Annotated in this window: 54 protein-coding genes (1 of these 54 cut by a window edge); 31 read left to right on the top strand and 23 right to left on the bottom strand. The window is 64.0% G+C overall.

Annotation, left to right across the window (positions count from 1 at the left end):
* Nucleotides 1–159 precede the first annotated feature (159 nt).
* The 4 genes from CP557_RS06955 to CP557_RS06940 form a co-directional block, all read right to left on the bottom strand.
* On the bottom strand, nt 160–456 hold the full coding sequence (locus tag CP557_RS06955; RefSeq protein ID WP_097379248.1) for a hypothetical protein: 297 nt from the start codon (nt 454–456) through the stop codon (nt 160–162).
* Between the two features lie 809 nt (nt 457–1,265).
* Nucleotides 1,266–1,829, bottom strand: coding sequence for a sugar O-acetyltransferase (locus CP557_RS06950; RefSeq protein ID WP_097379247.1), 564 nt, complete (start codon nt 1,827–1,829; stop codon nt 1,266–1,268).
* A 502-nt stretch (nt 1,830–2,331) separates the two neighbouring features.
* A complete protein-coding gene (locus CP557_RS06945) occupies nt 2,332–2,775 on the bottom strand; it encodes a DUF6653 family protein (RefSeq protein WP_097379246.1) in 444 nt (147 codons plus the stop codon).
* A gap of 781 nt (nt 2,776–3,556) precedes the next feature.
* Entirely contained in the window at nt 3,557–4,030 is a 474-nt protein-coding gene (locus CP557_RS06940) for a DUF1330 domain-containing protein (RefSeq protein ID WP_097379245.1), read from the bottom strand.
* A 288-nt stretch (nt 4,031–4,318) separates the two neighbouring features.
* On the opposite strand from CP557_RS06940, the gene CP557_RS06935 reads away from it, so the two are divergent.
* On the top strand, nt 4,319–5,152 hold the full coding sequence (locus CP557_RS06935) for a helix-turn-helix transcriptional regulator (protein WP_245852921.1): 834 nt from the start codon (nt 4,319–4,321) through the stop codon (nt 5,150–5,152).
* A 247-nt stretch (nt 5,153–5,399) separates the two neighbouring features.
* Here the strand turns inward: CP557_RS06935 and CP557_RS06930 are convergent, their stop codons facing one another.
* Together CP557_RS06930 and CP557_RS06925 are read right to left on the bottom strand one after the other, a co-directional pair.
* Complete coding sequence (locus tag CP557_RS06930; protein WP_097379243.1) at nt 5,400–5,600, bottom strand: hypothetical protein; 201 nt, start codon at nt 5,598–5,600, stop codon at nt 5,400–5,402.
* Nucleotides 5,601–6,116: 516 nt separating this feature from the next.
* The gene (locus CP557_RS06925; protein ID WP_097379242.1) at nt 6,117–6,515 is read right to left on the bottom strand and encodes a hypothetical protein; all 399 of its coding nucleotides are present in this window, start codon (nt 6,513–6,515) and stop codon (nt 6,117–6,119) included.
* Nucleotides 6,516–7,446: 931 nt separating this feature from the next.
* On the opposite strand from CP557_RS06925, the gene CP557_RS06920 reads away from it, so the two are divergent.
* Nucleotides 7,447–8,901: a hypothetical protein gene (locus tag CP557_RS06920; protein WP_143825038.1), complete on the top strand. Its 1,455-nt coding sequence runs from the start codon at nt 7,447–7,449 to the stop codon at nt 8,899–8,901.
* Between the two features lie 429 nt (nt 8,902–9,330).
* Here the strand turns inward: CP557_RS06920 and CP557_RS06915 are convergent, their stop codons facing one another.
* The gene (locus tag CP557_RS06915) at nt 9,331–9,597 is read right to left on the bottom strand and encodes a winged helix-turn-helix domain-containing protein (RefSeq protein WP_097379240.1); all 267 of its coding nucleotides are present in this window, start codon (nt 9,595–9,597) and stop codon (nt 9,331–9,333) included.
* A gap of 220 nt (nt 9,598–9,817) precedes the next feature.
* Between CP557_RS06915 and CP557_RS22790 the strand changes: the two genes are divergently transcribed.
* Together CP557_RS22790 and CP557_RS22470 are read left to right on the top strand one after the other, a co-directional pair.
* On the top strand, nt 9,818–10,312 hold the full coding sequence (locus tag CP557_RS22790; protein ID WP_211290181.1) for a PadR family transcriptional regulator: 495 nt from the start codon (nt 9,818–9,820) through the stop codon (nt 10,310–10,312).
* Nucleotides 10,309–10,449, top strand: a complete 141-nt coding sequence (locus tag CP557_RS22470; protein ID WP_169924348.1) for a hypothetical protein — start codon at nt 10,309–10,311, stop codon at nt 10,447–10,449. The genes CP557_RS22790 and CP557_RS22470 overlap by 4 nt, the downstream gene beginning before the upstream one ends.
* A gap of 396 nt (nt 10,450–10,845) precedes the next feature.
* Here CP557_RS22470 and CP557_RS06905 read toward each other — a convergent pair whose 3' ends face one another.
* From CP557_RS06905 to CP557_RS06900, 3 genes are all read right to left on the bottom strand, one after another.
* Nucleotides 10,846–11,037: a hypothetical protein gene (locus CP557_RS06905; protein WP_097379239.1), complete on the bottom strand. Its 192-nt coding sequence runs from the start codon at nt 11,035–11,037 to the stop codon at nt 10,846–10,848.
* A 201-nt stretch (nt 11,038–11,238) separates the two neighbouring features.
* Nucleotides 11,239–11,403, bottom strand: a complete 165-nt coding sequence (locus CP557_RS22465) for a hypothetical protein (RefSeq protein ID WP_169924347.1) — start codon at nt 11,401–11,403, stop codon at nt 11,239–11,241.
* A gap of 709 nt (nt 11,404–12,112) precedes the next feature.
* Entirely contained in the window at nt 12,113–12,331 is a 219-nt protein-coding gene (locus CP557_RS06900; protein WP_097379238.1) for a hypothetical protein, read from the bottom strand.
* A 381-nt stretch (nt 12,332–12,712) separates the two neighbouring features.
* Between CP557_RS06900 and CP557_RS06895 the strand changes: the two genes are divergently transcribed.
* Nucleotides 12,713–13,879, top strand: a complete 1,167-nt coding sequence (locus tag CP557_RS06895; RefSeq protein WP_097379237.1) for a hypothetical protein — start codon at nt 12,713–12,715, stop codon at nt 13,877–13,879.
* A 94-nt stretch (nt 13,880–13,973) separates the two neighbouring features.
* Here CP557_RS06895 and CP557_RS06890 read toward each other — a convergent pair whose 3' ends face one another.
* Nucleotides 13,974–15,017 carry a M48 family metallopeptidase gene (locus tag CP557_RS06890; RefSeq protein ID WP_097379236.1) on the bottom strand — a complete coding sequence of 348 codons (1,044 nt, stop codon included), beginning with the start codon at nt 15,015–15,017 and terminating at the stop codon, nt 13,974–13,976.
* A 278-nt stretch (nt 15,018–15,295) separates the two neighbouring features.
* On the opposite strand from CP557_RS06890, the gene CP557_RS06885 reads away from it, so the two are divergent.
* Entirely contained in the window at nt 15,296–15,694 is a 399-nt protein-coding gene (locus CP557_RS06885) for an SPW repeat domain-containing protein (RefSeq protein WP_097379235.1), read from the top strand.
* A gap of 28 nt (nt 15,695–15,722) precedes the next feature.
* Here the strand turns inward: CP557_RS06885 and CP557_RS06880 are convergent, their stop codons facing one another.
* Nucleotides 15,723–16,712 carry a nucleoside recognition protein gene (locus CP557_RS06880; protein ID WP_097381557.1) on the bottom strand — a complete coding sequence of 330 codons (990 nt, stop codon included), beginning with the start codon at nt 16,710–16,712 and terminating at the stop codon, nt 15,723–15,725.
* A gap of 121 nt (nt 16,713–16,833) precedes the next feature.
* Between CP557_RS06880 and CP557_RS06875 the strand changes: the two genes are divergently transcribed.
* Nucleotides 16,834–17,427 (top strand): NADPH-dependent FMN reductase, encoded by a 594-nt coding sequence (locus CP557_RS06875; protein WP_097379234.1) that lies wholly within the window; start codon nt 16,834–16,836, stop codon nt 17,425–17,427.
* Nucleotides 17,428–17,445: 18 nt separating this feature from the next.
* Here the strand turns inward: CP557_RS06875 and CP557_RS06870 are convergent, their stop codons facing one another.
* Nucleotides 17,446–18,090 carry a hypothetical protein gene (locus tag CP557_RS06870; RefSeq protein WP_097379233.1) on the bottom strand — a complete coding sequence of 215 codons (645 nt, stop codon included), beginning with the start codon at nt 18,088–18,090 and terminating at the stop codon, nt 17,446–17,448.
* 435 nt (nt 18,091–18,525) lie between these two features.
* Here CP557_RS06870 and CP557_RS06865 point away from each other — a divergent pair, with 435 nt between their 5' ends.
* From CP557_RS06865 to CP557_RS06835, 7 genes are all read left to right on the top strand, one after another.
* Nucleotides 18,526–19,056 (top strand): hypothetical protein, encoded by a 531-nt coding sequence (locus tag CP557_RS06865; RefSeq protein ID WP_097379232.1) that lies wholly within the window; start codon nt 18,526–18,528, stop codon nt 19,054–19,056.
* A gap of 180 nt (nt 19,057–19,236) precedes the next feature.
* Entirely contained in the window at nt 19,237–20,289 is a 1,053-nt protein-coding gene (locus CP557_RS06860) for a DNA-methyltransferase (protein WP_097379231.1), read from the top strand.
* Nucleotides 20,290–20,425: 136 nt separating this feature from the next.
* A complete protein-coding gene (locus CP557_RS06855; RefSeq protein WP_097379230.1) occupies nt 20,426–22,093 on the top strand; it encodes a gamma-glutamyltransferase family protein in 1,668 nt (555 codons plus the stop codon).
* A 72-nt stretch (nt 22,094–22,165) separates the two neighbouring features.
* Nucleotides 22,166–25,333 (top strand): PAS domain-containing protein, encoded by a 3,168-nt coding sequence (locus CP557_RS06850; RefSeq protein ID WP_097379229.1) that lies wholly within the window; start codon nt 22,166–22,168, stop codon nt 25,331–25,333.
* A gap of 105 nt (nt 25,334–25,438) precedes the next feature.
* Complete coding sequence (locus tag CP557_RS06845) at nt 25,439–25,738, top strand: HalOD1 output domain-containing protein (protein WP_097379228.1); 300 nt, start codon at nt 25,439–25,441, stop codon at nt 25,736–25,738.
* A 111-nt stretch (nt 25,739–25,849) separates the two neighbouring features.
* Nucleotides 25,850–26,728, top strand: coding sequence for a universal stress protein (locus CP557_RS06840; RefSeq protein ID WP_097379227.1), 879 nt, complete (start codon nt 25,850–25,852; stop codon nt 26,726–26,728).
* A gap of 216 nt (nt 26,729–26,944) precedes the next feature.
* Nucleotides 26,945–28,357 (top strand): aryl-sulfate sulfotransferase, encoded by a 1,413-nt coding sequence (locus CP557_RS06835; protein ID WP_097381556.1) that lies wholly within the window; start codon nt 26,945–26,947, stop codon nt 28,355–28,357.
* 110 nt (nt 28,358–28,467) lie between these two features.
* Here CP557_RS06835 and CP557_RS06830 read toward each other — a convergent pair whose 3' ends face one another.
* Nucleotides 28,468–28,989: a DedA family protein gene (locus tag CP557_RS06830; protein WP_097379226.1), complete on the bottom strand. Its 522-nt coding sequence runs from the start codon at nt 28,987–28,989 to the stop codon at nt 28,468–28,470.
* Nucleotides 28,990–29,109: 120 nt separating this feature from the next.
* Here CP557_RS06830 and CP557_RS06825 point away from each other — a divergent pair, with 120 nt between their 5' ends.
* Nucleotides 29,110–29,574 (top strand): metal-dependent hydrolase, encoded by a 465-nt coding sequence (locus tag CP557_RS06825; RefSeq protein WP_097379225.1) that lies wholly within the window; start codon nt 29,110–29,112, stop codon nt 29,572–29,574.
* A 117-nt stretch (nt 29,575–29,691) separates the two neighbouring features.
* On the opposite strand, the gene CP557_RS06820 is transcribed toward CP557_RS06825, so the two are convergent.
* Nucleotides 29,692–30,183, bottom strand: a complete 492-nt coding sequence (locus tag CP557_RS06820; RefSeq protein WP_097381555.1) for a metal-dependent hydrolase — start codon at nt 30,181–30,183, stop codon at nt 29,692–29,694.
* Between the two features lie 162 nt (nt 30,184–30,345).
* Here CP557_RS06820 and CP557_RS06815 point away from each other — a divergent pair, with 162 nt between their 5' ends.
* On the top strand, nt 30,346–30,747 hold the full coding sequence (locus CP557_RS06815; RefSeq protein ID WP_097379224.1) for a RidA family protein: 402 nt from the start codon (nt 30,346–30,348) through the stop codon (nt 30,745–30,747).
* Nucleotides 30,748–30,787: 40 nt separating this feature from the next.
* Here CP557_RS06815 and CP557_RS06810 read toward each other — a convergent pair whose 3' ends face one another.
* A complete protein-coding gene (locus CP557_RS06810; RefSeq protein ID WP_097379223.1) occupies nt 30,788–31,807 on the bottom strand; it encodes a lysylphosphatidylglycerol synthase transmembrane domain-containing protein in 1,020 nt (339 codons plus the stop codon).
* Nucleotides 31,808–31,927: 120 nt separating this feature from the next.
* On the opposite strand from CP557_RS06810, the gene CP557_RS06805 reads away from it, so the two are divergent.
* The 7 genes from CP557_RS06805 (at nt 31,928) to CP557_RS06775 (ending at nt 39,991) form a co-directional block, all read left to right on the top strand.
* Nucleotides 31,928–33,505, top strand: a complete 1,578-nt coding sequence (locus CP557_RS06805; protein ID WP_097379222.1) for a sulfatase — start codon at nt 31,928–31,930, stop codon at nt 33,503–33,505.
* 210 nt (nt 33,506–33,715) lie between these two features.
* Nucleotides 33,716–34,576: a hypothetical protein gene (locus CP557_RS06800; RefSeq protein WP_097379221.1), complete on the top strand. Its 861-nt coding sequence runs from the start codon at nt 33,716–33,718 to the stop codon at nt 34,574–34,576.
* 88 nt (nt 34,577–34,664) lie between these two features.
* Nucleotides 34,665–35,648 carry a glycosyltransferase family 4 protein gene (locus CP557_RS06795; protein WP_097379220.1) on the top strand — a complete coding sequence of 328 codons (984 nt, stop codon included), beginning with the start codon at nt 34,665–34,667 and terminating at the stop codon, nt 35,646–35,648.
* The gene (locus CP557_RS06790; protein ID WP_097379219.1) at nt 35,649–36,746 is read left to right on the top strand and encodes a glycosyltransferase; all 1,098 of its coding nucleotides are present in this window, start codon (nt 35,649–35,651) and stop codon (nt 36,744–36,746) included.
* A 171-nt stretch (nt 36,747–36,917) separates the two neighbouring features.
* Nucleotides 36,918–37,655, top strand: coding sequence for a hypothetical protein (locus CP557_RS06785; protein ID WP_097379218.1), 738 nt, complete (start codon nt 36,918–36,920; stop codon nt 37,653–37,655).
* Nucleotides 37,656–37,866: 211 nt separating this feature from the next.
* Complete coding sequence (locus CP557_RS06780) at nt 37,867–38,445, top strand: FixH family protein (RefSeq protein WP_097379217.1); 579 nt, start codon at nt 37,867–37,869, stop codon at nt 38,443–38,445.
* 130 nt (nt 38,446–38,575) lie between these two features.
* Nucleotides 38,576–39,991, top strand: a complete 1,416-nt coding sequence (locus CP557_RS06775) for an FAD-dependent oxidoreductase (RefSeq protein ID WP_097379216.1) — start codon at nt 38,576–38,578, stop codon at nt 39,989–39,991.
* A 29-nt stretch (nt 39,992–40,020) separates the two neighbouring features.
* Here the strand turns inward: CP557_RS06775 and CP557_RS06770 are convergent, their stop codons facing one another.
* Nucleotides 40,021–41,067: an NAD(P)/FAD-dependent oxidoreductase gene (locus CP557_RS06770; protein ID WP_097379215.1), complete on the bottom strand. Its 1,047-nt coding sequence runs from the start codon at nt 41,065–41,067 to the stop codon at nt 40,021–40,023.
* Nucleotides 41,068–41,330: 263 nt separating this feature from the next.
* On the opposite strand from CP557_RS06770, the gene CP557_RS06765 reads away from it, so the two are divergent.
* The 5 genes from CP557_RS06765 (at nt 41,331) to CP557_RS06745 (ending at nt 47,452) form a co-directional block, all read left to right on the top strand.
* Complete coding sequence (locus CP557_RS06765; protein ID WP_097379214.1) at nt 41,331–41,705, top strand: winged helix-turn-helix transcriptional regulator; 375 nt, start codon at nt 41,331–41,333, stop codon at nt 41,703–41,705.
* Nucleotides 41,706–41,813: 108 nt separating this feature from the next.
* The gene (locus CP557_RS06760; protein ID WP_097379213.1) at nt 41,814–43,244 is read left to right on the top strand and encodes a DEAD/DEAH box helicase; all 1,431 of its coding nucleotides are present in this window, start codon (nt 41,814–41,816) and stop codon (nt 43,242–43,244) included.
* 139 nt (nt 43,245–43,383) lie between these two features.
* Nucleotides 43,384–43,944: a uracil-DNA glycosylase gene (locus CP557_RS06755; RefSeq protein WP_097381554.1), complete on the top strand. Its 561-nt coding sequence runs from the start codon at nt 43,384–43,386 to the stop codon at nt 43,942–43,944.
* A gap of 116 nt (nt 43,945–44,060) precedes the next feature.
* Nucleotides 44,061–45,587, top strand: a complete 1,527-nt coding sequence (locus tag CP557_RS06750) for a DUF790 family protein (protein WP_097379212.1) — start codon at nt 44,061–44,063, stop codon at nt 45,585–45,587.
* Nucleotides 45,588–46,066: 479 nt separating this feature from the next.
* Nucleotides 46,067–47,452, top strand: coding sequence for an FAD-binding oxidoreductase (locus tag CP557_RS06745; RefSeq protein ID WP_097379211.1), 1,386 nt, complete (start codon nt 46,067–46,069; stop codon nt 47,450–47,452).
* A gap of 133 nt (nt 47,453–47,585) precedes the next feature.
* On the opposite strand, the gene CP557_RS06740 is transcribed toward CP557_RS06745, so the two are convergent.
* Nucleotides 47,586–48,707, bottom strand: a complete 1,122-nt coding sequence (locus CP557_RS06740; RefSeq protein WP_097379210.1) for a pyridoxal phosphate-dependent aminotransferase — start codon at nt 48,705–48,707, stop codon at nt 47,586–47,588.
* A gap of 148 nt (nt 48,708–48,855) precedes the next feature.
* Here CP557_RS06740 and CP557_RS06735 point away from each other — a divergent pair, with 148 nt between their 5' ends.
* Nucleotides 48,856–49,521 carry a DUF6517 family protein gene (locus tag CP557_RS06735; protein WP_097379209.1) on the top strand — a complete coding sequence of 222 codons (666 nt, stop codon included), beginning with the start codon at nt 48,856–48,858 and terminating at the stop codon, nt 49,519–49,521.
* Between the two features lie 154 nt (nt 49,522–49,675).
* Here CP557_RS06735 and CP557_RS06730 read toward each other — a convergent pair whose 3' ends face one another.
* On the bottom strand, nt 49,676–50,539 hold the full coding sequence (locus CP557_RS06730; protein WP_097379208.1) for a 2-oxoacid:ferredoxin oxidoreductase subunit beta: 864 nt from the start codon (nt 50,537–50,539) through the stop codon (nt 49,676–49,678).
* Nucleotides 50,539–52,293, bottom strand: coding sequence for a 2-oxoacid:acceptor oxidoreductase subunit alpha (locus CP557_RS06725; protein ID WP_097379207.1), 1,755 nt, complete (start codon nt 52,291–52,293; stop codon nt 50,539–50,541). The genes CP557_RS06730 and CP557_RS06725 overlap by 1 nt, the downstream gene beginning before the upstream one ends.
* 276 nt (nt 52,294–52,569) lie before the next feature.
* Here CP557_RS06725 and CP557_RS06720 point away from each other — a divergent pair, with 276 nt between their 5' ends.
* Nucleotides 52,570–53,208, top strand: a complete 639-nt coding sequence (locus tag CP557_RS06720) for an FAD-dependent oxidoreductase (RefSeq protein WP_097381553.1) — start codon at nt 52,570–52,572, stop codon at nt 53,206–53,208.
* Here CP557_RS06720 and CP557_RS06715 read toward each other — a convergent pair whose 3' ends face one another.
* Nucleotides 53,209–53,532 (bottom strand): hypothetical protein, encoded by a 324-nt coding sequence (locus tag CP557_RS06715; RefSeq protein WP_211290180.1) that lies wholly within the window; start codon nt 53,530–53,532, stop codon nt 53,209–53,211.
* 265 nt (nt 53,533–53,797) lie between these two features.
* On the opposite strand from CP557_RS06715, the gene CP557_RS06710 reads away from it, so the two are divergent.
* Nucleotides 53,798–54,742 (top strand): hypothetical protein, encoded by a 945-nt coding sequence (locus CP557_RS06710; RefSeq protein ID WP_097379206.1) that lies wholly within the window; start codon nt 53,798–53,800, stop codon nt 54,740–54,742.
* A 64-nt stretch (nt 54,743–54,806) separates the two neighbouring features.
* Here the strand turns inward: CP557_RS06710 and mce are convergent, their stop codons facing one another.
* Complete coding sequence (gene mce / locus CP557_RS06705) at nt 54,807–55,190, bottom strand: methylmalonyl-CoA epimerase (RefSeq protein ID WP_097379205.1); 384 nt, start codon at nt 55,188–55,190, stop codon at nt 54,807–54,809.
* A gap of 283 nt (nt 55,191–55,473) precedes the next feature.
* A protein-coding gene (locus CP557_RS06700) for a PQQ-dependent sugar dehydrogenase (RefSeq protein ID WP_097379204.1) crosses the window boundary here: on the bottom strand, nt 55,474–56,741 show its 3' portion. Its footprint extends 937 nt past the window's final position; only the last 1,268 of its 2,205 coding nucleotides appear in the window; its start codon lies off the right edge, out of view — the gene reads right to left on this strand; it ends in the stop codon at nt 55,474–55,476.

Genomic DNA, 56,741 nt, shown 5'->3' with positions numbered 1-56,741 from the left:
CGCTGTACGTGCAGCGGTGTGCTTACAGACTGGCCGAACTCTGTCAGAAACCGTGTGGCTGATACGGCAGATTCACCCCGTGAATCGTCAGCAGTCGTAGCGGATCCTCCTCAAGAACACATTCGGTTGGCAGCAGTGAGTTCGAATCGATCACCGCGCTCAGTTGGTGAGGAGTTCGGGTGTGACGATCATAATTACGAACATGCTCACCAGCACGACGAGTGCCGTGAGTCGCAAGACGCCGGCTGCCCGTCGTCGAGGTTTCGGCAGGGACTCGGCAATGCCGGAGAGGGCCATCCCGGCGATCAGAAACAGTCCAGCATAGAACGGTGTCGCCCCTTCTACAATGACGTAGTACCCTTGCTGCCCGGCCAGCAGAAGTGCGCCACAGAGGTAGACCAGTGCAAGACCTCTGGAGGGTTCGCCGAACACGGTTTTATCGATGATGGAGGGCATCGAGCGTGTCGTCTCCCGCGACGTTCAAATGTTGCGGGGGTTCACGTCCCCGCCGCTGAGACGAGTATGGTTTGATCGTGAAACGGTGCTGATGACGCTGACCGAGACGCGTCCTGTATCCAGCACGACTCGTAGGACATTATCTGAAACGGGTAGAAATCTCAGCGGGCAGTTTTCATGCACTTCTCGCGAGTGTTGTGTCTGAGAATTGCCCCAGAGTCGGACAGGCGATCGTGAGTAGCGTTCGATACAGGTGTTGGCAGTATCGTGACGGATACCTTTCATTCGCCTCAGACTCGACGGAATTCCATGTTTCGTACGGGTAGTGGGCGTGCATGAGCGAGTAGTCGTTTTATCCAGTTGCAGAAGGAACAGAACCATGACCATGAGCACAGGAGGCATCATCGCGGTGATCATCTTGGGGCTGAACGCTATAGCACTAGTCGGCGTAATCTGGATGATAGGGACCGAATGGCGATCAGACAGGTGACCAGGTGGAAGGTCAGCTGTTACTCCTACGGCTGGCTTCCGTAGTTGCCTAATCAAAGGGAAGCCATCGGAGGTAACGAGATCGTCTGAGGTTCCTGATAGCTTCTATGGAGAAATAGTGCCTCTGCTGAGGCTGATCGGCATGCGGATGTTTTCGCCTCGTCGTAGAGTAAATTGGCTGTTCAGTACGCATACATACTCAACGGGACTTTCGAAACCAGACTTGGTGAAATCATCGTCCGAGAATTCGTCCAAAGTCGGACAGTAACTTCGTTCAATACAGAACGTAGATCTATTACCGAGTTCGAAGTTTCGTAGCGTCAATTATTGCTCAGATCTTTTACTACGGTCGCGGGATTTCCTTGTACGACGACCTCGTCAGAAACATCTTCGGTCACGACTGCTCCGGAGGCGATGACGCTGTCGTCTCCGATAGTCACACCTGGATTGATAACGGCTTGCCCACCGATCCAGACGTTGTCGCCGATTGTAACCGGTTCAGCGTACTCTGGTCCTTTGATTCGCTCGGTGGCGTCGAGCGGATGGGTCGCCGTATAAATATGGACGCCAGGTGCGATCATGCAATTCCGACCGATCTCTACTCGGCCCGCGTCCAAAATGACGCAGTCGAAGTTCGCGTAGAAGTTCTCCCCGACGTGGATATTGTATCCGTAGTCACAGCGAAATGGAGGCTCAATCTGACATTCCTCGCCCACCGACCCAAAGAGGTCTTCTATCAGGTCTCGCCGTTCGGTCTGGTCGTCAGGTGCAGTGTTATTGTATTTACTTGTCAGTTCGCTCACACGGTTCCGGTCGGCCACAAGCTCGGGGTCGGTCGGGTCGTACAGTTCCCCGTTCAGCATCTTTTCTTTTTCCTCGCTCATGGCTGCCACCGGGTATCTCCATCCAAATAGGTGTTTCCGATGACATCTCGTATCGTTCAGTTCGCACACGTAACGCCACTTTCGAAACCAGGCTTGGTGAAATCGTCATCCGAGAACTACAGTAGAGTCGGAAACGATCCCAAGTCAACCGGAAGTACAGACGAGCAGTCTATCGATCAATTCAGAACTATTTTAAGCTGATCAATAAGGAGGATGGTATATGTCTAAACCCACTCAGAAATCGATTACTGGTCTGAAAATAATGGCATTAGGCATCCAGATAGCTATTTTTGGTCGATACATTTTCCGGGATGGCCTAATAATCGTTCTGGGAGGGGCAATCACTATTATTGGACTGTTTGTTCGGTAAGCATCTGTAGTTATGGCGAGCGCTGTGCCCGAGAATTGTCCCAGAGTCGGACGGACGAACTCGAGTAGCAGTAAGTACAGATGCGTAGTGAGTCGTCGAGTCGGTGGATTCACCATCGAATCGACGAGAGTCCTATCGGTCCGGTCGTTCGTCATAGTGTTTGACCAACACCCGAAGCCACCAAAGTTTCAGACCGACGCTGGCCACGACACCGAGCGTTACTCCCGTCGGCGACCGTCGCCACGCGGCGTACAGCGCGTAGACGAATCCGAGCGCACCGACGGTGTTACAGACGTTCGGGTAGTCGAGCCCGACCGTCCGGTTTGACTCCTCCCTGATCCACCACCGCTCGGCAAGCACGGCGCGAGTCATCCACGCGTCCTCGGTATCGGGTGGCGAGAACAGGAACGGATTGATCGCGGTCCACGCGAGCGCGGCACCGACCATCCGCCAGTTGCGCCGATAGATAGCGTAGACGATGACAGCACCCAACGGGACGCGCGTCCAACCGCTCTTTGGATTCGAGTGACGCCTCCAGAACCGTTCTTCGCATTGCTCAATTATACCGCCGACCATACTTCACGGTTCGTCTGACGAATAAATAGTCTTGTTCGAGAACACAACCTTTGACACGTTATCGACTGAATATGCAGACTGTACTTACTGTGGGTACTGTGTCCGAGAACTCCCACAGAGTCGGACAGGAGGTCGTGAACCAGCGGTAAGCACAGCGGATCGCTGTAACTCTCTGCACTACTTAGCGCGGATTTCTACGAGACATGGCATTGGGGCCGAAAATATGGGAACGAATGTTGGTCTCGGTCGTTCTATGCGATGGCGATTGCTGCGCCGGCCAAAAATGCGGCGGCAGCGAATCCGAGAACAGCCACAGAAGGCCGGTTGCTCTCCACTGCGTCCCGTTTGAACGTGTCCCCTTCAAGCAGAATTCCGAGACCGATAACGATGGCAGCACAACCGCCAATGAGACCGGGGACCGACCACGGCGAAAGTCCGCTTTGAACTATCGTGCCGGCTGATTGGAATGCGAGCAAAATTCCCGTGATCAATGGCGCAGCGCCAACTGTCTTTTTAGAGGGCATGCAACACGAATCTCAAAACCCAGACACGTAATGCTATTCATTAGACATGACATAGGAGCCGATCTGCTTGATGTGCAGACGTAGCTACCAGAAGTATTGTGTCCGAGAATCTCTCCAGAGTCGGATGGAAGATCGGTATCCCGGAGGAGAGATGAAAGTATCGGATGGACTTTCACGCCCCTCCGGGAATGTATCTACCGCTTCGAGTCGAGAGGATACTTCCAATTTGCCGGGAAGAAAGAAGATGATGGCATTCCTTACGCCCGACCTTCAGGAGAGTATTGAGAGGTGACGATCTTATTGGAGTAGGCGGTGGTCTCGTGGCGAATCTGCCGGACGTTTTGCAAGGCGTCATCAGCATACCACTCCCTCGCTGCTTGAACGGATGGGAATTCCAGGACGATCGTCAGTTCATGATCCCATTCGCCGTCCAGCACGGTTGGATCGAACGAGATAACGAGCGCCTCTCCGTCATGCGCGGCAGTTGTCTCTGCAGCGACAGAGAAGTATTCGTTCATATACCGGTCCCTGTCGGTTATCCCATCGACAGCAATCACGTATCCGTTCTGGGATTGGGTAGGTTCGCTTTGAGTCGATTCGGCAGTCTGCGTCTCGCTCTCACGACCACTAGCTGTTGCAGACGGGAGCATCCCGAGTGCACCCGCTATGACCGCTCCCGCTTTCAACAGCGTTCGTCGGAAGACGCCGTCTGAATTGGGTTCGTTGACCATTGTCACGTGTTCACACGCGCGTCGATATTTCTTAACACCGTCCGTCGGTTCATGTGATTCATTCTTCCAACCGATCCACTGATTTCGGTGGCGTATTCCCGGTTGATTGTCCCTCAACCGTCCGCCGGTTCGGTATTCCCCTCTTCGACTTCGTTCTCACCTCCTGTGTCTTGATGACACATACCAGTGCGTGAGTCATAGCCCTACTCGATGGGAAGTTTCCGAGACCCTGCCAATCTTCCCACCCCCCGCAAAGGTATTTGCGACTACTCGGACGTAGCGTACGACATGGCCAATCATCGTCACGCGCCCCCAACAAACATGGACTCGGCACTGGACACGATCCAGTTCTTCGCAGATTCAGCGAACAGCGTGCGCGTGTTCGAGGCACTCACCGCCGGGCCGACGACAAGCCGCGAACTCGCAGAACAAACCGGCGCATCACGGTCTACCGTCGCACGGATCCTCGATACCGGCGAATCACGCGGGTGGATCTCCTCCGAGGGGAGTCAGTACGAGCTAACGGAGGAAGGCGGGATTATGATCGCCGAGTTCCGCGCCTATCTGCAGACTGTCGAGGGAATCCAGCATCTCGGTAACGCTATCGAGTGGCTCCCGTCACCCGTTCGATCGCTCGATTTCCGCCACTTCCGCACCGTCGAGATCATAACGCCGAAGACGCCGGCACCATCCAGGCCATACGATCACGTGGCGGAGAAGATTCGCACTACGGACGAGGTCCGCTCACTTGTCGAGGTTACGCTGCCTCGATACGTGACGCTCATTCACGAACAGGTCAACGAGCGACAGTTGACTGCCGAACTCGTAATCGAATCGGACTGGATCGCGACCCTCCCTGCGGAGTCAGAGCAGTTGCCGCTACTGCGGTTTCGAGCGGAGCGGGAGAGCATTTGGACCTACGATGGGGAGATCCCACTTAACATGCATATCTTTGATGAGTCCGTGACGATTTGGTTGGGTGAACAACGAGACGAAGAACGCGTCGTTCGGGGATTGTTAGTCGCTGAGACACCTGCCATTATGTCGTGGGCCGAGGAGCTGTACGAAGACTATCGAGACGAGGCTGAATTGCTCGACCCGGAGGCGTTACCGACGACGTAAGTCGTCCCCCGGTGAAGACACGCTTTCTCTCCGACGCGACATTGAGGGAGTCCTGTGACTGATACGCGTTCTACATTCAGCACGGCTCTGCCACCATCGCCGATAGCTGAGAGAAGTGCCAGCGTTAGATTCGCGTGTGTACTTGGCGCGTGGGTCGTGTCCGAAATCTCCTCCACAAATCGGACGGCGCTTCATTCAAGACGACGTATCTATGTATCGCCTTCACTGTTGCCGACTGCTCCGGCAGTTACGTCGGAGTGAAGAATCTGTAGATGCCGACGAAAACGCTCGTAATCAGGAGGCCCCCTCCAGTAACGCCAAACAGGCGTGAGAGGTTGAGTCCCCCGAATGCGAGGGTACCGGGAATCAATACCCCAAGAACGACTGCGGTCAGTCCCATCCAGAACACTTCGTTGCGCTGGTAGAGGGCTGTAAGCGTTCCCGACATACCGTCACTGCAGGCGTCTCGGAGATAAGTCTTTGTTCTCCGATACACTCGCGTCTGTACTTATCGCTTGGATCGTGTCCGAGAAACTCCACAAAGTCGGACGAAATCGACGTCGCTCTCCCTTTTGAACCACCGAAACAACGACCATCGCCCTCGAACCTAGCCGGTTAGCGCGCACCCCGAACATGAATCTACAACACGAGAAGCGAGACGATATGCTGGCCTGGTTCAGTCGGACCGAGGTCGATTAGTTCCTCGAGCACTATCGAGGAACGTTCAGCCCGGAAGCTCAGCAGCGAGACCGTGGAACGGTGAACTGGGTATGACTGAGACAGAGGCCGACCGGCAGTTTCAGACGAGCAACTACCGCTATTTCACTTGGGACACAGGCGCCTCTCGAGGAGCCGACTCGGTTTCAGCCTGCTTTCGAGGAGTGCCCCGTGACGGCAGCGTGGGAGCCAGCCGCGATTGAAGTCGAGGACTGACGAGCGCGGGCCACCGAGCGATACCGAGCGGTCAACACTGCTGCATGGATTTCGTCCGATAGTCGACGCTGCCGTTATTCAGCAGTTCGAAACGGACGCCGAGACACCGCTCGTCCTCCTCGATGAAGTCCGTCGTATCGACTGCGCGGTTTTCGCCGTCCATCGTGGCGTGAACGACGTATTCCCCCTCGCCCTCGACGGGGGTTTCTTCGAGGACGGTCGCCGTTTCGGCGGTGGTGCCGAGATAAAACGTCCGGGAGAAAACCGTGTCACCATCGTCTTCGACGGCGACCGTGACGTCGTACTCCTCGTCCCGGTGGTTTCGGAGGGTGATCCACGCCAGCCTCGCCGACTGCTCGTCGGAACTGACGCAGCCCGCACTGGACACCAGGCCGGCGGCTGTGGCCGAAATGAAGCCACGGCGATGCATACCGGTCCATTCGAGGGAACTATAAAATAGCTCTCTGGCAGCACTCGACCGCGAGGGGCGACGGCACCGCGCTCGAGTCGATCACGTGGCAACTGAACCAGGGACTGAGTTACGTGACGGTCGCCCGCTGCGTCGCCGGAGACGATTCGGCGTTGTTGCGACGCTCGACGGCGACAGCGAGTCTCGAGGAACGAGGATCGGATTTGCTGTCGACCGAACGCGGATAGCTTCGAGAACGTCGGGATGATCGCGAGTGAGGCCTCGAGAAGTAGGCGAAGTCGGGGAGCGATTCGACCGAACGCCGTGGCCTCGAGCGGACGTGGCTCTCGGTGGCGGGACTGAAATCGGATTCGTCGGCGCAGTCGCAGCTCGTGGAACCGGCCCCACGTGGTGGCACCACTCTCGTTTTCGCCGTGTGCTACACGCTCGGTCGAATACCATCGCTGCTGAGGCGATGCTGGTTGTAGCCAGTGGCTCGAGGTGGGCTTGGCACCGTGATCCCACCGCGATGCTTGCGGGTCGTTTCGATTTGACTTAGACCATGCCCCTAAGGGGGTAGGGCAATTGCGCGGCGCGCAGAGCGCGTGCCGCGCTAGCGCAAAGACGGGTTGGCCGATTAGAGACGGTAGAGCGCCCCTTCCCCACTAGTAGGACGGGGCGAGACCTCGATAACCCACCTTGTTGAATCCGCTTCGGAGGGAGAGATTGAGATAATCCTAAGCGATAAGTACAGATGCGAATCTTGCACAGGGAGTTGGTCTAACTTCGCTGATCGTGAGGTATCCCTCGCGGCATGGGCGGCAGTAACCCGTTCGAGTGGGTCGCGTCGCTGTTCGAGTTTCTCGTGTAGTTATTCGGTTAAATATCGGTGCTAAAATTAACATAATAACTTACGTCCGTTTTATATCTCGTAGGTCCATAGCAGCGTGTAATGACAGTACGAAGACGGACGCTACTCGCTCTGGCTGGCTCGGCGTTTGCCGGCCTTGCGGGCTGTTCCGGTGGCTCCGACTCCGTGTCCGACGAAACACCAACTGCAACTCCTGACGGGTCATCCGGTGAAGCGTCCGAGGGGACGGCGAACGGGTTGACCGCCGCGGTAAATATCTCGGGGGCGTCGTATCTCGCGGGCGCGGCTCCGGCGGAGACGCATCCGGGCCTGTCGCGCCGTCAACGCGAGCCCGAACCGCTCGGAACGCTGCCGGAGCCGGTCACCAACGCAATCCAGGAGGCACACGAGGACGGATTCGAGACCGAGGAGCCCGACGAAGCACTGCTGGCCGCGATCGACGAGCTCCGGTCGCGTCCCTACCGTCGCGTGTCGGAGCTGGACGTTCAGATCGATGGGACCGCGTACGTCGCGGACCTGCAGCTCCCGGAGCTCGAAGTGCGACTCGGCGACGAGGAACTCGAGGAGTACAACGACGGTCGGGTTGTCGCCTACGACGACGAGTTCGAGGACGAGGAGGTCAACCGACTCGTCGGTTTGATCGGATGGGACGGATCACCGCAACGGGCCCGCTCGTCGTATGTCCGAACACTGGTTCCGGAAGAAGTAGAGGCGTTCCTGGACAGCTACGACTACGTCGAAGACGAGAACGGGGTCTCACCGATCATCGTCGAGCGGCACAACTGGGAGCCACCCTTTACTATCGAACTCCGGCCGTTCACCGACGAGGACCGCTGGGGGCAGGAGGTCCTCGACGCGGAGGCGCTCGAGGATGACCTGCGGGAGTTCCTCGAGGCCGTGATCGAGTCGGGAACGGGTGCCGATTCTCCGTCGTTCGTGACCGACAATGTCCCCGAGTCGTATTTCGAGACTGTGGCGGTCGAGAGTGACGTCCGGGAACCGCCGCTGGTCCGGAGCAATGGTACAGTCTACTACGTAAACGTATCGGAGGGGGATCACGAAACCATGCCGGTCACCGTAACTGCGGAGACAGCCGAACCCACCGAGGACGGCCTGGCACGGTTTACTCTGACGGTCGAGGTGACCGAGGAGAAGGCGGGTGCGACGGTTGCGCCGAGTGAACCTGTGGAACTGCACAGTCAGATCGGCCTGCCGACTCCGCTCTGGATCGCGGCCGACGGCGAGTACCACCTCCTCTACAGTGACCGCTACGAGGTGCCCGTTGCGAGCGATGACGACGACATTTCGTGGTCGCTGGCTGACGACGATCTGAACCGACAAGAGACGGCAGTTAGCCAGGAGATATCGGTCGAAGAGACACTCAGGACGACGTACGTCGTCCCAGCGACCGCTCCGGAAGGGTCGTACACGCTGGCTGGTACGTTCGCAGCACTCTGGCACGAAGACGCCGACGACCACAACCGCACAGACGGCATCTACCCGTTCGAGGTCGAGTTGACGCTCACGGAGATCTAGCGATCACCCGCCGAGGTCCCCGTTCTTGTTCTCGTTTCTGGCTTCCATCGAGTTCGCGGGCGCTCTGTCGACCTGTCTACCTGAGCTTCTTCGCCGATTCCTTCGCCACGCTGGCTCATTCGACTCCACCCCGTTTCCCAGGCGTCAAGCCCCTCCTGAGACGGCCCTCCAAGCATCAACCAAACCAGTCTCTTGTGCGAGATTTATCCTCTGTACTGACCGCGAGTTCCGTTCTATCTATGCTTGAACAAAACTCCGAGAAACCCAGGTTCGATACGACTCCCTTTAGTTGTACGTCGCTAGAATGCGATTCCCAAATATGCACACGGGTATACCAATACTCGTGTGTACGAGCATGCGAACCAGAATTGACGATAACTACTCGAGAAGAGTCACCAAGTAGCACCTTCACTCAAAGAGTATAACCTGTCAGTCTCGAGGTTCTAGTTCACTCACATCCAGTTCACCATCCAGGTATGCCGCTCCGTCCTCGGTGATCGCATACACGCCGTTTCCGAGGTTTTTCAGGAGGCCGTGGGGCTCGAGATAGTCCCGACACCGTCTGCCGAGATATTCCGCACCGAATTTGATTCGCTCGTCGTCTTCCATCTTCGAGGGCGGGTGGGGGCCGTCGTCTCTGAGAAATTCCAAGATCCGATCGTCAGCTCTGACCATCCAGTCCGCATCCAGTCGCATTAACCTGAATACGGCTCAAAACCGCCTATATCCCCCGATTAGATACTATCTGGTTGCTTCAAACTACTATAACAGATGTTTGAGCAAACTATTAGTGGGTAGGAGCTACTAAGTGTTAGGTGAGGCTGTGGACAGACTCGACTCTCACGGGTCCTGAAATCGCGACCCGGTGCTACAGACACCGGGGCCGCAAGCAGCCTCCGAAACTACCCCGGAAGCCATGTTCGACGACGATTCGCGGGATTGTGAAACCCCCGCTCGAGCGGACGCATCGCCACCCGACCAACGCGACCCCCAGCGGTGTACGGCAGCCCCCAGTCACGAGGACAGCCCCACCTGGATCAGGCTCACCGCCTTTCAGCGGGACCTGCTCGCGGCGGTCGCCCGCCTCGAGGGCGAGACCGACACTACCGACCAGCGCGCGATCACGCACGCCCTCGAGCGCACCTACCCCTACGTCGACCACGTCCAGCTCCAGTCGACCCTGGCCGCGCTGGTCGGCCGCGACCTGCTGGTCAGCCGGCGGGTCGACGAACGCACGAGCGAGTACACCCCCACCGACGCGGGGCGGAGCCTGCTCGTGCGGCGGACCGACGCCCTCCTCGAAGCCTGCGCGGCCACGTCCCGCGCCGCGGACGAGCCCGCGTCACGGGCGGGCGACGGTCCCTCCCGAACGGGCGAAGCCACCCCTCGAGACCCCGAGGGGGACGAATGAGCGGGACTCGAGACGGGGAGCCCAGGCGGTGCCCCGACTGCGGCGCGGTGCTTCCCGAACGCGATCCGCTGATCGGCTGGTGGCTCTGTGACGACTGCGCGCTCGCCCTCGACGACGAGGGCGCGCGGCTCACCTGAAACGGCCGCTCCCGATCGACGGTCTTTGGGGGGAGTCCACGCGGTCGCTCGGCCCCACACGACCTGCCCGCGACGCGATCGGCAGCCACCGCCCGCGGGCCGAGTTCGGATCGGTGCCCCCTCGCTCGAGGGAAGGGAGTCGCGATGAGCAGGGGGCTACGGGGGAGGGAATCTCGGAGAAGGGAGAACTCGAGGCGCGTCGACCTACGGGCTTTCGCTCCCCACCGGAAGTGGCGACTCGAGGCTCACGACCGCCGAGATCGCGGCGTTCGCGGCCGCCGATCCCGACGACGGGGGAGACCCCCTCGGGAACGCGCTCGCGGAGTCAGCCGTGGCTGTCGCCCGCGAGAGATGGCACACCGTCGAAAACCCGCACGGAGCGACCGCCTGGATCGATCAGTCCGAGGCACGCTTCGACAGTCGGTCGTCGGGGGTAGTTACTGGTTCGAAATCGGTCGACCCACACTGGCAGCCTTGCGGTCGGCCGATCGGGAGAATCGTCCCGTCGGCGGTCTCCTTCGCCGCGAAGACGGACTCACACGCCGTACACGCGGCCATTACCGTTTCATCACCGTCTCCTTCGCTCACGCCGCTCTGTAGCCTCCTCGAGACGATAAAGAACGCGTGAGTCCCTCGAGACCGTCCGCGGATCTGTCGCGTCGCCGCTGCCCGTGTCGTCTCGCGACCCGAGAACGCGACGCGAAACGACGTAGGATGGGGACCGACTCGGTACCGCCGACGAGTGGGATCGCGAGACGCCCCGCGACGCCGCTCCGGGTGACGAGCCCGTCAGGGTCCGGTGTGACCGTCGGGAAGCGTGTTGACCGGATAGAAGACGAACTTCTCGTCTTCCCAGTCGATTTCGGCCGCGATGACGTCCGATTCGAAGAGGCGAAACAGGAAATAGGGGCTCTCTATCGAGAGCTCCGAACTGTTGTCGTCGTCGCCGTTCATGGACTCCCTCGGAGATGTCAACGTATATGACTGCTGGGACACGAGGTAGCAGGTTGCACTCGTGCCCTGACGGCGACGGCTGAACGCGGCGGAGGCCATGCCACCGATGTGACCCCCGAATCTGACTCGGCTCGACTGTCGCGGGTGGCGACCGATGGCGGGAGACCACACGCGAGTCGCGCGCGGTAGCACCGACGAGCCAGGGTCTCGAGAAGGAATCGACGTCCGTGAGACGACTTCGAGGTCGCGTCTCGGGGAGTCACGTCGGCCGAGGATGCCGTCAGAAACCGCCCGTTACGGATTCACTCCGGGTGAGAGGAATTGGGCACAGTTGGGACACCAGACGGTGTTGTCGGCTCGGCGCTTCTGTTTGCTCCCGCAGTCGGAACAGCGCTCGGCCGAATAGCGAACCATACCACCCATCACGAGAGCGCGATTATATCTCTTCCGCATCGGCTATTTAAAAGGGTGGCGAGGATGAAAGTCCCGTTCCGGTGACGATCACGACGAGCGAGAGCCACCGATCGGCCCCGGACGAGGTTCTCGACCACGTCGCCAGTCGAGGGAGAGTCTCGAGGAGCGAAACGACGCGAGCGGTGGCCATTCCTCGAGGTCGTCGGTGGATTTGGGACGGCTCCTCGAGGCGGCTCGCGACGGCGGTACTCCGTCGAAATGGCCGCAAACGGGACGGCGTGAATCGACGGTCTGGCTAGCAACAGAGCGTCTCCGTCCGCTTCGGGGTCGAATCGGCGCTGGTCGGTCGGGAATCGATCGTCGTCTGACAGTCGGGGCACTCGTACTCGAGTCGGTCGTCGTGGACGCGGACGAGCCAGTCGCCGCCGATGGGACTCTCGTGACCGCACTCGAAGCAGTGAAGCATCGCCTTCCGCGACGAGACCCCCTCGAGTGGGGAACGAATATCGTTCATTGACAGGGCTAGGGACCGACCCCGAATAACGTTGTTGACGGCCGCAAGAAGCCCCATTCGCCCCATACCGGTCGTCCGCCGGCAGTGGAGAACGCACTCCCGCGAGACCGTGAGCCGGGGCCGCCTGGGGGAGAGCCGAGCGGACGACGGACCCTCGAGACACCACGACGACCCGACGAACCGAGCGAGGTCGTCGCTCGAACGTGGACCGCGGCGGACGGGGTTCCCAGTTCGTGTTATTAAACTAAAATTTTAACTGTAATTGAATTGAACTTCGATCGTGTGCGTCGGGCGGATCGCCGTGCGGGCCACAGCAGTCCGCTGGCACACCGCCACGGTAGCACCGTTCCGTCGAACGCAGCTCAAATTTCCATATCACCGATGACCGAACACACCACTAGCGACACCGCATACCACCGTCGGCTCGACGATCGACTGACCACTATCGCGACGACCTCCGGAGCGACCGTCAGGAGCGTCCTGCGCGCTGCCCGTGGTGCATTTCCGACAGTCGCCTACGAGCGGTTACGACACCTGGGTCTCGCCGACGACCTCCCCGAGGGCGACCCCGCATCGGTCGACGCCGCCGAAGCCGTCCGGACGCCCGAACTCCACCCGCTCGATTTCGAGTGGTACTTCACCGACGATTCCGTGGCCGAGATCGCGGCCGCGCTTCGCGATGCGGGCAACTCCGTCCTCTGTCTCGGCGCGCCGACGGTCGCCGCCCACCTCGCCCGACGTGGTGTTCCCGTGACGCTCGTCGATCGCAACGACCTCTTCGAAACGCGGTTCGAAACCGATCTCGACTCCCTGCGCTTTTGCCAGGCCGACATCCACGAACCGTTACCCCTCGAGTCGACGTTTCCGGTCGTCTTCTTCGATCCGCCCTGGTACCCGGAGCACACGGAAGCGTGGCTCTATCGCGCCTGCCAACACGTCCGCCCCGGCGCGCGGCTTTACTTCGTGTTGTTCCCGCCGCTCGTCCGCCCTGCAGCGCTCGCCCAGCGAACCGACCTGCTCGAGACGGCCCGACGGGTCGGTCGCGTCTCGGTCGACGACGACGCGATCGGCTACCACACGCCGGCGTTCGAACGGCGAGTGCTACAGGACAGCGACGCCCCCGTCGTGGCCAACTGGCGGCACGCGGATCTCGCCAGCGTCGACGTGAGCGAGCCGGGCGCGCTGGCCGAGCCACCGACGGTTTCGGGGGGGTCGGAGTGGGACACCTTCGTGACGGACGGCCAGGTGGTAAAGCTCCGACGGACGGTCACGGGCGGGACGACGGACGTCCTCGCCCCGATCGACGGCTGTGACGGCTACGTCCTGCCCAGCGTCAGCCGACGGGACGCACGCCGGCAGAACGTCGACCTCTGGACCTCTCGCAACCGCGTCGCGACGGTCGGCGATCGTGCCGTCGTCGCCGAGGGACTTCGCTTGCTCGAGACCGGGACCGACCGCTCGGCGCTTTCGGCCGCCGAGTTCTCGACGGCGGTCCCCGCCAGCAGGAAAGAGACGCTCGTGACGGAGTTAGACGCCATCCTCGAGTAGCCACTCGTCGCTTTTCGTCGAGACGAGAGGTGCCAGTGGACGCGCTACTCGCACCGCTGTCGTTCGAGTCGATGTGCAGCGACGTTCAGACGCATCAGTGGCGACGAGAGCCGTCCCGGCCGTCGGACACCTGCTCGAGAACCAGCCCCTCGAGTCGGGCGATGCGCTCGTCGGTACTGGGATGGGTTCGGAACAGGTCCCACGATCCGGCCGGGGTCTCCCGCGGGAGGATGTCGAGCGCGCTGGCCGACTTCGCCCAGGTGCGTTTGTCCTCGCCGGGCCGTTCACGACCGTCGTCGAGCGTCTCGAGGGCGCTGGCGAGGTCGCTCGGGGAGCCGGTCAGTTCCGCGCCAGCCCTGTCGGCGGCGAACTCCCGGCCACGCGAGAGGACGGCGATACCGAACTGACAGCACAGTTGCTGGACGGTCGTGGTGGCCGTCAGCAGTGCCCAGAGAACGAAGTAGGCGACGTAGGCCAGGGGTTGGCTGAGCAGCAGCCGTCGCGTCGGTGGCTCGTCCGATCCGATGTGTTCGGCGACGAGCAGCGGCGTGAGCACGAGATCCATGATCCGACTGTCGCCGTTGACGAGGTGGCTGAGTTCGTGGGCGATCACGGCCTCGAGTTCGGCCGCCGAGAGCCGATTGACCAGCCCGGTCGTGACGATGATCGTCCCGTCGAGACGGCCGCCGACGGCGTAGGACTCGGGACGCCGGCGGTCGGCGACGTAGACGTCCGGTTCCGGGATGGCCGTCTGCTGGGCGAGCCGACGGGTCATCGCGGCGACGTCGGGATCGGTCTCGGACGCGGGGGCACCGGATTCCCCCAGTTCCGCCCGGAACTGCCGGATTTCCTCCCGGACGGGCCAGTAGTACAGGACCGGCAACGAGACCGTGCCGGTCGCGACGACGATGGGAAGCGGGTTCGCGAGCACGGCCGAGAGCAGTCCGTAGGCGTCCCCGGAAACTGGCAACAGGAGGATCCCGAGGACGAACGTTGCCACGAGGAGACCGAGCCAGGACAGGAACCCGCCGACGAGAATCGCCGTGCCGGCGATGAGTATCGAAACGACCGTCAGCACGGTCAATGCGACGAGCATCCGCCAGAGCAGGGATAACTGCATTCGAACAGTGCCGTTCATTTAAATCCCGCCTCGGCACGGGAGTATCCATCGGATCGGTAATCAGTGTTGCGGGTCGGGGGTCACTGTCAGGAGTACTGACGGCTCACGGTGGCAGGACTCGAGTGCGAGCGAGCCGTGCTCGAGCGAGCGTCGAGTCGGTTCTGGAGACGAATCGACGCCTTGGCGTCTTGATCGACGACTCGTCGGTCGAGCAGCTACTGCGGGAGCGGACACAGAATCCCGTGCTTGTAAAACGACCGACGCGCTGAAATATATCGAGTGCATTACAACTAGGTATGAGCCGGACACGATCCGCGGACGGTGCAGCCGTGTTAGTCGAGCGAACGGCCGGACTGACCGCAGCGCTGGGCGCGTTCGTCATGGTTTCCTCGGCCGTCTTCACGATCACCGATACGATGGGGATCCACAACGTCCTCGTCGGTGCGGTCGTCGCCTTCATCGCGTCCGTGCAGGCGTATCGGGTCAGTACGACGCACAGCCCGAACGTGGTCCTCGCGGCACTGCTCGCAGTGCTTGGCGTCTGGATCGCGGTCGCGCCGATCGTCCTCTTCGACGTGAGCCGCGAGCTGGTACTGGGCGTCAACGGCGTCTCCGGTGCGCTCATCGCGATCCTCTCGCTGGCCGGGGTCTACGGGACCCTCCGAACGTCGAAGCCGACAGCGGCGACCGCCTGACACCGGTCTCCGTCGGTTCGTCCGCCCTCTAGACCAGGAAGAAGGCGGCGATCGCCACGAGGATGAACGCGGCTTTCAGACAGACGTTGACGACGATCACTTTCGTTCCGAACGCCGCTCCCCAGATCCCGAACTGGAAGGGGATCGACCGCTTGACCGTCCCGATCGTCAGCGAGACGAGGCTGCCCACGAGCAGCGTGATCACCGCTTCCGACGGCGTCAACACGTCACCGATCAGGGGGGCGACGGTGATCGCGCCGGTCGTCGGATCGACCAGGGAGACGAGGATGACAGGCACCGCTGCTCCCGGCAACCCGAGCAGGCCGGCGATCGGCTCGAGGAGGGCACCCGGATCGTCGATCCCGACCGACGCGAACGCCGCGAGGATCCGATCGGCGTACTCGAGCGCGAGGAAGACGAGCGAGTAGACCACTGCCAGTCGCGGGACGATCGAACGCAGGCGCTCGAAGGTGCTCTCGGCGGCCTCGCGGAGTTTGTCGCGGTTCGTTCGTGGCTCCTCGTCGGGCAACTCCGGCTCGAGGGCGCCGCTGTCGTACTCGTAGCCCCGCAACAGGAGGGCACCGGCCAGCAGGCCGACGAGGGTGATGGCCAGCGAGATGCCGGCCCGCGCGCCGACGTACATGAGGCCGACCTGCAGGCCCAAAATCGGGACGAGAACGGGCCCGTAGTAGGTGAAGATGTGCTGAACGAAGCCGAAGAACGTGTTGATGACGACGGCGATCAGGGTGGCGCGATCGTCGAGAAGGCCGGCCTCGCGAAACTCCGCGAGCATGCCGTATCCCGCCGTCACCGAGACCGCGTTCGTGAGAACGGCGGTTCCGACTTCCGACGGGAGGTTCGCCGGCTCCGTCACGTACCGTCCGACGCGCGCGACGACCGTGACGAGCCCGTACTCGACGGCGAGGTTTGCCAGCCCGACGCCCGCACCGATCAGGACCGCGATCGTTAGCACGCGCGGGAGCGCTTCCTCGAGGAGCACGGACAGGACTGACTGCACGACGAGCCGTTTGCAGTCCCGCGAAAAATGGGTATCGAATCCGGAGACCGCCTCGGGCCGATTCATATCAACGCGCGATCGTTTCGGGTGGCTTTTCCCGCTCCCGGTCGTCCGGAGGGGTATGAGCGAGAGCGACGTTCACGTGGCTGCACTCTGTGGCAGTCTCCGCGAGGGAAGTTACACCCGGACCGCACTCGAGTCCGTCCTCTCGGCCGCCGAGGACGCCGGCGCGACGACCGAACTGCTGGATCTCCGCGAGTACGAACTCCCGACGTTCGACGCGGATCGCGACCGCGAGGCGGCGGGCGACGCCGAGGTGCTGGCCGAGCGCGTCCGCGACGCCGACACCATCGTGCTCGGCTCGCCGATGTACCACGGATCGTACGCCTCACCGCTGAAGACTGCGATAGACTACTGTGGCTTCGACGAGTTCGAAGACAAGACGGTCGGGTTACTGGCGGTCTCGGGCGGGGCCTTCCCCGTGACGGCCCTCGAGCACATGCGGTCGGTCTGTCGGGCGCTGAACGCGTGGGTGATCCCCCACGAGGCGGCGATTCCGAACGCGAGCGCGGCCGTCGAGGACGGCGAGTTCGTCGATCCGAAACTCGAGGAGCGGGTCCAAACGCTGGGGCGGCGAGCGGTCCAGTACGCCGCGATCGAGCCGGATCCGGACTCCTTCGAGAGCGATCAAAACGTGGGCGCAACGGGGAAGTGATCGGGACGGGCGAGACGGTCAGTGGTCGAGGAACCGCCGGAGCCGGTGGTAGTGTGCGAGGAACGCGAAGAGACCGAAGACGACCACCCCGATCTGCAGGGGTTCGATCAGAACGACGACGGTCGTAACCCCGACCGAGAGCGGCGGTGAGGAGAGCCCCCAGTCGAAAAACCAGGCGGTTGCGAGTAGCGTCGAGCCGCCGGCGGCCAGCAACAGCCCCGAAACGATCGGCGTCTCGGCGATGCCGGGCCCCGACGAGCGGCTGAAAACGCGGTGCTCGAGCGCGAACTGCACGCTGAGGATGCCGGCGAGGAGACCGGCAGCGAGTGTAACGCCGGCCACGCCTCCGACCAGTTCGGCGACCAAGAGCCAGACGATCCAGCCGGTCGTAAACAGGAGTGCCACGGCGAGTCGGCGTGGCTGCAACACGTCACCGGGTTGGGTAACGGTGACGCCGAAGATCCCTGCTCTGGAGAGCGCGCCACAAAAGAGGAGTCCGAGTCCCGCGAGTGCAGTCGACGTCGTCCGCGAGCCGACGACGAGAGCGAACCAGCAGCCGACTGCGATCGTTTCGATGACCGCGGTCGAGAGCGCGGCAGCGGTGCCCATGACGCGTCGCCGCGTCGTTCGACCGAGGGCCCGTGGCTGGCGGATAACGCTCATATCATGACCCCATTCTGGGGAGTCCCTTTCGTTATGGGAGCCTTTCGTCGGCTGGCTCGGAGCACGCCGGCCGTCTGCGATCGGCCAGGGTACTACCACGTTACCGGTGTGATCGATGGCCGGAGCGACGAATCCCGTCGGAACCGAAACCGAGAGTACGATCTCCGTCTCGCGGAGCGCAACTGGCCCTCGGCGGACGTCGATCGGACGGGAGAGGGACGGTATTTCGGGGGAAGGACAGTGAGGTGCCGTCTCGAGTCCGGTCTCGCCCGTTCGTAATCGACTCGTTCGATCGGTGTCGGCTCGTGGGACCGTCCGTAATGACTGATTATACTGTCGGACCGGTTGAATGATCACTTCGTCGGGAACGACGAGTGTAGCCCACTGTGGAAACGGTGGACAGAACTATGTACGGTGGTGTGGTTGTAGCGGATTATGCCGGAGATGGAACAACAAGACGAAACGCTGTCCGAACTCATCGTCAAAGAAGCGATCAGTAAAGGAATGGATTCCCCGATGCGCGAATCGATCCTCGAGGCGGTCGAGGAATCGGAGGGGGGAGGATCCGGTGGCCGGCTTCCGCTCGCAGGGGTGCTGTTCGGTCTCGGCGCGGCCGTCGGGTTCCTGGCGGGCCGACAGTCGCCCGAACTCGAGGAGTCGACCCTCGAGGAGCCGGACCTCATCGAGGACGTGATGGAGACGGCCGAGGAGGGCGGTGAGGAGATGGCCGAGACCATCGACACCGAGGAGAGCGACTCGGGTTCGCGGCGACTACCGCGGCTCCTCCTCGTACTGGGCGCGGTCGCGGGGGCGGTGGTTCTCCGCCGTCGTCTCTCCTCCGACGCCGAAGAGGAGTGGGAACCGATCGAGGAGTTCGAACCGGCGACGGGCGGCGAAACCGAAGAGGAGGAGACGGACGAAACAGCGGCGGCGGACGAGACGGACGAGGAGATCGACGAGGAGTAAGCGGACGGCGGCGGAGTGGTCTCGCGTCCCCGATCGGTTCCGTGACCCGTTTTTCCCGGCCGTTTCCGTCCACTCGAGTCCTTCGAGGGCCTGAGACGGCCGTATGACAGGAACGGAACGCGACCCGAGAAGCGAGCGAACCACAATAGGCTAAGGGGGTGACGCCGACAGGGTAACGTAATGGAGACGACCCACCGCGTTTTCGTCGGTGACTCCCGTGACCTGTCGCAGGTGACCGACGACTCCGTCGAGCTCGTCGTCACGTCCCCGCCGTATCCGATGATCGAGATGTGGGACGATCTCTTCACGGAGCTCGATCCGGCGGTCGGCGAGGCGCTGGCGGCCGGCGACGGACGCGAGGCGTTCGAGGCGATGCACGCCCAGCTCGACCGCGTCTGGGACGAACTCGAGCGGGTGCTGGTCGACGGGGGGATCGCGTGTATCAACGTGGGCGATGCGACCCGGTCGGTCGACGGGAGCTTCCGGGTCTATCCGAACCACGCCCGCGTGCTCGAGGCCTTCGAGCGGCGCGGTTTCGACCCGCTCCCGGATATCCTCTGGCGAAAGCCGGCCAACAGCGCGGCCAAGTTCATGGGCAGCGGGATGATCCCGCCTAACGCCTACGTCACCCTGGAACACGAGTACATCCTGGTGTTTCGGAAGGGCGGAGAGAGCCGCTCGTTCGAACCGGGAGCCGACCGGCGCTACGAGGCCGCCTACTTCTGGGAGGAGCGCAACCGCTGGTTTACCGACGTCTGGACCGACGTCAGGGGCGATCTACAGGCGATCGACGCGACGGACGACGACCTCCGGGAGCGGTCCGCCGCGTATCCCCTCGAGATCCCCTACCGCCTGCTGTGCATGTATTCGGCCTACGGCGACACCGTCCTCGATCCGTTCTGGGGGACCGGGACGACCACGCTCGCGGCGATGTGTGCGGGTCGGGATTCGGTCGGCTACGAACTCGAGGACGCCTTTCTCGAGGTGTTCGATGAGGGCGTCGAGGCGGTGCCGGCACTGTCGCGATCGATCGGCCGGGCGCGTCTCGAGCGCCACCGCGAGTTCGTCGACCGCCGCCGCGAGGATGGCAAGGGATTCGAGTACGACGCGGACTACTACGAGACGCCGGTCGTCACGAAGATGGAGCGCGAGATTCGGCTGCGCGAAGTGAGTGCGGTCCACGAGGCCGACGACGGCTATCGGCTCGAGCACGCGCCCCTCGTCCTCGAGTAAGTCCGTACGAGGGCGCGAGGGTGGAGACGGTCGCCCATCCCGGCGTTCCATAACCGACGCCGTGGGTGTCCGGGTCGTCCCGACGATCGACGTGTGGCGGGGCTACTATTTTGAGTGTTGGCGTTTCGCTATGGGTATGGACGACTCCGTGGACCTGGATCGGTTCGATTCGCGGCGCTCGACCGTCTACGCCGCTCGCGGGATGGTCGCGACGAGCCAACCGCTCGCGGCGCAGGCCGGCGTCTCGATCCTCAGGGACGGTGGTAACGCCTTCGACGCCGCGGTCGCGACCGCAGCCGCGTTGAACGTCGTCGAGCCCACCTCGACGGGGCTGGGGGGCGATGTCTTCGCACTCTATCGGACCGCCGACGGCGAGGTCGGTGCGATGCGTTCCTGTGGCGGTGCCCCGGCCGACGCGACGATCGACGCCGTCAGGAGCGCTCTCGAGGCCGACGACGATCCCGAGCGCTATTACCCCGCGTCCCGTGGCTACGCCGTCGACGGCGACGCGAGCGGGGACGACCTCGGGATGCCCTTCCTCGGGCCCCACGCGGTGACGGTCCCCGGTACCGCTCGGGGATGGGAGGCGACGGTCGAGCGACTGGGGCGGAAATCGCTGGCGACGGTTCTCGAGCCCGCGATCGAATACGCGACCGAGGGGTATCCCGTCTCGCCGGTGATCGCCCACCACTGGTCGAGCGCCGAGGAGCTGTTCGTGGACGATCACGCCCGCGAGGCGTACCTCTTCGACGGCGAGAGCCCGGAACCGGGGCAGACGGTTCGACTGCCGAACCTCGGCGAATCGTTACAAACAATCGCCGACAGCGGGGCCGACGTCGTCTACGAGGGAGCGATCGCCGACGAGATCGTCGCGGAGATTCGGGCGGCCGGCGGCTTCATGGCGAAAGACGATCTCGCGGCGTTCGAACCCGAGTTCGTCGACCCCGTGAGTACGAGCTACAACGGCGCGACGGTCTACGAACTCCCGCCGAACAACCAGGGACTGATCGCCCTCGAGGCGCTGAACATCGCCGAGGCGATCGGCGCGGGGGAACACGACTACGACTCGCCGGACCGGGTCCACGCCTTCGCCGAAGCGACGAAACTCGCGTTCGTCGATGGCCACCGCTACGTCGCGGACCCGACCTTCGAGTCGGTCCCGCCCCTCGCCTCGAAAGCCTACGCTCGAGAGCGGGCGCGGGCGATCGGGCCGGAGCCAATACGGGATCCCGCGATCGGGGTGCCGAACGCGGCCGCCGAGGATTCGGACACCGTGCTCTTGACCGTCGGCGACGACGAGGGCAACCTCGTCTCGTACATCAACTCCCGCTTTGCCGGCTTCGGGAGCGGCCTGGTCGCCGGCGACACCGGCATCGCGCTCCAGAACCGCGGGGCGTCGTTCTCGCTCGACCCAGACCATCCAAACAGCCTCGAGCCGGGAAAACGCCCGTTTCACACGCTCGTCCCCGCGATCGCGAAGCTGGGCGACGACGACTGGATGGCGTTTGGCGTCATGGGCGGCTACATGCAGCCCCAGGGTCACGTCCAGGTGCTCTCGAACGTCGTCGACTACGGGCTGTCGCCACAGGCCGCACTCGACGCACCGCGCTGGCGATACCGCGAGGAAGGAACGCTCGGCGTCGAAGAACGACTGCCGAACACGGCCGAACTCGCACGGACGGGACACGACGTTCGGGTCCTTCCCCCGGTCATGTTCGGCGGCGCACAGCTCGTTCGGCGACGGGGAGCGACCCTCGCCGGGGCGACCGAGCCGCGCAAGGACGGGCTCGTGATCGGCTATTAGTATCGGATTGGACCCGTTCCCTGAAGCGGAGATCGACGCGAACTTTTTATTCGTCCCGGCCGACGAAGCGGTATGGCTCGCGGTCTCGAGGGCGTCGAGACGACTCCGGTTCGCACCCTTGTAGTCGGCACGTCCGACTGGCTCCGGACGGTCACGGCGGGGCTGGCAGACGAGTCGGTCACCGTCACGGAGTCCGTGTCGACGGCGACCGAACTCACGGACGAGCGGATCGACACGGCCGACTGTGTCTTGACCGACGACCGGGACGTTCTGGCCGCGCTCGACGGGACGTGTCCGATCGTGTACGCCGTCGATCCGGCCGCCAACGAATCGGTCGCGAAACTCCGAGCGGACGGTGCCACCGACGTGATCGCCACGAGCACGATTCAGGAGCCGCCGCTGGTGGCGCATCGGCTTCGGCGGGCCCTCGAGTTCGACTCGATGCGACGGGAGACCGACAGTCGCGTGGACTGGTACCAGGCATTGATCGAACAGTCCTCGGACCTGTTGGTCATCCTCGACGAGGCGGGTGAGGTCACGTACGTCAGTCCGGCGGTCGAACGCGTCGGCGGGTTCGATTCGGCCAGAATGCGCGGCGCACACATGCTCGATTACGTCCACCCCGACGACATGCAGACGGTGGCCGACACGTTCGAGGCCGTTTGTGAGGCCAAGCGCGGCTCGACGCGGACCGTCGAATACACGTGCCGGCACGCGGACGACACCTGGTACGTTCACAAGGCCGTCCTCACGAATCGACTCGGCGACGGCACCGTCGACGGGATCGTCGCCTCGATTCGGGACATCACGACGTATCACCGAATCGAACAGGAACTCGGCAAGTCCTTCGAACGTGTTACCGACGCCTTCTACGCCCTCGACGCCGACAGGCGATTTACGTACGTCAACGATCGGACGCTCGAGTTGCTCGATATCGACGGCTCGGAGTTGCTCGGTCGGAAGGTTCTCGATGTGTTCCCGGAAATGGAGGGCTCGGCGTTCGAGTCGGCAGCCATCGCGGCGATGGACGACCAGGAGCCCCGGACGGTCGAAACCTACTTCGACCCCTACGGCGGCTGGGTCGAAGCACGGATCTATCCCTCCCCTTCGGGACTCTCGGTCTACTGGCGGGACGTCACCGAGCGCGTCGAGCGGGAACAGGACTTGACCAAGCGGACCGAGCGGTTACAGACGCTGGTCGAGAACGTCCCCGTCATCCTGTTCGTTCTCGACGAGAACGGGACGCTCACGCTCTCGGAGGGACGGGGACTCGAAAACCTCGGCTTCGACTCCGAAGACGTCGTCGGCAAGTCGTTTTTCGACGTGCTGGAGGACTACCACGAGGCGTGTGCCGACGCGAGGACGGCCCTCGAAGGGGAGGCCGTTCACTCACGCAGACAGATCTCCGATCGCGTGTTAGAGACGTGGTATCGGCCGATAACTGCCGACGATGGCGACACCGTCGATCGCGTGATCGGCATCGCGAACGACGTGACCGAACGGGTGCAGTATCAGGAGGCGCTCAATGCGTTGCACGAGGCGACCAGTCACCTGCTGACCGTCGAATCGAAAGACGAGGCCTGCGAGTACATCGTCAACGTCGCAACCCACGTCCTCGAACTCGACAGCGTCGTCTATCGGTTCGACGAGCAGAACAACGAGCTCGAGCCGGCGGCGGCCGCGTCGGCCCTCGAATCGGCCCTCGGTCCGCCGCCGCGGCTCCAGCCAAACGACAGTATCACCTGGGAGTCGTTCGTGACCGGCGACGCCGTCGTCTACGACGACGTGAGATCCGACAGTCGGGTCTACGACGAGGGGACCGCCGCCCGCAGTGGCCTCTACGTCCCGCTGGGTGAACACGGTGTTCTCGTCGCGCTCTCGACGACGGTCGGCGAGTACGACGACGAAACCGTCGAACTCGCCCAGTTGTTCGCGACGGCGGCCGAAGCCGCACTCGATCGGATCGGCCGGACGCGCCGACTCCACGACCGCGAGCAGGAGCTCAAACAGCAAAATCAACATCTCGAGCGGCTCAACGACGCCAACGAGGTGCGCCAGGATCTCGAACAGCTCCTCTTGCTGGCCGAGTCCCGCGCCGAGATCGAACGCGGAATCCCCGAGCGCCTCGCCGAACTCGAGGCGTGCTCGCTGGCCTGGATCGGCGAGCCGGACCCCAGTGGCAATCGGCTCCAGTCACGCTCTCACGCCGGTTTCGAGCGCGGGTATCTCGATGCCGTGACGGTGACGACGGTCGATAATTCGGCCGCCGAACCGGCGGGGCGGGCTGCTCGCACCCGAACACCGGTTTACGTCGAGAACGTCGCGGAGTCGGTTCACGACGGGGACTGGCGGGGCGATGCCCTGTCGCGAAATTTCCAGTCCGTCTTCGCGGTGCCCCTCGTGTACGATGGGTTCCTCTATGGAGTCCTGTCGATCTACGGTGAGAAGCGGGATGGGTTCGACGAGACGCTTCGGTCGATGCTGCGCGAACTCGGCGAAACGATCGCGTACGCGATCGACGCCGTCAAGCGAAAGAACGCGCTGGTCGGCGACAATTACACCGAGGTCGAACTCGAGGTCGCGGCCGATGCGACCCTCTGTCAGCTCGCGGCCGCGCTCGAGAGAGCCGTCACCTACGAGGGTTCGACGGTCCGCGCCAACGGCTCGCAGCTCGTCTTCGCCGCTGTCGCGGGAGCCGCCGACGGATCGGTGGCCGCCATCGACGAGACCACACTCGAGGGGATCAGTGGCGTGTCGACGATCGCCGAACACGAGGACGATACGTTGCTCCAGATACAGCTCACCGATCCGTTTCTCGGATCGATCGCCGATTCACACGGCGCGCGGTTACGGGAGTTCGTCGCCGACGAGTCCGGTGGTCGCGCGATCGTCGACGTCCCGGACGCCGTCGAGGTCCGCGACGTATTGGCCAATATCACCCGAAGTGGCCCGTCAGTCTCGATGGTCGCCAGGCGCGAGCAACGCACGAACGATCCCGAGACGCTCGACGGCCCCGCGCGGAACACCTTGCTCGAGACGTTTACGGATCGGCAGCGAGAGGTCGTCCAAACGGCCTACCACGGCGGATTTTTCGAGTGGCCCCGGCAGGCAAACGGCGAGGAAATCGCCGGCTCGCTGGATATTTCCCCGCCCGCGTTTCACAAACACGTTCGATCGGCCGAGCGGAAGCTGTTCGCGGCCCTGTTCGAGGGGACGACCGGAGAGAAGTTAACTGATTAACCACTCCCTTCGAAACCTGTTATACAGTTAACGACCAGACTCTTTACGACAACTCGTGAACGAGGGAATGACTTCCCACGGACGTACTGGGGGTACGTACAATATATGACAGAGATGAGTTCACGATCACCGGCGACCGAAATGGGGGATCAGTATTCCGTGCAATACGATAGACTCGATGACGAACCGCTCAGCGTTGCCGTAGCGGAGGCAGTCGCAACGTTTCGAAACGAAGCCGTCACCGAAATCGAGCCGCTGCATTACTCGATCAACGCCGACGCGCTCGAGCGACTGTTCGAACCGCGTGCGAACGGCCTCCGCTCGGGCGGCTCCGTCACGTTCGAATACAGCGACTGTCTGGTAACGGTCACTGCCGGCGGCGAGATCCGTATCGAATCGGTCTAGCGATACCGCTCCGTCGCTTCTGCCTTTTCTCCGATCGGTTCCGCGACAGCTGAGCGGCCACGACGGGCAGCGTCCAGTACATGTAAGCGGGTCGGTGTCGAACCTCGTTTCATGACCACTCGACTGCTCGTCCCCACCGACGGGAGCGATTCCGCGAGGGCGGCGCTCGAGCACGCACTGGATATCGCCGCCGATCAGGATGCGACCGTCCACGTGCTCTACGTTGCGGACACGAACGAACCGAGTCTAACGCAGCTCGGTGGCGACGTCGTAGACGTCCTCGAGCGGGAAGGCGACGAGATCCTCTCGGATGCCGCCGCGCTCGCCGAGGATCGTGGCGTCTCCGTTACCACGACCGTCGTTCAGGGCGATCCGCGAAAAACGATCGCGGACCGCACCACCGTCGACGAAGTCGATCTCGTGGTGATGGGGGCCCACGGGCGACGCGGGATCAGCGAGTACGTCCTCGGAAGCGTCACCGACTACGTCGTGAACCGGAGCGAGGTTCCCGTGGTGACCGTCCGTGCGGCCGACGACGCGACGCGGCGCTACCCCTACGCCGACGTGCTCGTTCCGACCGACGGCAGCGACCACGCGACGGCCGCAGTGGAACGGGCCGCGTCGATCGCCACCCGACACGGCGCGACGCTCCACCTGCTATCGATCGTCGACGAACTGCCGGAAACGATCGCCTCGGGGTCGTCCCAGCTCTCCGAACAACTCGAGGAGAACGTCCAGGAGGTCCTCGACGAGGCCGAAGCGATCGCGAGACGAGCGGGGGCTGATCCCGTAACAACGACGGTCTCGACCGGCTCAGTACCACGAGAGATCACCGCCTACGCCGACGCGGAGGGGATCGACCTCGTCGTGATGGGAACCCACGGTCACACCGGACTCGATCGTCACCTGCTCGGCAGCTTTAGCGAGCGCGTGATCCGGACGTCGCCGGTGCCGGTCCTCACCACGAGACGAACGGCCGAGCGTGACTGAGACGGTTTGCCGTCCCGATTTCCCGGCACACCCCACTGCGGATCGCGGCTGGGCCACCACTGACTGCCAGTCGGCCGTCCGAACGCGGTCCCCGAACCGCGTCGTCGCCGTCGATTCGGGACGGAAACGGGTTAGAAAAAATACTTGTGTCCGATCGATGAACCAGAACCAAATGGTCCGCACAACGGCGCTCACGTGCTCGCGGGTGATCGAATCGTGACCGAGGGATCGCGTCCATCGCTCGCTCGGTTCCGATCGGTGCTGTCGCGAAACCGACTCCGGATCGCGTTCGTAGCGATCGTCCTCGTGTCGGCCGCCGTCGTCGTCAGCGCGTCGTCGGGCGGGATTTCGACGGCGTCGAAAGAAGCCGTTCCGAACGCACCGGAAACGGACAACCATACCGTCGTCACCGAATCGGGCCGTGCCGGAACGATTACGGCCTACGAACCCGATGGCGACGTGCTCTACTACAACAACACGCGAACGAAGTACTTCGACGTCGACCCCGTCGAAGACGACCCGCTGACCGTCGAGTACACCGCGACGGACACGATCCACACCGAGGGGCCGACCTGTTCCGATCCGCCCTGTGCGCGAAACGTCATCGAACGGGCCGACCTCGAGACCGGCGAGGTCGAGGTGCTCTACGAGCGCTACGATTACAAGGAGACCGCCGGCGAGTGGCACGACGCGGATCGCATCAACGAGAGCCACGTCGTCGTCGCCGACATCGTCGCGGATCAGGTGTTCGTCGTGAACACCGAGACGGAGGTCGTCGAGTGGCTCTGGGACGCCCAGAGCGACTTCCCCGTCGAGGAAGGCGGCCCCTATCCGGAAGACTGGGCCCACGTCAACGACGTCGAATACATCGATGAGGGCGAGTTAGAGGGGACGATCATGGCCAGTCTCCGGAACCAGGACCAGGTCGTCTTCCTCGACCGAGAGGAGGGCCTGCTCGAGGACTGGACGCTCGGGGCGGAAAACGAGTACGACGTGCAGTACGAACAGCACAACCCCGATTACATCCCCGAGAGCGAGGGCGGTCCCGCCGTCGTCGTCGCCGACTCCGAGAACGGACGTATCCAGGAGTTCCAGCGCGAAGATGGGGAGTGGAATCGCACCTGGGAGTGGGAAGACGATCGGATCCAGTGGCCCAGGGATGCCGACCGACTCCCCAACGGCAACACGCTCATCACCGACACCCACGGCAATCGCGTGATGGAGGTCAACGAATCCGGGGCCGTCGTCTGGGAGGTCGGCTCGACGCTGCCCTACGAGGCCGAACGCCTCGAGACGGGTCCCGAAAGCGAGGGCGGGCAGAGCGCGGCGGCGCTGGGCCTCGAGTCCCGGACTGAAGCCGACACCGACACCGGCGGCGGTGGCGGTGGCGGCGGGTTCGATATCGATCCGCTCGGATTCCTCGGCGATCTCATCGAATCCGTTCTGCCCCACCGGATCTACAACGGCCTTCTCTTTGCGACGCCGGTCTGGATGGGCCAATCGGAGTTCGCCGCCATCGGGATCGCGCTCGTGAGCGGACTCACGTGGCTCACCATGGAGATCAGGTGGCAACTCCGCGACGCCGGCGTCAGGTTCCGGCTGCCGGTCTACCGAGGGGGCGGCGACTGATGCCCGCTCTCGCTTCTCGGTCGTTCGCGTAGCCGCGGGGCCGCTCGAATCGGGCGAGGCGACCTCGAGGGTCGCTGGGAGACGAGCGAAGGGGCCACGCGACACCCCACCTAGGCGAGCAGGTGGCCCCCGAGGAGGTAGAGCGCGGCGAGGATCGACTGAAAGGAGAGCGACCCGACCGCTGACAGGACGGCAAACGAGCGCCACTCCATCTCGGACAGGCCGGCGGGCACGGTGGCCAGTCCGCGGACGAACAGCAACGTGTTGCTTACCGGAACCGCGAGTGCGCCCCAGCGGTCGAACCAGCCGTCGAAGCGCTCGAGTCGCGACTCGGTGATCGGAAACCAGCGCTTCCGCAGGACGTACTCGCGACCCGCCCGACGGACGAGATAGAACAACCCGCACTGACCGATCGTCGTGCCGACGACCGCGATGGCGACGATCGTGATCGACTCGGGCATCGACGAGCCGATCAGGGCGAGTGCGGCCGGGACGACGAGTTCGCTCGGCATAAATCGGAGCAACATCGCCCCCTCGAGCACACAGATCCCGAACAACACTGCGAACGCGAACTCCGACGTGAACAGCGACTCGAGCCGGGGCGGCGTGTCCTCGAGTTGCAGCGGGAGCATAGCGGTCGATACTGTTCCCGTGGTGTAAGTATTATTGGTCTCTCCGAGTTCGTGCGATACGTCTGGTCTCCCCGCCGCGAACCGCAAGCTATCTTCGGGAGCCATCCGAAGGAAATCGTGATGGGACCGGGACGGATCGCGTTCCTCGCTGGGGCGTTCGCGACCCACGCGATCGTCGGCTACGCACTCGTTCGAGGGAGTACTGGGGCCGATCCGCGACTCGGGATCGTGTTCGGGCTCGTTCCCGACGTGGATTTCCTCTTTCTCTCGGCGTGGGGGCAGCCGTTCGTCCACCGCGGAATCACTCACACGCCCCTGTTCGTACTGGCGGTCGTCGCCGGCAGTTACGCGGTCGCTCGCAGTCGAGAGTTCGCGGCCGCCGTCGCCCTCGCATTGGGGTCGCATCTCGTTATCGACTCGCTCTCTCCGATGGGAATCGACCCGCTGTTCCCGCTCGAGACGAACTGGAGTCCCGGGCTCCCGGTTCACGGACCGACCGCGACGATCGTCCTCTGGACGGCGTCGATCGGGTTTCTCGCGTGGCGAACCGACGCGTTTCGATCGAGCGACTATAGTAGCAACTGAAAGTCATTGCACACCTGATCGCACGACAGCGTTGCAATCAGTGTGTAAATCGTTTCAGTTGCTACTATAGCGCCCGTGGCGACGGCGCGGTCGATGGAGGCGCGGGCACGGCGACGACTACGCGATCGGCTGCCAGATCGCCAGACTCAGCGACGCGGACAGCGCGACCGATCCGACGAGCAGGAACGCGCGGTTGATCCGCCCGTTCTTGGACGCGAACCAGTCCAGCGTGACGTGGGCCCGCCAGACGGGTGCGAACGGGGAGATCCCCATCGGCGTCACGACATCTCCCGCGAGGTGGGCGAGGATGCCACAGAACCCGAGGACGAACCCGAGCTCGAAGCTGCCATCGATCCCGACGGTCGAGCGCGCGAGGAGCACCGTTCCCGTCCCGGCGACGAGCCCGATCAGGAGGGCGAACCAGACGGTGTGCGTCGGACCGCGGTGAGCCACCCGCTCGATTCCGTTGTCGATGTCGGGGAGGGTCGCCGTGGCAAGGACGAGTACTCCACCCCAGAGAGCCGCCTCGAGCGAGTGGCTGGCGGCTATCAGTGGCACGAACGGCGCGTACAGGAGCGCGTTGAATCCGGCGTGGCCGTCTCGGTACATGCGTTCGGATCGTCGGCCGCATTCGGATCCGGAAGCGGTTAACTGCTCGGGGAGGGCGTCATCGACGATCCGGTCGTGGCGTTTCCCTCCGACGGCGATTCCGTTCGCGACCACTTCCACACGATTGGTAACACATAACGTGGAACGGGAGAGAGCCCCGGTATGGGACACGATCGAATCAACCCGGAGGGTATCGCCGATCCAGTAGACGATCTCTACTCGCAGGTGGTCGTCTCGTCGGGCGAAAAGACGATCCACGTCGCCGGGACCACCGCCCGCGATTCGGATGGTCTCGTCGTCGGTGAGACCTACGCGGAACAGATCGAGCGGACGCTGGCGAACGTCGACGCGTCGCTCGCTGCGGCCGACGCTGGTCCAGCCGACGTCGTTCGACAGACGATCTACGCGCTCGATTGTGACGCCTTCGTCGAGGAAGCGTACCCCCACGTCGTCGACTTCTACGGCGACGACGCGCTCCCGGCGTCGGCACTGATCGGAGCCGACAGCCTCGCCGATCCCGACTACCTCCTGGAACTCGAGGTCACGGCAGTCATCGAGGAGTAGCGAGGCGCTTCGACGGTCCGACGCGGGCACGTGAGCCGACTCAGCGCAGTGCTCGAACGCCAAAGCCCGACACCGAGAGCCCGCCGATCAGGACCGGCATCCAGTAGATCGCACCCCGGAAGATGAGCACGGCCGCGGTAACCGTCGACGCCGGGACGCCGGTCGTCGGGACGAGCAGCGTGACGAACACGGCATCGATCGCCCCGAGGCCGCCCGGAAGCGGGGCTGCACCCGCGAGGTTCGCGAGCGGGATCGCGAACAGCAGGACGTACGGCGGGACGGTCTGTCCCAGTGCGGCGAACGCGATCAAGAGCGCAGCCGTCTGGAAGAGCCAGCCACACAGCGACAGCCCGATCACCGCCGAGAGACGCCACCGGTCGGTCGCCACGCGTTCGATGTTCTCGAAGAACCGACCCATCCGATCCGTCAGGTCTTCCTCGAGCGTCTCCGAATCGAAGCGATCGAGGCCGAGCCGGCCGAGACGCGGGGCGATGATCGCTGGGAGCCGGTCGATGAGTCTATTCCGGTACCGCCAGACGATCACCATGACGACCACGATAGCTCCGACCAGTGCGATCGCCGACCCGACGGCCGTCTCGAGGCGCTCCCCGATCGCTGCGGTGGTCGCGTAGTAGCCGACGCCCACGAGGACGAGCGAGATCGACGGAATCACGTTGAGGACGTCGACGGTCGCGATCCCGACGAGTCCGGTTTCGTAGCGGGCGTCGGAAACCTTCGAGACGAGCAGGGCCGCGATCGGTTCGCCGCCGGCCTGCCCGAAGGGCGTGACGTTGTTGGCGAAGACGGCACCGGCGTAGACGAAAAACGACTTGACGAGGGGGATCTCGACGTCGAGAGCGGCGAGCACTGTTCGAAGCATCAGGCTCCAGGCGGCCAGCCAGCAGAGTGCGAGGGCGAACGTGGCGGCGACCAGGGACGGAGTCGCCGAGAGCAACGTATCGATGACGCTCCGTGCGCCGACGACGAAAAGCAGGACGGCGAAGACCGCAATCGCCCCGAACGCCCCGATGAGGAATGCCCGCCGGTTTCGCTCGTCCATGGCTGGTATGAATCGTCATCGAACTTGAAACGTCTGATCGACGTCGGCGAACGCGGCGTAACGGTCGGCCGTCCGGGTAGTTCAATCGATTTATTTGCGTGGAGGTGAGTAACGCCAGTAATGGAGCCGACTCGCCAGTCGAACGTCCTCTTCGTCGTGCTGGATACGGTCCGAAAGGATCGGCTCGGTCCGTACGGCTACGAGCGGGAGACGACACCCGAACTCTCTCGGTTCGCCCAGGAGGCGACGGTCTTCGAGTCAGCAGTCGCCCCCGCCCCGTGGACCTTGCCCGTCCACGCCTCGCTGTTTACCGGCCGCTATCCGAGCCAGCACGGAGCCGACCAGGGGAGTCCCTACCTCGAGAACGCGACGACCCTCGCGTCAGTGCTGTCGACGGCCGGCTACGACACCGCTTGTTACTCCTCGAACGCCTGGATCACGCCCTACACCGGGCTCACCGACGGGTTCGACCACCACGACTCGTTCTTCGAGGTCCTCCCCCGCGATGTCCTCTCGGGTCCGCTGGCGAGCGCGTGGCAGACCGTCAACGACAACGAGTACCTCCGGGACCTCGCCTCGACGATCGTCCACCTCGGAGCGAAAGCCCACGCCAAACTCGCCAGCGGCGAGGGCGCGGACTCGAAGACCCCCTCGGTCATCGACCGCACGAAGTCGTTCATCGACGACAGCGGGAGCGACGAGGGCTGGTTCGCCTTCGTCAACCTGATGGACGCCCACCTCCCCTACTACCCGCCCGAGGAGTACCGCGAGGAGTTCGCACCCGGCGTCGATCCCGACGACGTCTGTCAGAACTCCAAAGAGTACAACTCCGGGGCGCGGGCGATCGACGACGACGAGTGGGAGGCGATCCGCGGGTTGTACGACGCCGAGATCGCGCACATGGACGCCGAACTCGGCCGGCTGTTCGAGTGGCTGCGCGAGACCGGACAGTGGGACGAGACGACCGTCGTCGTCTGCGCCGACCACGGCGAACTCCACGGCGAGCACGACCTCTACGGTCACGAGTTCGCCCTCTACGATCAGCTGATCAACGTCCCGCTGCTGGTGAAACATCCGGATCTCGAGGCCGACCGGCGCGACGACCTCGTCGAGTTGCTCGATTGCTATCATACGGTCCTCGAGGCGCTCGACGTCGACCCCGAGTCCGCCGTCACTGCGGCGGCAGACGGCGACTCCGTCGCTCGCGACCCGACGCGATCGCTGCTCTCGAGCGAGTATCGGGCGTTCGACGGCGCGGCTGCTCCCGATCCCGGCCAGCAGGCCGTCCTCGAGGGGGACGGAGACGTCGATTACGGGTTCGTCGAGTACGCACAGCCGGTCATCGAACTCCATCACTTAGAGGAGAAGGCGAGCGAGGCGGGCATCGAACTCCCGGATGATCATCGCGCGTACGCGAGGCTTCGCGCCGCCCGCAGTACCGACGCGAAGTACGTCCGGGCGGACCGCATCCCGGACGAAGGGTATCGGCTCGACGCGGATCCGGACGAGGAATCGGCCATCGAGCCGTCCGACGACGAGACCGTCGCCGCGACCGAACGGGCGCTCGCGAACTTCGAAGACGCCGTCGGCGGCGCGTGGGACGACCCGACCGAGACGGACAGGGACGAAGCCGATGCCCTGGCCGAGGCCGACGAGGAGACACAGGAACGGCTGCGCGAACTCGGCTATCTCGAGTGATACGGTTTGCTGTACCGATGTACCGGTGGGACCGCAAGGCGGTCCCGGTCCCGCCAGTACTGACGTACAGTAGACCGTATGAGTCACCGACCGAGCCGGACGCCGAAATCGACCGCGTAGTCGGCGAATGATCGGTGGTATCGGCCAGTTCGGGTGACTTTCAAGAACCAATAAGAATACAGTGGTCGAATCGAAAGGTAGCGCCAACTAATGGACGACCAGCACTTCCTCGAATCGGAGTGGGACTACTGTCTCGTGCTGGATGCGTGTCGATACGACGTGTTCAGCGAGGTCTACGACGAGTATCTCGACGGCACGCTCGAAAAGCGCTGGAGCACGGGGTCGTCGACGCCGGAGTGGGCATACCGGACGTTCACCGACGAACACGACATCGCGTACTTTTCGGGGAACCCCTTCATCAACGACCTGGGCATTCCGCTCAACGAACTCAAGTGGGGCGCGAGTTGCGACTACGAGTGGTCGGCATCCGACCACATCAGCAACGTCTTCGACGTCTGGAAGACCGGCTGGGACGACGATCTCGGAACGGTTCCGCCCGACAGTCTCGGCGATGCGTTCCGAAACAATCCCGAGGCCGTCGAACGGGCCGAACGGACCGTGATTCACTACATGCAGCCCCACGCGCCCTATCTCTCCCGGGGGAAGGGACAGAAGCTCAAACAGATCCAGAAGGGGATCCGCAAGCAGGAGGAAGCCGAACAGTCGGACGGTGAGGGCGGCGGTACGCTCTCGTCGCTCGGCGACACGATCCGGCCGAAAGTCGAGAACACGCTCGAGGGGAGCGAACTCGCACAAAAGGCAGGCCTCTGGCTCGAGCTCGACCCGGCGGACCTCGTCAAGAACGGGACCCGCGAGGCGGCACTGGCGCTGTACGAGGAGAACCTCCGGATCGCGCTCGAATCCGTCGCCGACCTGGTCGAGGACCTGGACGGACGGGTCGTCGTGACCGCTGACCACGGGGAGGCCTTTGGCGAGGAGGGCGTCTGGGAACACCACATCGAAACCCACATTCCGCCGCTGATGGAGGTCCCGTGGCTCGAAGTCGAGTAACGCCGGAGATTCGACCGAGACGGACGAGCACCGGTTCGGGCCGGTGATCTCGAGTGAGCGACCATCTCGATCGGGGCCGGGATTCGACATGAAGATCAGTCACTACTTCGAATTCGAGGACCGCGTCACCGGCGGCATTCACGAGTCCGTCGTCCACCAGCGGAAGATGCTGGATCGGCTGGACATCGAGTACACGACCGAACCGACGCTCGAGGCCGACGTGTTCCACTGTAATCTCATGGGGCCACGCTCGGTCTGGTACGCGAAGCGGGCGGGCGCTCGCGGGGTTCCCGTGGTCGCCAACACCCACGTCACCGCGGAGGACTTCGGGGACAGTTTTCGGTTCACGAACGCCCTCGCCAAACCGCTGAAACCTTACCTCGAGCGGGCCTACGGGCTGGCCGACGCGCTGGTCTGTCCGTCGGCGTACAATCAGCGGCTGATCGAGACCTACACCGACGCGCCGACGACCGTCATTTCCAACGGCGTCGACCGCGAGAAACTCGAGGGGTTCGAGTCCCTGGAAGCCGAGTACCGCGAGCGGTACGACCTCGAGCCGCCGACCGTCTTCCTCGTCGGCCACGTCATCAAGCGCAAGGGGCTGAAGACGTTCGTCGAGTTGGCCCGCCGGATGCCCGAACTGGACTTCGCGTGGTTCGGCCCGCTGGACCTCTCCTTGAAAGGGACGGAAACGACGAGGCTGATCGAAAACTCGCCGGACAACTGTACGTTCACCGGCTACGTAGACGACATCCGCGGTGCGTTCGCAGCGGGCGATGTCTTCTGTTTCCCCACCCACGAGGAAAACGAAGGAATCGCGCTACTGGAGGCGATGACCGCCGGCAAACCGGTCCTCGTCCGGGACATCGAGACGTTCTCGTGGCTCGAGGACGGGGAAGATAGCCTGAAGGTAGCCGATTCGGGGGTCGGTGGGTTCGAGGCGGCGCTGGACCGGCTCAAGGACCCGACGCTTCGGGATCGGCTCGGAACGAACGCGGCACGGCGAAGCGAGGAGTTCTCGCTCTCGACGGTTGCGAACCAGTATCAGTCGCTATACGAGGAGGTGGCCTGAATGAAGATCGGATTCTTTACGGACAGTTATTTCCCGGAGATCGACGGCGTAACGTATACGATCAAGCTCTGGCGTGAGGAGCTCGAACGCAAAGGACACGAGGTCTACGTCGTCTACCCCGACGGCGACTACGACCCCGGCGAGCGTGAGGTTCCGGTCAGATCGCTCCCGAATCCCTTCTATGCAGGCTACCGGATCCCGCTGACCCGCCGCGCCTCGACGCTTCCCGACCTCGATATCGTCCACTGTCACGGTCCCGCCCCGATCGGCATTCTGGGCCGCTACTACGCCTGGAAACACGACCTACCGACGATCTACACCCATCACACGCCCCTCGAGGAGTACTTCCACCAGAGCATCAAACTCGAGTCGATCGCGGGACTGCTCTCGAAGCTGTACGTCCCCGTCGAGAACGGCTTCCTCGGAAGCTTCGACGTCGTGACCGCGTCGACGGAGCGAATCGACCGCGACGTCGAACACGTCCAGCTACCGGTCGGGATCGACATGGACTTCTTCCAGCCGACCGCGGAAGACTGGTACCCCGACCGGCGGGTCATCGGCTACAGCGGTCGACTCAGCATGGAGAAAAACGTCAGCGAGATTCTGCGGGCCGCCGAGGCGTTGCCGGAGTACGATTTCGTCGTCGTCGGCGAGGGACCGTATCGCGACTGTCTCGAGCGCAACGCCCCGGAAAACGTCGAGCTCCGCGAGTTCCTCCCCCGCGAGGAACTGCCGATCTTCTACTCCTCGATCGACACGTTCGTCACCGCCTCGACCGCGGACACCCTCGGGCTCTCGACGCTCGAGGCCAACGCCTGCGGGACGCCCGTCGCGGCCGCCGACGTCCCGCCGTTCGACCAGACGATCGGCTCCGAAAACGGCGAGCGGTTCGAGTACGGCGATCTCGAGTCGATGGTCGACGCGATCGAGACCTGTCTGTCGACCGACCGCGAGACCAGAGGGGCCGTCGAACGCTACTCGGTCAGCTACACGATGGACCACCTCGAGCAACTGTATCACAACGTACCGCTGGCGAAAGACGAGTCCCCGACCGAAGTCGAGAGCCCGTGGCGGTTCTCCGAGGAAGAGCGGAGCTGAATCGCGTTCCTGACCAGACGCGCTCGTCCGTCGGCGATATTCACCGGAACGTCACTCTCGCTCGGAGGAACGGCCGAACGAACCGATACGACAGCCGCGCCACCCATCGCAGCCGTTAGGACGCTGGACGACGAAGGGGAGTCGTACTTCGGTAGGAGGCCCGAGTAACCGATGACTCGACGAAATGCCGGATTCGACCCGACGCACGTCCTGATCGTGACGGACGACCAGGCGGCCGAAATTCGCGCGACGAACGCCGCGATCGACGCAGTACTCGATCACGCAGACACCGTCGACGTCTGGATCGAGGAAGCGCAGTTGGGCGACGACCACCCCGACCTCGTCGCGTCTCTCCGCGATGCGTTCGCTCGCGTGGACGACGATCGCTTCAGGGGGGACGTCGACGACGTCAGGAGTAGTCTTTCGGCGTTACTGTCGAACCATTCGTTCCATCGATTCGTCTCGCTACGGCGTCTGGACGCGTTTCGAGACGGGCAGCAACTGCTTACCTACGTCCCGGACCACCGAACGTTCGAGGTGGAGACGACCGTCAGTTCCGGTCTCGAGGCCGCGATCCGCGGCAGTATCGAAACCGAAGCCGCAACACTCCTTCCGGCTGGACCCCTCGTCGACTGGTATACCGACGGGAAACACTACGAACTCTCACCGCCACACCTCTGTCTCGAAGACGAGGGCTGCCATGCGTTGACGAACATAGCCGGCGTCGACCTCGACGACGACCGTCGCGAGATACGCCTCGAATGGGAGACCGGCTCGGAGACGGTCCGCTCCAGACTCATCGGCAAACTGGGTCCCGAGAAACCGACTCGGTTCCGGTTCGATTCGACCGACCGGTACGAGGACGTCGCCAGCGCGTTCGACGAACTCGCCGATGAACTCGAGTGGTAGCACTCGCGTTCGTCGGTCGGTCGGATTCGGCTCACCAGCGATCGGTCGCATCCATCCCGTTACGAGAGCGATCGACGGTATCTCGGGCCGTTTGCTTCGCACCATCCACGTGACTCCGAGCGTTGCGATGTCCTGATGTCCTCGCGGCGGATCGGCATTCGCGAACCGAACCAGAATCGTTTCCGTTCGATGCGTCCTCTGCTATCGTGTAATGATATTTCCTAGACGACTGGTCGTCGTCGGAACGATCGCGCTACTGCTCGTTGGAGCCGTCGGCCCCGCCGTCGCCCACGAAACACAGGCTGTCGACGGGAACGAAATAACGTTCGGCGGCGCGGACGAACCGCTGGTCACCGGCGAACGAATGTGGCTCGAGTTCTCGGTTGTCGACGCGGAATCGGGCGAGCCGGTCGAAAACCACGCCGCGAACCTGACCGTCTCCGTCCAGACGGGCGACCACGAGAAGCGAGCCCTCGAGGTCGGCGAAAAACACGGTGAACCGGGAGTCTACGAAGCGCCGGTCGTCTTCACGGATCCCGGCGACTACGTCGTCCATCTGGAGGGGAGCCTCGACGGAACCGACGTGCACACGCACTTCGAGACGACCGTCCACGACCATACCGACCTCGAGTACCCCGGTGGCGCTGCCGGCGACGAAGCGTCGGACGCGGACACGGACGAGAACCGGACCCAGGCGGCTGGCGTGGGATCCGGACCCACGGTCGCCGTCGTCGTCGGCGCGATCGGACTCCTCGCCACCGGTGTGGCGGTCCTGCTCCGGCGACAGTAACGCCGACTCGAGTTTCTGACGGGGTACAGGGCGCTTGCCGTTGGCGTTCGAATTACGGCCGACGAGCGCTCCGGGAGCGTCCGGACACGCCCGGTTAGTTCTTATATAGCTCACTGTTCACAGTGGTGGTATGAGCGACCCATTCGTCGTCGTCGGCGGTGACGCAGCGGGGATGTCCGCAGCGAGCAAGGCGAAACGTGACGATCCCGACCGCGACATCGTCGTCTTCGAAAAGGGGGAGTGGGTTTCCTACGGCGCGTGCGGGTTGCCCTACTACGTCAAAGGCGAAATTCAATCGCTCGAGGAACTCGTTTCGGTGACGCCCGAGGAGTTTCGGGAGGAACGCGACATCGATCTCCGAACGGGACACGAAGTCGTCGACGTCGACACCGCGGATCGGACGGTCACCGCCGAGGGCGATGCCGGGACGGTCGTCCAGCCCTACGACCACCTGCTGATCGCGACGGGAGCGGAGTCGGTGGTGCCATCAATCGACGGCACGGACCGCGAGGGAGTGTACACGCTCGGTTCGATGAGCGACGGGAAGGAACTCCGAGAGTACGTCGCGCGCGCTCGCGACGACGAATCGTTCCAGCAACCGGATCGAGGGCCGGCCTGTCGCTATCTCGAGGACTGTACCGGTCCCGTCGGTGTCGTCGGCGGCGGCTACATCGGCGTCGAGATGGCCGAAGCGCTGGCAGCCAACGGGTTCGAAGTGAATCTCTTCCAGCGCGGGGACCGCGTTCTGAAGGGGTTCAGCGACGAAACCAGCGAGTACGTCGCCGACCATCTTCGGGACGAGGACGTCGCACTCCACCTCGATGCCGACGTCCTGGAGCTAGCAGGGGGAGACCGCGTCGAGGCCGTCGTCACCGCGGACGACCGGATCGACGTCGAGATGGTGTTGCTCGGAACCGGCGTTCGTCCCCGAACGGCGCTCGCCGAGGACGCGGGCATCGAACTCGGTGACACCGGTGCGATCGCCACCGATTCCTACCGCGAGACGAGCGCGCCGGACGTCTACGCGGCGGGCGACTGTGCCGAGGCGACCCACGTCGTCACGGGCGAGCCGGCGTACGTGCCGCTTGCGCTGACCGCCAACCGCCACGGACGTGCGATCGGCCAGACGGTTACCGGCACGCCGACCGAAGGCGGCGGTATCGCCGGGACGGCCGCCGTCAAGGCCTTCGACGTCGAAGCGGCACGAACCGGAATCCTGGATCACGATGCGGCCCGCGAAGCCGGGTTCGATCCGGTGAGCGAGACCGTGACCGCGAAATCCCGCGCGGGCTACTACCCCGAGGGAGGGAACGTCACGATCACGCTGACCGCCGACCGCGACTCCGAACGCGTCCTCGGCGCGAGCCTCGTCAGCGAGTACGGCGAGGGTGCAGTCCACCGCAGTCACGCGGTCGTCGCGGCGCTCTCGGAGGGGGCTACCGTCGCCGACGTCGAAAACTACGACCTCGCGTACGCGCCGCCGTTCAACACCACGTGGGATCCGGTGCTGGTCGCCGCGAAGGTACTGTCCGGGAAAATGGAGTAGCTGCTGGCCGATCCGCGACCAGGTTCCGATCAGTCGTCGTCCGCCGCCGAGTGGTCGGCGGCCTGGCTTCGTAACCCGTCCGTTATCGCGGGAACGTCGCTCGCGGAGACGGCGCCTTCGGCCTCGAGTTCGGCGAGCGATTTCGGGAACGTGCGGAGTTCCTTGTGGATCGCGATCCCCGCCTTCGCGCCCTGCCCCATCGCGACGGAGACCTGGTTGTGTCCCGGCGTCAGATCGCCGACGGCGTACAGCCCGTCGACTGAGGTTCGGCCGTGATCGTCGACGGCGACCGTTCCGTCGTCCGTCAGCTCCGCGCCGAGGGAGACCGCGAGGCCGTTGTTGTACTCGCTTCCGTACATCGCGAAGCCGCCGGTGTACTCGCGGACCGCCCCATCGGCGAACTCCAGGGCCTCGAGCCAGCCGTCGTCGCCGTTTCGAACGCCGGTCACGTCCTCGTCGACGACATCGACGGGGTGACCCTCGAGCAGCCGTGCCGTCTCGTCGCTCCAGGTCGGCTCGTCACCCCGGAGCAGCAGGTCGACCTCGTCGGTGAAGTTGAGCATGATCATCGCGACGTGGGCCGCGCTCTCGCCGTGACCCATCACGTACACCGGTTCGTCGACGAACATGTACGCATCACAGTGGAGACAGTAGTGGAGGCCGCGCCCGGTCCGGGGCAACGGTGGGTCGGGTCGTTCGTCGGAGAAGCCGGTCGCGAGGACGACCCTGTCCGCGACGGCCGAGCCGTCCGTCGTCTCGAGCGTAAACGAGTCGCCGGTCCGCTCGACGTTCGTGACGAACTCCCGTCGGTAGTCCGCGCCGTAGGATTCGATCTGCTCGACGGCGGTCGAGAGGAACTCGTTACCCGACACCGATTCGGGGGTACCGATGACGTTGTGCGTGTCCTGCATCATCGCTGCCCGTCCACCGCCGCGGTCGAAGACCGCGGTTTCGTGGCCGAGTCGGGCCGCATACAGCGCAGTCGTCAATCCCGCCGGGCCGCCGCCGACGACGACGACCTCGTAGCGGTGGTCGGCTCCGGTCGCATCGCGAGTGTGCTGTTCGGGGTCACTCATTGTAACCAAGTTACGACTCCACAGGTATAACGTTCAGCTAACGGGACGGTGACCCGGTTACGGATCGGTAAGTCGTGGTCCGAAATCGCTGGACGGGATCGCCGAACGTTTTTGATTACTGAGGACGAACGTCGCGTCGAACGACAGTATCGTCGACCGACCGAGGCGGTGGGTCGCGCCGTCAGGGGACGGGAAACTCAACTACATAACGTAAGTGAGTTACAGTGGGTAACTATAAGGCCGCCCACCGCCAACGCCGGCATATGGGAGAGTCGACTCAACAGCTGGAAGTCTGGTGTGCGGGCGAGGACTGGTGTTCGATCACGTCGACCGCCACGCTAATCGGGAAGAAGTGGCACACCGTCGTCGTCCACCGGCTGCTCGACAACGGGCCGCTGGGATTCAACGCCCTCCAGGAGGAAATCGGCGGCATCTCGAGCAAGGTCCTCTCGGACGTCCTGGACGACCTCGAGGAGAAGCAGTTAGTCGATCGGGAGATCGTCAACGAGAAACCCGTTCGCGTCGAGTACTCGCTGACCGAACTCGGCGAATCGCTCGAACCGGTTATCGACGCGATGCAAACGTGGGGGAAACAGCATCTGGCGGCCGCATCGGACAAGGACAGTTCGATCGCCTGAGACGGCCCCCTGTCCATCCGACGCCGTGCGTTCCACACCCCGGCGCGGCGAGTCGCCCCATCGAACCGGAACCGACAGTATATGTGGCTCCTGTCCCGACTGTGACCCGTGACGCGGACCTGTGACTCCGCGGCGATCGAACTCCGTTATACGGACGGAACGGTCCGGATCGACGGCCTCGAGGACTCGACTGTGTCCCCATCGTCGCTCCGCGAATCGGTGCCCGACCTCGAGGCGGATCCACGGACCGGCAGCTGGCGCGTCCCCGCCGTGAGCTACGCCGACCTGTGGGCTGCCCTGACGAAACGGGACGTCGCCGTCGACGATCACGTCCTCGATCTGGCGTCCGTCTCCGACCTCCGCTCGGCGTACGAACTCCGCGAGTACCAGGCGACGGCGCTCGAGGCGTGGCTCGAAACCGACCGCTGGGCCGACCTCCTCGATCGCGAGTCGATCGCTCGCGCACCTGCCGGCGTCCTCGAACTCCCGACCGGCAGCGGCAAGACGGTCATCGCGCTGGAGGCGATCGATCGACTCTCGGTGCCGACGCTCGTCGTCGTCCCGACGATCGACCTGCTCGAGCAGTGGGAACGCGAACTCGAGCGGGAGTTCGGCCCGCCGATCGGCCGCTTTGGCGGCGGCGAACAGCGCCTCGAGCCGATCACCGTTTCGACGTACGATTCGGCGTATCTGAAGGCAGATTCGGTCGGCGATCGGTTCGGGTTCGTCGTCTTCGACGAGGTCCACCACCTCGGCGGCGAGGGGTACCGCGAGATCGCTCGGCTGCTCGCCGCACCCGCCCGACTGGGGCTGACCGCCACCTTCGAGCGTCCCGACGGCGCACACGAGGTGATCGAAGCCGTCGTCGGGCCACTCGTCCACCGCGTCGACGTGGACGAACTCGCGGGCGACCACCTCGCCAGCTACGACCTCAAGCGACTCGAGGTCTCGCTCACCCCCGAGGAGCGCGAGGCATACGAGCGAAATCAGGGGGTCTTCACGGATTACCTGGCGACGTCGGGCATCGAAATGCGCCGTGGCTCGGACTACCAGGAACTCGTCAAGCGGTCCGGCAACGACCCCGAAGCGCGCGAGGCGTTGCTCGCACGTCAGCGCGCACGCGAGATCATGCTCGGAAGCGAGGCCAAACTCGAGGCCCTCGCCGAAATCCTCGCCGATCACCGCGACGAGCGGACGATCGTTTTTACGGCCCACAACGACCTCGCGTACGAGGTCAGCGAGCGGTTCCTGATTCCGACGATCACCCATCAGACCGGTACCACGGAGCGACGGGAGATCCTCGAGCGGTTCCGCGAGGGGACCTACACCCGAATCGCGACCTCGAACGTCCTCGACGAGGGCGTCGACGTGCCCGATGCCAACGTCGCGGTCGTGCTGTCGGGCAGCGGGAGCGAACGCGAGTTCACCCAGCGACTCGGCCGGATCTTGCGGCCGACGGCCGACGGGGAGCGCGCGCTGCTCTACGAAGTCGTGAGCGAAGATACCGGTGAGGAGCGCGTCGCCAGCCGGAGACGATAGCGCGGTCTCGGGCCGCCGCTCCGACGGCGAGCGGACGGGGCCCACCGCCGACATCGGCCCGCGGTCGTCGTCTCGATCGCTCGACCGGCAGCACACGCAGCAAAAAGCCGTTTCCTCGCCACGAACGTACCGCCACGACATGACCGACCAGCCCGCGACCGACTGGGAGTTCGCCGTCGCGTTCGCGGACGCGCTCGAGGCGGTTCCGGCCGACCAGTTCGAGCCCGAGCGGTTCGTTCCGGGCGTCGGTCCGCTGTCGGCGGACGTGATGCTCGTCGGCGAGGCTCCTGGCGAGCAGGAGGTCGCCCAGGGCGAACCCTTCGTCGGGCAGGCCGGCACGCAACTGGAGCGAGCGCTCGAGTCGATCGGCCTCGACCGGCGGGACCTGTACATCACCAACCTCGTCAAGGGACGCCCGCCGGAGAACCGCGACCCCTACGTCGCCGAGATCGATGCCTGGTGGCCGGTTCTCGAGGCCGAGATCGAGCGCGTCGATCCGGCCGTCCTCGTCCCCCTGGGGAGCGTCGCGACGGACGAGATTCTCGATACCGACGAGACGATCACCGACCTGCACGGGCGGGCGTTCGAACACGAGGGGCGGACCGTCGTCCCGGCGTTCCACCCCGCCGCGGCGCTGTACGATCGCAGCAAAGTCGCCGCCGTCGAGTCGGATCTCGAGACGGCCCTCGAGTCGACGTGACGGGACTGGAGCTACCGATCGGGGCTTCGTGTCGGCCGGTCCGACGCCGCCGCGGACGGGGGCGAGGGGCCGGTCGTCCGGACGACTTTTGGCGACGCCACACCGAGTCGAACCCGATGCTGACGAAGGACCTGCTTCGCGTCTCGCGGGCCGGCGGCGGCTACCACCCGCAGTTCGCGGTCCGGAGCCACCGGCCACTCGCCGCCAGGGTCATCGGCACCTATCAGGGCCACGTCGGCGAACCGCGTGCGGCTCTCGAGGACGCACTGACCGCACTCGAGCGCGACGCCGATGATTTCAAACTCGTGCGCGGGCTGGCGGCGCTGCTCGAGCGCGAGGCGGTCTTCGAGACGAACGCGGCCGTCGACCCCGAACGGGCCCGCAAGGCCGCCTTCGAAGCCGCCGAAGCCGTCGGCGTCGTCACCGAGGACGAGCGCACGATGGCGCTCATCCGGGCGGGCGAATCGCTCGACGTCTCGGCCGACGACCTCGAGACGGCACTCTATGCGGATCTCGAGGATCGACAGGTCCTCTCGGCGGTCGAGCCACGGTGGGATCCCGACGGGCTGATCGCCCAGTACAACCTCTCGCTCGCACAGACGGCGCTGTTCGATGCGACCGAGGTTCGCGTCCGCTCGAGCGACCCGAAGGCGCTGATTTCGGCGATCAAGCGCCTGCGATTGATGTACGAGATCCGCCGAGACGAAGGGGCCGCGGGTGACGGCGACCTATCGGAACGGGAAGTCGTCGTCACGGGACCGACACACCTCTTTCGTGCCACCCGGCGGTACGGCACCCGCTTCGCCCGCCTCCTGCGGACGGTCGCGAACGCCGACCGGTGGCAACTCGGGGCGACGATCGACGACCGCGGGACGGAACGGACGCTCGCGCTCTCCGACGAGGACCCCGTTCGCGTCCCCGACGCGGAGCCGGTCGCGGAGGTGTCGTTCGACAGCGGCGTCGAGGCGGAGTTCGCCGCCCGGTTTTCGAACCTCGATCTCGACTGGACGCTCGTCCGCGAACCGGAACCGCTCGCGACGGGAACGCGGGTGATGATCCCGGACTTCGCCTTCGAGTACGAGTACGGTGACTTCCGCCTCTACTTCGAAATCATGGGCTTTTGGACGCCCGAGTACGTCGCAAAGAAGCTCTCACAGCTCGCAGCCCTCGAGGACGTGGACATGCTGGTCGCCGTCGACGAGTCGCTGGGCGTCGGCGAGGAGATCGCCGCCCGCGACCACCGCGCGATCCCCTACTCGGGAACGGTACGAGTCAAAGACGTTGCCGACGTCCTCCGGGAGTACGAGCGCCAACTCGTCGCCGAGAGCGCCGCCACACTCCCCGCCGAGCTCTGCCCCGACGCGGACGTGATCGGCCTTGAGACGGTAGCTGCTCGCCACGACGTGAGTACGGACGCGCTTGCGGACGTCTCGTTTCCCGAGCACGACCAGGTCGGTCGGACCCTGATTCGACCCGCCGTCCTCGAGACGCTCGCCGACGAGATCGATCCCGGAACCGATCTCGCGGCGGCCAACGCGATCCTCGAGGAGTACGGGATAACCGACTCGAGTGCGGTCCTCTCGCGGCTGGGCTATCGCGTGGAGTGGGAGGGACTGGCCGGTGGGACGATCGTGGAGCGGTAGCGAGGGCGGCGTGTCGCGGGGTAAGTGGCGGTGCGGTACTTCCAACGACAGCTCGGGGACGACGGAGACCTGCTCCCGGTTCCGCGGGACGAGACTCATCGAATCGCCCAGTACAGGGGGCGTACGAACTGGCACAAATCTCGATCCGCCAGACCCTTATCGCGAAGGGCGTGCAAAATAGAGCGATTGTATTCGCCACCCACTCTAACCGAGCCTCGAGCACGGAGAAGCGGACGACAGGAGAGCGTCGCATCGCTACGGTCGAGTGATGGGGACACAGGAAGCGGGGATCCACAAAACGGACTCTTCGGTTGCAGCAGCTGACCAGATTGCAGCGTATTCACACGGATCACTAGCTGAGGATATGTCACCCGATAGCTACCTTACTCGTCGGGAAGTAGCTACCTCGACCCTTGGTACCGAGACACACGTAGCTGGGGCACGAACCGCTCTCCGGGCGGAGAGCGGGAGGAAAAACCATGGCAACGACATCAACGGACGAGACGGAGATCGAACGGTTAGCGGGAACACTCCGAGGAGAGTTGGTCCAGCCCGATGACCCGGAGTTCGACGACGCGCGTGTGATCTACAACGCGATGATCGACACGCACCCGCGGCTGATCGCCCGGTGTGCCGACGTCGCAGACGTTCTGTCGGCCGTTCAGTTCGGCCGCGAACACGACCTCGACACGGCGATCTGCAGCGGTGGTCACAGTACCCCAGGCTTGGGAACCGTCGACAACGGTCTGGTCATCGACCTGTCGGAGATGACCGGCATCCGCGTTGATCGGGCGGCGAAGACTGTCCACGTCGAACCCGGCTGTACCTGGGGAGACGTGGATCACGCGACCCACGCGTTTGGACTGGCGACGGTCAGCGGAGTCATCTCTACGACTGGCGTCGGCGGCCTGACCCTCGGCGGTGGGCACGGCTATCTGAGCCGCACGTACGGCCTGACGATCGACAATCTGGTGAGTGCGGACGTCGTGCTGGCAGACGGCCGACTGGTCCATGCGAGCACAGACGAAAACGAGGACCTCTTCTGGGCGCTGCGCGGCGGGGGCGGCAACTTCGGCGTGGTCACTTCCTTTGAGTTCCAGTTGCATCCAGTCGAGACGGTTATCGCCGGACCGCTATTCTGGCCGATCGAGGAACTCGAGTCCACGATGCGGTGGTATCGGGAGTGGCTGCCGGAGGCACCGGAGGACGTCTATGCCTTCTATATGACTGCCGAGGTGCCGGGCGATCCCTTCCCGCCGGAACTCCACGGCGAGAACGTCTGTGGAGTCATGTGGTGTTATCTCGGGCCAGCGGATGCGGTGGACGACGTGATTCAGCCGGCCCGTGACGTCGCCGAACCGCTATTCGAGCACATCGGGCCGATGCCCTATCCCGCGCTCCAGACCATGTTCGACGATCTGTACCCGCCAGGTGACCACCACTACTGGAAGGGGGACTTCGTGCACGAACTGACCGACGACGCCATCGCCGAACACCGGCGGTTTAGCGAGGTGCCGACCACGAAGTCGTCGATGCACCTCTATCCCATCGACGGCGCCGTCCATAACGTCGCCGAAGACGAGACGGCCTGGAGTATGCGCGACGCCACCTGGTCGATGGTCATCGTGGGTGTCGACCCGGACCCGGCAAACAGAGACTCGATCATCGAGTGGGTCCGCGACTACTGGGAGGCAGTTCACCCGCACACGGCCGGTGGCTCGTACGTCAACTTCATGATGGATGAGGGAGACGATCGAATCCGGGCCACCTACGGCGACAACTACGAGCGGTTGCAGGAAGTGAAAGCGGAATACGATCCGGACAACTTCTTCGCCGTGAACCAGAACATCGAACCGGCGGGCTGAGAACGTCCCGTCCACCACGGTTTGGACGACAGGGACACTCGAGAAGGGGCTCCTGCTCGTCGAGGACACTCCCGGCGACGCTGCCGCCCGCTCCCGATTGGACAGGCGTCGGAATCGATCCGCCGTCCAGCCCCTATCGAACGGCTCGAGTCGCGTCGTCGATGATCTCGAGCGCTTCTTTCAGTTCCTCGGTTCCCGTCGCGTAGGACAACCGCGCGTATCCCTCGCCGTTCGCCCCGAAGGCGTCGCCGGGGACGACGACGACGCCGCGCTCGAGTACTTCGTCACACCAGCCCTCGGGCACCTTCGGCATCGCGTAGAAGGCTCCTTCGGGCGTCGGCACCTCGAGGCCGGCGTCCGTGAGCCCGTCGAGGACGAGGTCGCGCCGTCGTTCGAACGTCTCGACCATTTCAGCCACCGGCTCCTGTGGTCCGGTCAGTGCGGCCTCGGCGGCGAACTGTGCGGGCGCGGAGGCACAGGCCTGGCCGTACTGGTGGACCCGCAGCATGCGTTCGATGCGGCGGTTCGAGGCGACGACCCAGCCGAGACGCCAACCGGTCATCGAGTAGGTCTTCGAGCAGGCGCTGACGACGACGACGTTGTCGGTCTCCGCGAATTTCAGCGGCGAGTGGTGCTCGCCCTCGAAGACGATGTGCTCGTAGACTTCATCGGAGATGCAGAGCACGTCGTGTTCGTCGGCGATGCGGGCGAACTCGCGCATGTCGGCCTCGCTCTGGACGGCCCCCGTCGGGTTCGCGGGGCTGTTGACGACGAACGCCGCCGTCTCGTCGGTGATCGCGTCCTCGACCGTCGCGGGGTCGAGCGTCAGATCGTCGCGCAGGCCGACCGGCTTCGGCGTGCCGTCCGCGATGTGAGTCAACGCATCGTAGGAAACGAAGCCCGGGTCGGGGAAGATCACTTCGTCGCCCGGATCGACGTGAGCCTCGAGCGCGAGATGCAGCGCCTCGCTCCCGCCCGACGTCGCGATGATGTCCCCCGGATCGATCTCGAGGCCGTAGTCCCGATCGTACTTCGCCGAAATCGCCTCCCGGAGCTGGCGGATCCCCTTATTCGAGGTGTAGGCGTCGGCCCGCCCGGCCTCGATCGCCTCGATCGCCCCGCGACGTGCGTGGGCGGGGGTCGGGAAGTCCGGCTGTCCGAGTCCGAGGTTGATCGCGTCCTCGCCCGCGGCCTCGAACACTTCACGAATACCGCTGATCGACACGTTCTCGACTCGAGTTGCGAAGTCAGTCATGGCTAAATGGGGGCGGTCGACCCCGATAACTCTTGATGTGTTCGGCAGACTCGTTTCGGTGACTGACCGATCAGGACCGCCGATGGGTTCGGGCCGTGAGACTGACCGAGTCACAACAAATATGACGCTCGTCTCGAATCCCTGGGTAATGACTCTCTCGCGACGATCGGTGCTCGCCACGGGCGCAGCCGGGACGCTCACACTGACCGCCGGCTGTCTCGGGTTCGTCCTCGGGAACGAGCCCCTCGAGTTCGATGCCGATCAGGCCGCACCGGCCGAGGGGACCCTCGAGAACACCGGCTACAGCGAAGAGACGGTCACCCAGGAAACGCTCGAGCGAACGGAGGAAATCGGCGGCGTCGAACGCGACTTCGAGGCGTCGATCTGGACGTCGACCTACCTGAAGGCGATCGACTACAGGGGCCAAACGCGCGACGGAAGCGCCTTCGCGGCCGTCTCGGTTCCGGGGATGGAGGTCGTCGGCCGATCGGTCAACCCGCTCGACGAGATGTCGAACAAGGAACTGCTCGAGGAGTTCCTGAGTGAGGTCGACGGCGAGCACGGCGACATCAGGGACATCCAACACGAGAACTCGTTTTCCCTCGAAATCCTCGACGACAGCCGGGACGTCGACACGTTCGTCGGCGAAACGGACCTCGAGGGAGAATCGATCGACGTCGAAATCAAAATTACGTCGTTCGATCACGAGAGCGATCTGCTCGTCCTGCTCGGAGTCTTCCCGGAGACGTTCGCCCAAGAGTCGGCGAACGTCGAGTTACTGATGGAATCCGCCGAACATCCGGTCGAAAACTGACTGCCACTCCGTTCGTCGACGGCCGGCTCCCATCTCCGCTCGACCGTTTCGAGACTCGCCTTCCGCGCGACGATCGCGGCCGGAGCCATCCCCGACGCTTCTCGAGCGTGTTGTCGTGCCCACGAAAAGACCGGTCGGAGAGCAGCGGCGGGCGTTAGTAGAACTCGCGGACGAGATCCATCGCGTCCTCGGGTGCGCCGTCGGGAATCTCGGACATGTCCTCGGTGACGCCGTGTTGCTCGTGGTACGGCACGGAGTTTTCGTCCTGATACAGGACGCCCTGATACTCCTTGTCGCTGTCGAGAATGACCTCCTTGGCGGCCTCGTAGTCGGTCGGGTCGTGACCCTCCTCCTCGAGGTCGACGAGACTGTCGCGGAAGTAGTCGTAGGTGTCGACGTCGTTGAACGTGACACACGGACTGAAGACGTTGACGAAGCCGAAGCCGTCGTGTTCGATCGCTTCCTGAACGATCTCGGCGTGGCGCATCGCGTCCGAACTGAACGACTGGGCGATGAAGCTCGCGCCGGAGGCCAGCGCGAGTGCGAGCGGGTTGACCGGCGGCTGCTTTGGCCCCTCGGGCGTCGTGCTGGTCTCGAAGTCCGAGCGCGAGGTCGGCGAGGCCTGCCCCTTCGTCAGCCCGTAGATGCGGTTGTCCATGACGACGTAGGTCATGTCGACGTTCCGGCGAACGGCGTGGACGAAGTGACCGGCACCGATCGAGTAGCCGTCACCGTCCCCGCCGGCGACCATGACCTCGATGTCGGGGCGGGCCATCTTGACGCCGGTCCCGACCGGCAGCGCGCGACCGTGAACCCCGTGCAGGGCGTAGCTGTGCATGTAGGTCCCGATTTTGCCGGAACAGCCGATGCCCGCCACCACGAAGGTGTTGTCGGGGTCGTTGCCGGTGTTCGCGAGGGCTTTCATCATGCCGTTCATCGTCCCGAAGTCGCCGCATCCGGGACACCACGTCGGCTGCTTGTCGGATTTGAAGTCGGTGAATCGTACGTCGGAGCTCATTATGCTGGTACCTCCTCGGAGAGTTTCTCGGTAATGTCGTCCGCGAGTTCGTCCGCCTTGAAGCGGACGCCTGTGTACTTGTTGATGCGCTTTACGCGGGTAAGTACGTCGTGTTCGATCACGTCGGCGAACTGCCCGGTCGCGTTACACTCCACGACGATCGTCTCGTCGGCGGCCTCGATTTCCTCGGTCAGATCCGGCCGCGGGTGGATGTAGGGCACCGAGATAACGTGGACGTCGATGCCGTCCTCCTCGAGGTAGTCGAGCGCTTCGACGAGCGCACCCTCGTTCGAACCCCACGAGATGATGAGGTTGTCCGCGTCGGGGTCGCCGAATTCGCGGTAGTCCCAGTCCTCGTCATCCCTGGCAGTCTCGACCTTGCGATTGCGCTTGTCGACCTGGTGGACGCGTTCGTCCTCCGCTTCCGTCCGGCGGCCGAGTTCGTCGTGCTCGAGGCCGGTCGACATGTGGGCGGCGTCGGTCGTGCCGGGGATGGCACGCGGGCTGACGCCGTCGTCGGTGACGGCGTGAGCGCGGAAGTGGCCCTGTGCGTCGAGCCACTCGTCGACCTCGTCCTCGTCGACGAGCTTGCCGCGGTCGATCTCGACCTCGTCCATATCGAAGGCCTCGGGCGGGAACGTCTGTTCGGTGACCGACATCGCCAAGTCCGAGACCAGGAAGACCGGCGTCTGGTACTTCTCGGCGAGGTTGAACGCTTCGACGGTCTTCCAGAAACACTCGGTGATCGACGTCGGGGCGACGACGAATCGCGGGACTTCGCCGTGGCCGCCATACAGTGCCATATTCAGGTCGCCCTGTTCCTGTTTCGTCGGCATCCCCGTCGAGGGACCGGACCGCTGGACGTCGGCGATGACCAGTGGCGTCTCGCTGGTCGCGACCAGGCCAAAGGTTTCGGTCATGAGGTCGATCCCGGCTCCCGACGTCGCGGTCATCGATCGAGCACCGGCCCGTGCGGCACCGAGGGACATATTGATCGCCGACAACTCGTCTTCGGCCTGCACGACGTGGCCGCCGTAGTCCTCGATTCGACCCGTCAGGTACTCCATGATCGATGTCGCCGGCGTGATCGGATAGCCGGCGTAGAACCGGCAGCCGGCGGCGATCGCACCCATGCCGATCGCCTCGTTGCCGTTCAAGAGAACGTAGTCGTTGTCGGTCGTCTCGATGTTGTACCCGAGGTGATCCAGATCGTAGTTCTCCTGAACGTACTCCTGGCCCGCTCGAGCGGCTGCCTTGTTGTTCTCGACGATCTTCGAGCCCTTGCCGCCAAAGCGCTTCTCGAGGGCTTCGTCGAGGTATTCGACGTCGAAGCCGGTGATCTCACACGCGGCACCGAGCGCGACGATGTTGCGCATGATCGCGCCGCCGGCCTCCTCGGCCAGCGATTTCAGCGGCACGTCGACTGCGGTCATCTCGTCGGGGATTTCGGCCTCCCAGGATCGCTCACCGTCGTAGATGATGGCGCTTCCCTCGTGGAGTTCGTCGAGGTTCTCGTCGATCGTTCGCTGGGTGAGCGCGACCAGAATATCCAGTCGGTCGACGACGCTCTGGACCTGCTCGACGGAGGTGCGGATCTTGTAGGCCGTGTAACCGCCACGGATCCGGGACGCGAAGTCTTTCGAGGTGAATACGTGCCGTCCGGCTCGGGAAAGTGCCTGAGCGAATATTTTTCCCGTGGAGTCGATACCGTCGCCGGCCTCGCCTCCGACCGCCCAGTTGAGATCCTCAGCCATGTTATGCTGGGCCTTGCCTCCCATAAATGAAAAGGCTTCTGAAACCCTAGCCGGACAACCGCAACAGCGGGTGATCTGTTCGGCAGAGAAGGTAACTATTCATTAATCGTTATGGAATCTGCGAAAGAGATTCACACGGCGGAAGAAACAGACAACTGCGTGACCGTGTCCGCTCGCAGTCCGGTAGATTTTGTCGGGTGGAGCTGTGAACGCTGTCGGCACGACGTCGCGGACGGAACGGAACGTCTTTTCAACCGGCCACCGAACGGATTCGACATGGAAGGGACGCCAGTCACCGTCGCATCGGTCAGCGAGGTCGGCCCCGAGACCGTCACGCTCGAACTCGAGACGCCCGACGGGTTCGATGCCCTGCCGGGACAGTTCGTCTTGCTCCAGGCCAAGCCCAACGACGAAGTACTCTCCCGACACTACACGCTCTCGTCACCCTCGGTGGGCGAGACGTTCGAACTCACCGTCGGCGTCGATCCTGACGGCGATCTCTCGCCGTGGCTCGCGGCGCTCGAACGCGGCGACACCGTCCACGTCGACGGTCCGTTCGGTCGGATCACCTACGAGGGCGAGGACGACGTCGTCGCGCTCGCCGGCGGGCCGGGAATCGGCCCCTCGGTCGCTGTTGCGGAAGCGGCCCACGACGCCGGGTGCGACGCCGTCGTGATCTATCAGGCCGACGAACCGGCACACACCGATCGTCTCGAGGCCCTCGAGGACGCGGGCGCGACGGTCGTTTTCGTCGACGAAGGCGCGAACGACGAATTGGCGGACGCCATCGAAACCCACCGCGAGGCGGGACAGCTGTACGCGTTCGGCTTCGACGACTTCGTCACGTTCGTCGCCGACGCGATCGAGGATGCCGGCGGCGATCCGGACGACGCACTGATCGAGAACTTCGGGTGACTACTTCCCAGGACCCTGCGACCGTCCCAGCTGGAGGAAAGCGAGTGCTGCACCCAGCAGTGCGACGTTTTTGGAAAATTCGATGATCTCTTGTTCCGCGGGACCGTCCACGTTCCAGAAGTCGTGCAGCAGCGGCGTGACGCTCCCGAAGAAGACCGCCACTGCAGCGGCAGACGCGACGGGCACCCGCCATAGCGCGATCCCGACGCTGCCAAACAGGAGCCCGCCGCTTATCGCCGGGACCGACAGCGACGGCGCCGGCGCGTTCTTCGACTCGGCGTACCGGATCCGCTCCTCGAAATTTCGGAGGTCGTCCGTCGCCATGGAGAACAGCACCGAACAGGACACGCGCGAGGCGAAACGGTCTGCTCTCGGCAACAGATCCGCCGTTCGACTCCGACTGACGGAAGCGTGCGCTCGCTCGTCGGCGACTCGCGTTGCATCGGATTACGCATGCTCTGGAAGAGACGCGCGACGGGTTTCAGCCGGGCCGTGACGTGTGCCTGCCTCGGGAGAGCCGACTGTTTCCTCGGAATACCCTCGGAGAGCGTGACAAAGGTGTTTAGGCCTCATTGTCGTTGGGTCGCGTATGCGACGCCGAGACTTCCTCATCGGGACGACTGCTCCACTCTGTGGGCTGGCGGGTTGCGTGGGTTCGGAGTTCGACCGGCTCCGGACAGCGAGCAGTACCGCCGAATACGAGCCAGCCGACGACTCGAGTGACGGGCTCGGCCGGGACGGTACCGATTCCGAATCGGACACCCCAATCGAAGTCGGGACCCCCGACGACGTTCCGTTCCTCCCCGCGCACCCGCCACACGAGGTCGTACTCCGGAACAGCGGTGATACCGAGCGACCCGTGTCGGTAGTGATCACGGCCGACGAGGGCACGGAGTCCGACGGTGACGACGACAGCGACGATACCGATCCGCCGCTCGAGCGTGAGTTCGACTTGCCGGCGGGAGAGCGGCTCGCGTTCGTCCTCGTCGAGCCCCGTTCGTACACGGTCACCGTTAGAACCAGCAGCGACGATGGGAACAGCGAGTCGACAGTGACCGACGGGGTCGATCGACACCCGTTCGACTGCGTGCGTTCTCGCACGACGGTGACGCTCAGCGAGACCGGCGTGCGATCCGAGTCGACCTCGTCATCCGTTCCCTGTCCGGTACCGGCGGTCGCGGACACGTCGCTCGAGATCGGGGAACGGACATGTGCGGGTCGAATGGACGGCCACCAGGCGGTCGTCGAATTCGCGGACGAAGTCGTGATCGTCGACGGCGATATTACGACACCGACGCCCTGTCACGACCTTTCGCTGGCCGAGACGGAGTACGACGAGCGCCGCGACGCCCTCGCGATCACCGTCGCCGTTGACGACGAGGAAGCGGGTACCTGTGTCGATTGTCTCGGCGTCGCCGACTACGAGGCCCGAATCGATCTCGAGGGGCGCTATCCCGGCCGCGTCGAAGTCTTCCACGAGACCCCTGCCGAAACACAGCAGGTCACTGCGGTCGAGTATCAACCAGGGGAGTGACGAGCAGCAGTCGCCGGTCGCTCTCGAAAGTTCGGGACTGGGGTTCAGTCGCCAGGCTATTGGATCAGTGTTCGACGAGTTCGATCAGAATTCCGCCAGTGTCTTTCGGGTGCAGAAACGCCACTGAGTGACCCCACGCGCCCGGTCGTGGCTCCTCGTCGATCAGCGACACCTCGTGCTCTCTGGCCGTCTCGAGGGCCGCCTCGATGTCGTCGGTCGCGAGCGCGAGGTGGTGGATCCCCGCGCCGTTGGTCTCGAGGTACCGCGCAATCGTCCCCTCCTCGAGTGGCTCGAGGAGTTCGAAATAGCCGTCGCCACACTCGAGGAAGACGACGCGCAGTCCGTCGAACACCTCTTCGTGGGCGCTCTCGAGGCCGAAGAGGTCGCCGTACAGTTCCGCGAGTGCCTGTGCGTCATCGGTCGCGATCCCGGCGTGATCGAAGTGCATCGGATTGTACTCCTCGGAGCGGCCGTGTTACTGTTATGATTTTTCGTGGCGTTCGGTTCCCGCTCGCTCCGTCGGAACCGCCGCGACGGACGCGACGCGGGTATCGCAGAGCCGCCCGCGTGGATCCCTCGTCCGGTTCATCGGTCGTCGTTAACAGTTGTCGCCACTACCTCGAAAGACACCGACCTCGCGTTCGCGTTCGGACAACGGTTCGGTGTCCGGGTCGCCCACGTCCCGCTCGAGAGTGGTACCTCGACGAGCCGTTGGGCAGTGCCTCGAGCCGTTACGCGTCGTCGGCCGTCTGGTTGTCGTCGGCCGCGGTCTCGTTCGTACCGGTCTCGGTTTCCGTTTCGTTGGCCGCCGTCTCGTTGCCGTCGGCGATCGGTTCGTCCTGAGTGTCCGCCGTCGCGTTCTCGTCGGGTTCCTGCTCCTCGGCTGGGGTTCCCGCCGCCCCCTCGGGCATCGAGAGGGAGTCACCCTCGCCCGGTGGGACGATCCGCATGACCGCACCGGTGTCGCCCGTCGGAGTGCCCTCCCGGTTCGCGAGCACGTACACGTTCCCCTCGTCGTCCTGACCGAACATGCGGACGAAGTACGGGAAGGATCCGTCCTCGGTGCCTGCGACCTGCAATTCTTCCATCTCCCAGAGTTCGTCCCGCGGAACCACCTGTTGGTCGCCGTCCGAACCCGCCTCGGTCGCGGTTTCGTTCCCGTCGGCCGTCTCGTTCATCTCCGCCGTCTCGTTCCCGCCGACAGTTTCATTCATTCCTGCCGTCTCGTTCGCATCGACAGTCTCGTTCATCTCTGCTGTCTCGTTCCCGCCGTCCGCACCAGCCATTGGTTCAGCTCCGCCGCCGTCAGGATCGGCGGCGGCGAGGAGTCGCCCTGCCGGCTCTTCGCGGGACGGATCGGACGTCCAATCACCGAAGACGTACTTCCCCTCGAGGCCGTCGATTTGCCCGGCTTCGTAGACGTGCCCGCCAACGATCACGATGCCGACCATCTCCTCCCGATAGATGTGGGGATACTCGACGATCGGATCCTGGAGTTCCTGACCGTTGTACGGCGCGTCCTCGGGTGCCGAATCCGGGCACTCCGCCGGCGGCTGGCTCGGACTGTCCGTGCTGAAGCAGTGGGTCCCCTCTTTGACGTTCCAGCCGTAGTTGCCCCCCGCCTCGACGAGGTTTGCCTCTTCGAACAGGTCCTGACCGGCGTCGGCGACGAACAGTCGACCGTCGCTGTCGAACGAGATGCCAAACGGGTTCCGAAAGCCCCACGCGTAGTGTTCGTCGAGCGCGTCGTCCTCGTCTACCAGTGGGTTATCTTCAGGGATGCCGTACGGCTGGTCCGTTCCCTCACTGTCGACGTCGATTCGAAGGATGCTTCCGAGCAGGTTCTCGCTGACGTCCTGGCCGTTCCCGCCGTCGTTTCCGTCGTACCAGTCGTCGACGTGTCCCTCCATATCATCGTTCGCACCGCCGCCGTCGCCCATCGGAACGTAGAGGTAGCCGTCGGGCCCGAACGCCATCGGCCCGGCGTCGTGGTTGTACT

Source organism: Natrinema ejinorense (genome assembly GCF_002494345.1).
In the GTDB taxonomy this organism is placed as follows: Archaea; Halobacteriota; Halobacteria; order Halobacteriales; family Natrialbaceae; genus Natrinema; species Natrinema longum.
Note: the sequence above shows the minus strand (reverse complement) of the source record. Positions and strands in the feature narration are given on the sequence as shown.

Excerpts from the sequence above, each read along its gene's own strand:
- CP557_RS06955 (WP_097379248.1), bottom strand. The coding sequence starts at position 456 with ATGCCCTCCATCATCGATAAAACCGTGTTCGGCGAACCCTCCAGAGGT.
- CP557_RS06950 (WP_097379247.1), bottom strand. The coding sequence starts at position 1,829 with ATGAGCGAGGAAAAAGAAAAGATGCTGAACGGGGAACTGTACGACCCG.
- CP557_RS06945 (WP_097379246.1), bottom strand. The coding sequence starts at position 2,775 with ATGGTCGGCGGTATAATTGAGCAATGCGAAGAACGGTTCTGGAGGCGT.
- CP557_RS06940 (WP_097379245.1), bottom strand. The coding sequence starts at position 4,030 with ATGGTCAACGAACCCAATTCAGACGGCGTCTTCCGACGAACGCTGTTG.
- CP557_RS06935 (WP_245852921.1), top strand. The coding sequence starts at position 4,319 with ATGGCCAATCATCGTCACGCGCCCCCAACAAACATGGACTCGGCACTG.
- CP557_RS06930 (WP_097379243.1), bottom strand. The coding sequence starts at position 5,600 with ATGTCGGGAACGCTTACAGCCCTCTACCAGCGCAACGAAGTGTTCTGG.
- CP557_RS06925 (WP_097379242.1), bottom strand. The coding sequence starts at position 6,515 with ATGCATCGCCGTGGCTTCATTTCGGCCACAGCCGCCGGCCTGGTGTCC.
- CP557_RS06920 (WP_143825038.1), top strand. The coding sequence starts at position 7,447 with ATGACAGTACGAAGACGGACGCTACTCGCTCTGGCTGGCTCGGCGTTT.
- CP557_RS06915 (WP_097379240.1), bottom strand. The coding sequence starts at position 9,597 with ATGCGACTGGATGCGGACTGGATGGTCAGAGCTGACGATCGGATCTTG.
- CP557_RS22790 (WP_211290181.1), top strand. The coding sequence starts at position 9,818 with ATGTTCGACGACGATTCGCGGGATTGTGAAACCCCCGCTCGAGCGGAC.
- CP557_RS22470 (WP_169924348.1), top strand. The coding sequence starts at position 10,309 with ATGAGCGGGACTCGAGACGGGGAGCCCAGGCGGTGCCCCGACTGCGGC.
- CP557_RS22465 (WP_169924347.1), bottom strand. The coding sequence starts at position 11,403 with ATGAACGGCGACGACGACAACAGTTCGGAGCTCTCGATAGAGAGCCCC.
- CP557_RS06900 (WP_097379238.1), bottom strand. The coding sequence starts at position 12,331 with ATGAACGATATTCGTTCCCCACTCGAGGGGGTCTCGTCGCGGAAGGCG.
- CP557_RS06895 (WP_097379237.1), top strand. The coding sequence starts at position 12,713 with ATGACCGAACACACCACTAGCGACACCGCATACCACCGTCGGCTCGAC.
- CP557_RS06890 (WP_097379236.1), bottom strand. The coding sequence starts at position 15,017 with ATGAACGGCACTGTTCGAATGCAGTTATCCCTGCTCTGGCGGATGCTC.
- CP557_RS06885 (WP_097379235.1), top strand. The coding sequence starts at position 15,296 with ATGAGCCGGACACGATCCGCGGACGGTGCAGCCGTGTTAGTCGAGCGA.
- CP557_RS06875 (WP_097379234.1), top strand. The coding sequence starts at position 16,834 with ATGAGCGAGAGCGACGTTCACGTGGCTGCACTCTGTGGCAGTCTCCGC.
- CP557_RS06870 (WP_097379233.1), bottom strand. The coding sequence starts at position 18,090 with ATGAGCGTTATCCGCCAGCCACGGGCCCTCGGTCGAACGACGCGGCGA.
- CP557_RS06865 (WP_097379232.1), top strand. The coding sequence starts at position 18,526 with ATGCCGGAGATGGAACAACAAGACGAAACGCTGTCCGAACTCATCGTC.
- CP557_RS06860 (WP_097379231.1), top strand. The coding sequence starts at position 19,237 with ATGGAGACGACCCACCGCGTTTTCGTCGGTGACTCCCGTGACCTGTCG.
- CP557_RS06855 (WP_097379230.1), top strand. The coding sequence starts at position 20,426 with ATGGACGACTCCGTGGACCTGGATCGGTTCGATTCGCGGCGCTCGACC.
- CP557_RS06850 (WP_097379229.1), top strand. The coding sequence starts at position 22,166 with ATGGCTCGCGGTCTCGAGGGCGTCGAGACGACTCCGGTTCGCACCCTT.
- CP557_RS06845 (WP_097379228.1), top strand. The coding sequence starts at position 25,439 with ATGACAGAGATGAGTTCACGATCACCGGCGACCGAAATGGGGGATCAG.
- CP557_RS06840 (WP_097379227.1), top strand. The coding sequence starts at position 25,850 with ATGACCACTCGACTGCTCGTCCCCACCGACGGGAGCGATTCCGCGAGG.
- CP557_RS06830 (WP_097379226.1), bottom strand. The coding sequence starts at position 28,989 with ATGCTCCCGCTGCAACTCGAGGACACGCCGCCCCGGCTCGAGTCGCTG.
- CP557_RS06825 (WP_097379225.1), top strand. The coding sequence starts at position 29,110 with ATGGGACCGGGACGGATCGCGTTCCTCGCTGGGGCGTTCGCGACCCAC.
- CP557_RS06820 (WP_097381555.1), bottom strand. The coding sequence starts at position 30,183 with ATGTACCGAGACGGCCACGCCGGATTCAACGCGCTCCTGTACGCGCCG.
- CP557_RS06815 (WP_097379224.1), top strand. The coding sequence starts at position 30,346 with ATGGGACACGATCGAATCAACCCGGAGGGTATCGCCGATCCAGTAGAC.
- CP557_RS06810 (WP_097379223.1), bottom strand. The coding sequence starts at position 31,807 with ATGGACGAGCGAAACCGGCGGGCATTCCTCATCGGGGCGTTCGGGGCG.
- CP557_RS06805 (WP_097379222.1), top strand. The coding sequence starts at position 31,928 with ATGGAGCCGACTCGCCAGTCGAACGTCCTCTTCGTCGTGCTGGATACG.
- CP557_RS06800 (WP_097379221.1), top strand. The coding sequence starts at position 33,716 with ATGGACGACCAGCACTTCCTCGAATCGGAGTGGGACTACTGTCTCGTG.
- CP557_RS06795 (WP_097379220.1), top strand. The coding sequence starts at position 34,665 with ATGAAGATCAGTCACTACTTCGAATTCGAGGACCGCGTCACCGGCGGC.
- CP557_RS06790 (WP_097379219.1), top strand. The coding sequence starts at position 35,649 with ATGAAGATCGGATTCTTTACGGACAGTTATTTCCCGGAGATCGACGGC.
- CP557_RS06785 (WP_097379218.1), top strand. The coding sequence starts at position 36,918 with ATGACTCGACGAAATGCCGGATTCGACCCGACGCACGTCCTGATCGTG.
- CP557_RS06780 (WP_097379217.1), top strand. The coding sequence starts at position 37,867 with ATGATATTTCCTAGACGACTGGTCGTCGTCGGAACGATCGCGCTACTG.
- CP557_RS06775 (WP_097379216.1), top strand. The coding sequence starts at position 38,576 with ATGAGCGACCCATTCGTCGTCGTCGGCGGTGACGCAGCGGGGATGTCC.
- CP557_RS06770 (WP_097379215.1), bottom strand. The coding sequence starts at position 41,067 with ATGAGTGACCCCGAACAGCACACTCGCGATGCGACCGGAGCCGACCAC.
- CP557_RS06765 (WP_097379214.1), top strand. The coding sequence starts at position 41,331 with ATGGGAGAGTCGACTCAACAGCTGGAAGTCTGGTGTGCGGGCGAGGAC.
- CP557_RS06755 (WP_097381554.1), top strand. The coding sequence starts at position 43,384 with ATGACCGACCAGCCCGCGACCGACTGGGAGTTCGCCGTCGCGTTCGCG.
- CP557_RS06750 (WP_097379212.1), top strand. The coding sequence starts at position 44,061 with ATGCTGACGAAGGACCTGCTTCGCGTCTCGCGGGCCGGCGGCGGCTAC.
- CP557_RS06745 (WP_097379211.1), top strand. The coding sequence starts at position 46,067 with ATGGCAACGACATCAACGGACGAGACGGAGATCGAACGGTTAGCGGGA.
- CP557_RS06740 (WP_097379210.1), bottom strand. The coding sequence starts at position 48,707 with ATGACTGACTTCGCAACTCGAGTCGAGAACGTGTCGATCAGCGGTATT.
- CP557_RS06735 (WP_097379209.1), top strand. The coding sequence starts at position 48,856 with ATGACTCTCTCGCGACGATCGGTGCTCGCCACGGGCGCAGCCGGGACG.
- CP557_RS06730 (WP_097379208.1), bottom strand. The coding sequence starts at position 50,539 with ATGAGCTCCGACGTACGATTCACCGACTTCAAATCCGACAAGCAGCCG.
- CP557_RS06725 (WP_097379207.1), bottom strand. The coding sequence starts at position 52,293 with ATGGCTGAGGATCTCAACTGGGCGGTCGGAGGCGAGGCCGGCGACGGT.
- CP557_RS06720 (WP_097381553.1), top strand. The coding sequence starts at position 52,570 with ATGGAAGGGACGCCAGTCACCGTCGCATCGGTCAGCGAGGTCGGCCCC.
- CP557_RS06715 (WP_211290180.1), bottom strand. The coding sequence starts at position 53,532 with ATGGCGACGGACGACCTCCGAAATTTCGAGGAGCGGATCCGGTACGCC.
- CP557_RS06710 (WP_097379206.1), top strand. The coding sequence starts at position 53,798 with ATGCGACGCCGAGACTTCCTCATCGGGACGACTGCTCCACTCTGTGGG.
- mce (WP_097379205.1), bottom strand. The coding sequence starts at position 55,190 with ATGCACTTCGATCACGCCGGGATCGCGACCGATGACGCACAGGCACTC.